Source organism: Vibrio sp. B1FIG11, from assembly GCF_905175335.1.
Taxonomy (GTDB): Bacteria; Pseudomonadota; Gammaproteobacteria; order Enterobacterales; family Vibrionaceae; genus Vibrio; species Vibrio campbellii.
On record NZ_HG992751.1, the window covers coordinates 1,614,800 to 1,672,470 of the forward strand.

At 42.0% G+C, this 57,671-nt stretch carries 58 protein-coding genes and 7 pseudogenes (2 of these 65 running past the window's edge); 55 read left to right on the plus strand and 10 right to left on the minus strand.

Annotated elements, in window-relative coordinates; genetic code table 11:
* The 5 genes from KHO06_RS07295 to KHO06_RS07315 form a co-directional block, all read right to left on the minus strand.
* On the minus strand, positions 1-186 hold the beginning of the coding sequence (locus KHO06_RS07295) for a GNAT family N-acetyltransferase (RefSeq protein ID WP_045369146.1). The gene continues 282 nt to the left of window position 1, outside the view; only the first 186 of its 468 coding nucleotides appear in the window; the start codon lies at positions 184-186; its stop codon lies beyond the left edge, outside the window.
* Positions 187-292: 106 nt separating this feature from the next.
* Positions 293-2,008 (minus strand): EAL domain-containing protein, encoded by a 1,716-nt coding sequence (locus KHO06_RS07300; protein WP_212582324.1) that lies wholly within the window; start codon positions 2,006-2,008, stop codon positions 293-295.
* 233 nt (positions 2,009-2,241) lie between these two features.
* Positions 2,242-3,603 (minus strand): L-serine ammonia-lyase, encoded by a 1,362-nt coding sequence (locus KHO06_RS07305; protein ID WP_038890015.1) that lies wholly within the window; start codon positions 3,601-3,603, stop codon positions 2,242-2,244.
* Positions 3,604-3,699: 96 nt separating this feature from the next.
* On the minus strand, positions 3,700-4,953 hold the full coding sequence (locus tag KHO06_RS07310; protein ID WP_009706862.1) for an aromatic amino acid transport family protein: 1,254 nt from the start codon (positions 4,951-4,953) through the stop codon (positions 3,700-3,702).
* A gap of 346 nt (positions 4,954-5,299) precedes the next feature.
* Positions 5,300-5,899 (minus strand): CoA pyrophosphatase, encoded by a 600-nt coding sequence (locus KHO06_RS07315; protein ID WP_005433891.1) that lies wholly within the window; start codon positions 5,897-5,899, stop codon positions 5,300-5,302.
* 124 nt (positions 5,900-6,023) lie between these two features.
* Between KHO06_RS07315 and KHO06_RS07320 the strand changes: the two genes are divergently transcribed.
* On the plus strand, positions 6,024-6,563 hold the full coding sequence (locus tag KHO06_RS07320; RefSeq protein ID WP_047480705.1) for a heme NO-binding domain-containing protein: 540 nt from the start codon (positions 6,024-6,026) through the stop codon (positions 6,561-6,563).
* 6 nt (positions 6,564-6,569) lie between these two features.
* Positions 6,570-8,270 (plus strand): ATP-binding protein, encoded by a 1,701-nt coding sequence (locus KHO06_RS07325; RefSeq protein ID WP_212582325.1) that lies wholly within the window; start codon positions 6,570-6,572, stop codon positions 8,268-8,270.
* 146 nt (positions 8,271-8,416) lie between these two features.
* Here the strand turns inward: KHO06_RS07325 and pabB are convergent, their stop codons facing one another.
* Positions 8,417-9,787 carry an aminodeoxychorismate synthase component I gene (gene pabB, locus KHO06_RS07330; protein WP_212582451.1) on the minus strand — a complete coding sequence of 457 codons (1,371 nt, stop codon included), beginning with the start codon at positions 9,785-9,787 and terminating at the stop codon, positions 8,417-8,419.
* A gap of 273 nt (positions 9,788-10,060) precedes the next feature.
* Here pabB and KHO06_RS07335 point away from each other — a divergent pair, with 273 nt between their 5' ends.
* The 8 genes from KHO06_RS07335 to KHO06_RS07370 all read left to right on the plus strand — a co-directional run bounded on the left by KHO06_RS07335 (position 10,061) and on the right by KHO06_RS07370 (position 17,951).
* The gene (locus KHO06_RS07335) at positions 10,061-11,578 is read left to right on the plus strand and encodes a fumarate hydratase (protein WP_005433847.1); all 1,518 of its coding nucleotides are present in this window, start codon (positions 10,061-10,063) and stop codon (positions 11,576-11,578) included.
* Positions 11,579-11,807: 229 nt separating this feature from the next.
* A complete protein-coding gene (locus KHO06_RS07340; RefSeq protein ID WP_005433708.1) occupies positions 11,808-11,993 on the plus strand; it encodes a hypothetical protein in 186 nt (61 codons plus the stop codon).
* 156 nt (positions 11,994-12,149) lie between these two features.
* Complete coding sequence (locus KHO06_RS07345; RefSeq protein WP_212582326.1) at positions 12,150-13,526, plus strand: YcjX family protein; 1,377 nt, start codon at positions 12,150-12,152, stop codon at positions 13,524-13,526.
* Positions 13,523-14,563, plus strand: a complete 1,041-nt coding sequence (locus tag KHO06_RS07350) for a TIGR01620 family protein (RefSeq protein WP_212582327.1) — start codon at positions 13,523-13,525, stop codon at positions 14,561-14,563. Before KHO06_RS07345 ends, KHO06_RS07350 begins: the two co-directional genes overlap by 4 nt.
* 100 nt (positions 14,564-14,663) lie before the next feature.
* Positions 14,664-16,208, plus strand: coding sequence for a transcriptional regulator TyrR (gene tyrR / locus KHO06_RS07355; protein ID WP_005433734.1), 1,545 nt, complete (start codon positions 14,664-14,666; stop codon positions 16,206-16,208).
* Between the two features lie 83 nt (positions 16,209-16,291).
* On the plus strand, positions 16,292-16,876 hold the full coding sequence (rimJ, locus tag KHO06_RS07360; RefSeq protein WP_005433660.1) for a ribosomal protein S5-alanine N-acetyltransferase: 585 nt from the start codon (positions 16,292-16,294) through the stop codon (positions 16,874-16,876).
* A complete protein-coding gene (locus tag KHO06_RS07365; protein ID WP_010649588.1) occupies positions 16,877-17,464 on the plus strand; it encodes an HD domain-containing protein in 588 nt (195 codons plus the stop codon).
* 13 nt (positions 17,465-17,477) lie between these two features.
* Complete coding sequence (locus KHO06_RS07370; protein ID WP_005434054.1) at positions 17,478-17,951, plus strand: DUF2947 domain-containing protein; 474 nt, start codon at positions 17,478-17,480, stop codon at positions 17,949-17,951.
* A 58-nt stretch (positions 17,952-18,009) separates the two neighbouring features.
* Here the strand turns inward: KHO06_RS07370 and KHO06_RS07375 are convergent, their stop codons facing one another.
* Positions 18,010-18,972: an integron integrase gene (locus KHO06_RS07375; protein WP_045458294.1), complete on the minus strand. Its 963-nt coding sequence runs from the start codon at positions 18,970-18,972 to the stop codon at positions 18,010-18,012.
* Positions 18,973-19,762: 790 nt separating this feature from the next.
* On the opposite strand from KHO06_RS07375, the gene KHO06_RS07380 reads away from it, so the two are divergent.
* From KHO06_RS07380 to KHO06_RS07480, 14 genes are all read left to right on the plus strand, one after another.
* Complete coding sequence (locus tag KHO06_RS07380) at positions 19,763-20,473, plus strand: hypothetical protein (RefSeq protein WP_212582328.1); 711 nt, start codon at positions 19,763-19,765, stop codon at positions 20,471-20,473.
* Between the two features lie 188 nt (positions 20,474-20,661).
* A complete protein-coding gene (locus KHO06_RS07390; protein WP_004413754.1) occupies positions 20,662-20,970 on the plus strand; it encodes a transposase in 309 nt (102 codons plus the stop codon).
* Positions 20,967-21,818, plus strand: coding sequence for an IS3 family transposase (locus KHO06_RS07395; RefSeq protein WP_244858387.1), 852 nt, complete (start codon positions 20,967-20,969; stop codon positions 21,816-21,818). The genes KHO06_RS07390 and KHO06_RS07395 overlap by 4 nt, the downstream gene beginning before the upstream one ends.
* A gap of 50 nt (positions 21,819-21,868) precedes the next feature.
* On the plus strand, positions 21,869-22,315 hold the full coding sequence (locus KHO06_RS07400; protein WP_212582330.1) for a GNAT family N-acetyltransferase: 447 nt from the start codon (positions 21,869-21,871) through the stop codon (positions 22,313-22,315).
* A gap of 747 nt (positions 22,316-23,062) precedes the next feature.
* Positions 23,063-23,239, plus strand: a complete 177-nt coding sequence (locus KHO06_RS07410) for a hypothetical protein (protein ID WP_155394588.1) — start codon at positions 23,063-23,065, stop codon at positions 23,237-23,239.
* A gap of 136 nt (positions 23,240-23,375) precedes the next feature.
* Positions 23,376-23,726, plus strand: coding sequence for a RidA family protein (locus tag KHO06_RS07420; RefSeq protein ID WP_212582331.1), 351 nt, complete (start codon positions 23,376-23,378; stop codon positions 23,724-23,726).
* A gap of 159 nt (positions 23,727-23,885) precedes the next feature.
* Positions 23,886-24,311, plus strand: coding sequence for a hypothetical protein (locus KHO06_RS07425; RefSeq protein WP_212582332.1), 426 nt, complete (start codon positions 23,886-23,888; stop codon positions 24,309-24,311).
* Positions 24,298-24,981, plus strand: a complete 684-nt coding sequence (locus KHO06_RS07430; protein ID WP_212582333.1) for a hypothetical protein — start codon at positions 24,298-24,300, stop codon at positions 24,979-24,981. Before KHO06_RS07425 ends, KHO06_RS07430 begins: the two co-directional genes overlap by 14 nt.
* A gap of 148 nt (positions 24,982-25,129) precedes the next feature.
* On the plus strand, positions 25,130-25,711 hold the full coding sequence (locus tag KHO06_RS07435; RefSeq protein WP_050914599.1) for a DJ-1/PfpI family protein: 582 nt from the start codon (positions 25,130-25,132) through the stop codon (positions 25,709-25,711).
* Positions 25,712-25,853: 142 nt separating this feature from the next.
* The gene (locus KHO06_RS07445; protein WP_081234920.1) at positions 25,854-26,201 is read left to right on the plus strand and encodes a hypothetical protein; all 348 of its coding nucleotides are present in this window, start codon (positions 25,854-25,856) and stop codon (positions 26,199-26,201) included.
* A 136-nt stretch (positions 26,202-26,337) separates the two neighbouring features.
* Positions 26,338-27,447: a DUF4238 domain-containing protein gene (locus tag KHO06_RS07455; RefSeq protein WP_212582335.1), complete on the plus strand. Its 1,110-nt coding sequence runs from the start codon at positions 26,338-26,340 to the stop codon at positions 27,445-27,447.
* Positions 27,448-27,637: 190 nt separating this feature from the next.
* Entirely contained in the window at positions 27,638-28,003 is a 366-nt protein-coding gene (locus KHO06_RS07465) for a hypothetical protein (RefSeq protein WP_171341893.1), read from the plus strand.
* Between the two features lie 162 nt (positions 28,004-28,165).
* Entirely contained in the window at positions 28,166-28,792 is a 627-nt protein-coding gene (locus KHO06_RS07475) for a hypothetical protein (protein WP_212582336.1), read from the plus strand.
* On the plus strand, positions 28,789-29,154 hold the full coding sequence (locus tag KHO06_RS07480; RefSeq protein WP_212582337.1) for a hypothetical protein: 366 nt from the start codon (positions 28,789-28,791) through the stop codon (positions 29,152-29,154). The genes KHO06_RS07475 and KHO06_RS07480 overlap by 4 nt, the downstream gene beginning before the upstream one ends.
* A gap of 187 nt (positions 29,155-29,341) precedes the next feature.
* Here KHO06_RS07480 and KHO06_RS26805 read toward each other — a convergent pair.
* Positions 29,342-29,624 (minus strand): annotated as a pseudogene (locus tag KHO06_RS26805) (hypothetical protein).
* A gap of 1,942 nt (positions 29,625-31,566) precedes the next feature.
* Between KHO06_RS26805 and KHO06_RS07495 the strand changes: the two are divergent.
* The 9 genes and pseudogenes from KHO06_RS07495 to KHO06_RS07560 all read left to right on the plus strand — a co-directional run bounded on the left by KHO06_RS07495 (position 31,567) and on the right by KHO06_RS07560 (position 38,581).
* Positions 31,567-32,913: a hypothetical protein gene (locus KHO06_RS07495; protein ID WP_212582338.1), complete on the plus strand. Its 1,347-nt coding sequence runs from the start codon at positions 31,567-31,569 to the stop codon at positions 32,911-32,913.
* Positions 32,891-33,020: pseudogene (locus tag KHO06_RS07500) on the plus strand (DUF3265 domain-containing protein). Before KHO06_RS07495 ends, KHO06_RS07500 begins: the two are co-directional and overlap by 23 nt.
* 28 nt (positions 33,021-33,048) lie before the next feature.
* Positions 33,049-33,621 (plus strand): HEPN domain-containing protein, encoded by a 573-nt coding sequence (locus tag KHO06_RS07505; RefSeq protein ID WP_212582339.1) that lies wholly within the window; start codon positions 33,049-33,051, stop codon positions 33,619-33,621.
* A gap of 209 nt (positions 33,622-33,830) precedes the next feature.
* The gene (locus KHO06_RS07510) at positions 33,831-34,475 is read left to right on the plus strand and encodes a hypothetical protein (protein ID WP_024701859.1); all 645 of its coding nucleotides are present in this window, start codon (positions 33,831-33,833) and stop codon (positions 34,473-34,475) included.
* A 614-nt stretch (positions 34,476-35,089) separates the two neighbouring features.
* Entirely contained in the window at positions 35,090-35,707 is a 618-nt protein-coding gene (locus KHO06_RS07525; protein ID WP_063344807.1) for a LysE family translocator, read from the plus strand.
* Positions 35,708-36,333: 626 nt separating this feature from the next.
* Positions 36,334-36,770 (plus strand): annotated as a pseudogene (locus KHO06_RS07540) (GNAT family N-acetyltransferase).
* Positions 36,771-37,461: 691 nt separating this feature from the next.
* A complete protein-coding gene (locus KHO06_RS26735; RefSeq protein WP_280519519.1) occupies positions 37,462-37,587 on the plus strand; it encodes a hypothetical protein in 126 nt (41 codons plus the stop codon).
* A 373-nt stretch (positions 37,588-37,960) separates the two neighbouring features.
* Positions 37,961-38,063, plus strand: a pseudogene (locus tag KHO06_RS07555) (DUF3265 domain-containing protein).
* A gap of 47 nt (positions 38,064-38,110) precedes the next feature.
* Positions 38,111-38,581 carry a GNAT family N-acetyltransferase gene (locus tag KHO06_RS07560; protein ID WP_045399182.1) on the plus strand — a complete coding sequence of 157 codons (471 nt, stop codon included), beginning with the start codon at positions 38,111-38,113 and terminating at the stop codon, positions 38,579-38,581.
* A gap of 173 nt (positions 38,582-38,754) precedes the next feature.
* Here the strand turns inward: KHO06_RS07560 and KHO06_RS07570 are convergent, their stop codons facing one another.
* On the minus strand, positions 38,755-39,105 hold the full coding sequence (locus tag KHO06_RS07570) for a hypothetical protein (RefSeq protein WP_212582342.1): 351 nt from the start codon (positions 39,103-39,105) through the stop codon (positions 38,755-38,757).
* Between the two features lie 244 nt (positions 39,106-39,349).
* On the opposite strand from KHO06_RS07570, the gene KHO06_RS07580 reads away from it, so the two are divergent.
* From KHO06_RS07580 to KHO06_RS07650, 9 genes are all read left to right on the plus strand, one after another.
* On the plus strand, positions 39,350-39,811 hold the full coding sequence (locus tag KHO06_RS07580) for a PH domain-containing protein (protein WP_212582343.1): 462 nt from the start codon (positions 39,350-39,352) through the stop codon (positions 39,809-39,811).
* A 132-nt stretch (positions 39,812-39,943) separates the two neighbouring features.
* On the plus strand, positions 39,944-40,453 hold the full coding sequence (locus KHO06_RS07590) for a hypothetical protein (protein ID WP_212582344.1): 510 nt from the start codon (positions 39,944-39,946) through the stop codon (positions 40,451-40,453).
* A 743-nt stretch (positions 40,454-41,196) separates the two neighbouring features.
* Positions 41,197-42,099: a hypothetical protein gene (locus tag KHO06_RS07600; protein WP_212582345.1), complete on the plus strand. Its 903-nt coding sequence runs from the start codon at positions 41,197-41,199 to the stop codon at positions 42,097-42,099.
* Positions 42,100-42,234: 135 nt separating this feature from the next.
* Positions 42,235-42,849, plus strand: coding sequence for a hypothetical protein (locus KHO06_RS07605; protein ID WP_212582346.1), 615 nt, complete (start codon positions 42,235-42,237; stop codon positions 42,847-42,849).
* 978 nt (positions 42,850-43,827) lie between these two features.
* Positions 43,828-45,324, plus strand: a complete 1,497-nt coding sequence (locus KHO06_RS07615) for a reverse transcriptase domain-containing protein (RefSeq protein WP_140335091.1) — start codon at positions 43,828-43,830, stop codon at positions 45,322-45,324.
* A gap of 148 nt (positions 45,325-45,472) precedes the next feature.
* Positions 45,473-46,228 (plus strand): adenylate/guanylate cyclase domain-containing protein, encoded by a 756-nt coding sequence (locus KHO06_RS07625; RefSeq protein WP_212582347.1) that lies wholly within the window; start codon positions 45,473-45,475, stop codon positions 46,226-46,228.
* On the plus strand, positions 46,225-46,740 hold the full coding sequence (locus KHO06_RS07630) for a Pycsar system effector family protein (protein ID WP_212582348.1): 516 nt from the start codon (positions 46,225-46,227) through the stop codon (positions 46,738-46,740). The genes KHO06_RS07625 and KHO06_RS07630 overlap by 4 nt, the downstream gene beginning before the upstream one ends.
* A 728-nt stretch (positions 46,741-47,468) precedes the next feature.
* Positions 47,469-48,155 carry a hypothetical protein gene (locus KHO06_RS07640; RefSeq protein WP_050922374.1) on the plus strand — a complete coding sequence of 229 codons (687 nt, stop codon included), beginning with the start codon at positions 47,469-47,471 and terminating at the stop codon, positions 48,153-48,155.
* A gap of 691 nt (positions 48,156-48,846) precedes the next feature.
* On the plus strand, positions 48,847-49,368 hold the full coding sequence (locus tag KHO06_RS07650; RefSeq protein ID WP_005433929.1) for a GNAT family N-acetyltransferase: 522 nt from the start codon (positions 48,847-48,849) through the stop codon (positions 49,366-49,368).
* A 175-nt stretch (positions 49,369-49,543) separates the two neighbouring features.
* Here KHO06_RS07650 and KHO06_RS07660 read toward each other — a convergent pair whose 3' ends face one another.
* Complete coding sequence (locus KHO06_RS07660) at positions 49,544-49,900, minus strand: hypothetical protein (RefSeq protein WP_212582349.1); 357 nt, start codon at positions 49,898-49,900, stop codon at positions 49,544-49,546.
* Positions 49,901-50,194: 294 nt separating this feature from the next.
* Between KHO06_RS07660 and KHO06_RS07670 the strand changes: the two genes are divergently transcribed.
* From KHO06_RS07670 to KHO06_RS07755, 13 genes and pseudogenes are all read left to right on the plus strand, one after another.
* A complete protein-coding gene (locus KHO06_RS07670) occupies positions 50,195-50,554 on the plus strand; it encodes a hypothetical protein (RefSeq protein ID WP_074050610.1) in 360 nt (119 codons plus the stop codon).
* Positions 50,544-50,670, plus strand: a pseudogene (locus KHO06_RS07675) (DUF3265 domain-containing protein). The gene KHO06_RS07670 and the pseudogene KHO06_RS07675 overlap by 11 nt, the downstream one beginning before the upstream one ends.
* 646 nt (positions 50,671-51,316) lie before the next feature.
* Positions 51,317-51,676, plus strand: coding sequence for a hypothetical protein (locus KHO06_RS07685; protein WP_072606153.1), 360 nt, complete (start codon positions 51,317-51,319; stop codon positions 51,674-51,676).
* A 225-nt stretch (positions 51,677-51,901) separates the two neighbouring features.
* The gene (locus KHO06_RS07695) at positions 51,902-52,921 is read left to right on the plus strand and encodes an SH3 domain-containing protein (RefSeq protein ID WP_212582350.1); all 1,020 of its coding nucleotides are present in this window, start codon (positions 51,902-51,904) and stop codon (positions 52,919-52,921) included.
* A gap of 159 nt (positions 52,922-53,080) precedes the next feature.
* Positions 53,081-53,488, plus strand: coding sequence for a GFA family protein (locus KHO06_RS07705; protein ID WP_212582351.1), 408 nt, complete (start codon positions 53,081-53,083; stop codon positions 53,486-53,488).
* Positions 53,489-53,636: 148 nt separating this feature from the next.
* Positions 53,637-54,668 carry a DUF5677 domain-containing protein gene (locus KHO06_RS07715; protein ID WP_212582352.1) on the plus strand — a complete coding sequence of 344 codons (1,032 nt, stop codon included), beginning with the start codon at positions 53,637-53,639 and terminating at the stop codon, positions 54,666-54,668.
* Positions 54,658-54,775: pseudogene (locus KHO06_RS07720) on the plus strand (DUF3265 domain-containing protein). The gene KHO06_RS07715 and the pseudogene KHO06_RS07720 overlap by 11 nt, the downstream one beginning before the upstream one ends.
* A 67-nt stretch (positions 54,776-54,842) precedes the next feature.
* Positions 54,843-55,595: a hypothetical protein gene (locus tag KHO06_RS07725; protein WP_212582353.1), complete on the plus strand. Its 753-nt coding sequence runs from the start codon at positions 54,843-54,845 to the stop codon at positions 55,593-55,595.
* A 136-nt stretch (positions 55,596-55,731) separates the two neighbouring features.
* Positions 55,732-56,067 (plus strand): energy transducer TonB, encoded by a 336-nt coding sequence (locus tag KHO06_RS07730; protein ID WP_212582354.1) that lies wholly within the window; start codon positions 55,732-55,734, stop codon positions 56,065-56,067.
* Between the two features lie 205 nt (positions 56,068-56,272).
* On the plus strand, positions 56,273-56,620 hold the full coding sequence (locus tag KHO06_RS07740; RefSeq protein WP_212582355.1) for a DUF3024 domain-containing protein: 348 nt from the start codon (positions 56,273-56,275) through the stop codon (positions 56,618-56,620).
* Positions 56,601-56,745: pseudogene (locus tag KHO06_RS26810) on the plus strand (DUF3265 domain-containing protein). Before KHO06_RS07740 ends, KHO06_RS26810 begins: the two are co-directional and overlap by 20 nt.
* A 25-nt stretch (positions 56,746-56,770) precedes the next feature.
* Positions 56,771-57,346, plus strand: coding sequence for a hypothetical protein (locus KHO06_RS07750; protein ID WP_212582356.1), 576 nt, complete (start codon positions 56,771-56,773; stop codon positions 57,344-57,346).
* Positions 57,347-57,481: 135 nt separating this feature from the next.
* Positions 57,482-57,671, plus strand: partial view of a P-loop NTPase fold protein gene (locus KHO06_RS07755; RefSeq protein WP_212582357.1) — the start only. It continues 1,160 nt past the right edge of the window; only the first 190 of its 1,350 coding nucleotides appear in the window; it begins with the start codon at positions 57,482-57,484; its stop codon lies off the right edge, out of view.

Consider the following 57,671-nt stretch of genomic DNA (forward strand, 5'->3'; position numbering starts at 1 on the left):
ACCTTTATCAATAACAAGGTAGCCTACCGTTAAGTAATCGTGGAATATGGTGTAAAACACTTCCGACTTGGTGCGTTTTTGGTAAGCCTGTTCAAATGGTTTAAAAAATCCTTTTTGGTCTTCTTGCACGTCCAGTTGCATCAAGCTGGCAAAATCTTTCAACTTGGTAGGTTTAATGGCGATCATGACCTAAATCGATTCAGGGCGGTAAAACAATACCGCCATTATAGTTGTGGGCATTAAGAGTACGCAATCTGGTTATGTAAAGATTATTGTCAATAAATAGAGGAGGCTAGCGGCAGAGAGGGTAATAGAAGCCCTGATGAATATGTGCCCCCAATGTCGTCAATAAATGTGCGCATTCTGCGGTTTCAACGCCTTCCACAATCACTGTGCAATGATAAGTATGCCCCATGGCGATAAGTTGGCGCAGCGTCTCAACCTTTTTGTCATCTTGCTTTAGGTTCATCACAAACAAACGGTCAATCTTGAGGTAGTTGGGTGTGATATGGCTAATAAGCTCAACGTTGTTATTGCCGGTACCAAAGTCATCGATGCTGATCTTACATCCAATCTCTTTGAGCTTATTGATGTTGTCAAAGATCTCTCGGGTGTAATACATCGAGGCGTTTTCGGTGATCTCAATGGTCAATAGCGAACAGTCGAGTTGGCTAAGCTGTCGATATAGACGAGCGAAGTTACGGCCCTCAAGTAGGGAAGGGCAGACATTGATGCTCAATGGCGCAAGTAAGGATTTTGAATCTGCGTAGATGGTTTTGATGACCAGTAGAGTGTGGTTCAGCAATAAGCCACTGGCTATCAGGCTCTCAATAAAGCGCTGGGTATTTTTAACCTTAAAGCGAGACAGTACCTCGTAGTGGATGTTTTGTCGGTTTGAAGTATTGTGAATCGGTTCAAGTTTGAGGTTGAACTGGCGGATGGCCCACATATAAGCCATGAGGGCTCGCAGCTCTTTATGCCTCACCATAAGCATTAATATAAAGCTCAAAATCAAGATACTTGAAATGGGGCCAGAGACATAATAGACCTCTTTGTAACCATTGTCGTTGACGTTGTAGAGAAACGAATCGCCTTTCGTATCGCCTATCTCTAGCGCGGTACCAGTGTTAGTACACACTTTCATCCCAGACAAAAACATCTGCGACATATGGCTTTCAATATTGTTTGATAGGTTGATGTTTTTGACACGAACCAACACCTCAGCACCGTTAAATGAAAATGAGTGAGTGGTGTAACTCTCATTGTTTAACCAGTTTTTACTATCCTTCTGATTAACCGGAACCACGGCCTCAGGGGTGACCAAGCAGCGGATATTGTGCTTATCGGTCATTAACGCCGATTCAACCAACTGTATATTGTCGAACAAGCCTCGCAATTGTGCCTCGTGCTGAAAACAGCTGCGTTGAGCTAAATCTTGCGCAAAGTTCATCGCATCATCGAAATAATTCTGCCTTACGATGGTGCTTATCGTGTAAAAGCAAATTGCGATGTACAGCGCGATAGCAATCAGGAGAAAGAACAACACATTGAGATATAAGACTCGGCTTCGCAAACAGATACCTGTCGCCATTCTTAAGCTATGTATCGCTTGCTGGTGAATTCTTGCTTGCTGAAGAAGTCCGTCTTTTTGGGCATGTTGGCTATCGTAAGGCACAAAATATCCCTTTCGGTGTATGTTTTCGATAAGAGACTTTTGGGTCTCGATATGGTTCTTTGTCAGTTGCCTGAACTTTTTTCTGATCGATGCAACAGCGTTTTTAAACCCATTTTCCGGCAACATCAGATGATGTTGCGCTGACAACTTCTTTTCGATTTTCCTCTGGCTTATAGGTGCATTTAAGCTTCCAAAAGCGGCAATGGTACTAAGGATTAAATATTCGATTCTGTTGACGGGAATAGAAGAGTGAATGGAGTTATTGAGCTGTAGTGAAAGTTCTTTTTCGGTCAGGCAAACGCAGATTTGGTTTCCAAGTTCAAACCTAATCATGTGTTAGAGCGCTCCAGGATTAATTTTTGAATACGTTATCAATATTGCGATGGCAGGTATGTGACCTTCTACGGGCATATCCTAAACTTCTGGATATAGTGACTATTTTAGATTTTTTTTATAAAGCTCAATCTAGAGGGAAATTTTCCTAGAACATTTCCTAGAGCAATGTAGAGATGAAAAAAAAGCCCGAGCATCAGCTCGGGCTTTAGAATCAGAGAGAGGAAAGGGGATTAGCAGATAACTTTAACTGCTAGGCCGCCCTGAGATGTCTCACGGTATTTCGCGTTCATGTCTTTACCAGTCTCTAGCATGGTCTCGATAACCTTATCTAGAGAAACAGTAGGAGCAGAAGAACGACGTAGAGCCATACGAGTTGAGTTGATCGCTTTTACTGCTGCGATACCGTTACGCTCAATACATGGAACCTGCACCTGACCTGCAACTGGGTCACACGTTAGACCTAGGTTGTGCTCCATTGCGATTTCAGCCGCCATACACACTTGCTCTGGGCTACCACCCATCAGCTCAGCAAGGCCCGCTGCCGCCATAGAACACGCTACGCCAACTTCACCCTGACAGCCAACCTCTGCACCAGAGATAGACGCGTTGCGCTTGTAAAGACCACCGATTGCGCCAGAAGCCGCGAAGTAACGGATGTAATCTTTTTCAGTCACAGTTTGGATGAACTTATCGTAGTAAGCCAGTACCGCAGGGATGATGCCACACGCACCGTTTGTTGGTGCTGTCACAACGCGACCACCTGCTGCGTTCTCTTCGTTTACTGCGAAAGCAAACATGTTTACCCAGTCAACAACCGACATTGGATCGTTTGTTGTCTTTTCAGAAGTAAGCAGTTGCTGACGAAGTGCTGCTGCACGACGAGGCACGCGCAGTGGACCAGGCAGAATACCTTCTTCGTTCATACCGCGATCCATACACTCACGCATTGTGCGCCAGATGTTTGCGAAGTATGTACGAGTCTCTTCATCAGAGTGAAGAGAGTGTTCGTTTTTCATCACTAGTGCGCTAATAGAAAGACCGCTTTCTTTACACTGGTGAACAAGCTCTTCTGCTGTTGTGTATTCGTAAGGAACCTTGATTGGGTTCTCTACTTCTTTACCGAAGTTCTCTTCATCAACGATGAAGCCGCCGCCGATAGAGTAGTAAGTCTTTGAGTACACTTTTTCGTCTTCGATCCAAGCGTGGATCTGCATGCCGTTTTCGTGAAGCTCAAGGTTAGTAGTATGGAAGTTCATACCGCCATCTTTCGGGAACGATACTGTGTGACAGTGCATGCCAACAGGTAGGCGCTCAGTTTCTTCTACGCGAGCGATAAAGCCCGGAATAGAGTCGATATCTACTTTCTCAGGGGAGTTGCCTGCAAGACCCATGATGATGGCGATATCCGTGTGGTGACCTTTCCCTGTCAGTGATAGTGAACCATAAACGTCAACGGTGATCTTAGTGATGTCGCGCAATTTTCCCATTGAGCGTAAATCATCAATAAATTCTTTACCCGCTTTCATTGGACCTACAGTGTGTGAGCTTGAAGGACCAACGCCGATCTTATAGATGTCAAAAACACTAATCATATCGATTACCTCAGAACAAAGCCTCCCAAGGGGAGTTGGGAGGCTTTTTATTATCGTTATATTCTTGAATTAATCACGCTTTATAGAGAGCGGTGATTAAAGAGCGCCGTAGATTACAGAACTAATTGCCGCAAGACCACAGATTGCTGTGAAAATCTGTACAGGTGCTGAAGTTTTGTACTTCGCCATCGCAGGAACTTTGTTCATCGCGAATACAGGCATCAAGAATAGGATTGCAGCGATCATCGGTGCACCCATTGTTTCAATCATGCCTAGGATGCTTGGGTTAACGATAGCAACGATCCAAGTAGTCACTACGATGAAGATTAGTGATGCTTTTTCAATCTTGCTCTTAGGAGTCTCAGAGCGAGATTTGATTAGACCAACTAGACCTTCGTGTGCGCCTAGGAAGTGGCCGAAGTAGCTAGAAGTGATTGCTGCGAACGCCACTAGAGGACCCATGTAAGAGATAAGTGGAGACTCGTGAACGTTAGCTAGGTAAGACAGTACTGAGATGTTTTGTTCTTGCGCAGATGCTAGTTGCTCTGGAGATAGAGAAAGTACTACAGAGAATACGAAGAACATTACAAAACCCATTAGCATCATCGCTGCACCGCCAGTGATCGCGTCAGTTTTCTTAACTGCATCATCACCGTATACACGACGTTGTTCTTTAGAGAACTGAGAGATGATTGGGCTGTGGTTGAATGAGAATACGATGATTGGAATTGCTAGCCAAACGATTGAAGGCATTTCGCCCCAGTTTGGAGACACTTCCATCATTGATGTATTCCAGTCAGGAATTAGGTAGAAAGAAAGCGCTAGTAGGATGAATACTAGAGGGTAAACCATTGCTGATGTTGCTTTCAGCATTAGCTCTTTACCGAATACTACACCCGCAGTCATAGCAGCGATTAACGCGCCAGAAAGTAGCCAGCGAGGGATAGATTCCATACCCATTTGGTTAACTAGGAAAGAGTCAACCGTGTTTGTGATACCAACACCGTAGATTAGTACGATTGGGTAGATAGCGAAGAAGTAGGCAAAAGTAATAAGGTTTGCGCCAGTTTTACCGAAGTGCTCTTCTACTGTGTCAGTGATATCCGCTTCAGGGTTTTTCGCAGAAAGTACGAAACGAGCTAGAGATTTGTGTGCGAACCAAGTCATTGGTGCCGCGATTAGAGCTAAGATAACTAATGGCCAGAAACCGCCAGCACCTGCTTTAATTGGAAGGAAAAGTACACCTGCACCTACTGCTGTACCAAATAGGGACAAACACCAGGTGAAGTCTTTGTAAGAAAACTTACTAGACGATTGTGCGGTTGAAGCCGCAGAAGTAGTTGTATTCATTTTTGAGTTACTCATTTTGGGAACAGGAAATAAGTCGGGAGCAATTTTGCAGGATTTTGCATTCTCGAAATTAGATCTAAATCATGTATTGCTCGAGCTTATCGAATGATATGTCAAAAACCTGCTTTTTATCACGAAAATGGCGTGCTACACGTGATTATTGTTAATGCTTGAGATTAGAAAAAGTTATCCGATGCATTAGTTGTATGAATTTATCTCTCCGCAAGCGTTTGCCTTATGAAAATCAAATTAAACTAATGTGAATGAATGTTTGAAAAATAACCTTTTATTAATATTGATGCACATGATGATTGGTTTGTGGCACCAAAACTAATTAATAAAGTCATCATTTTAAAGTGATGTGTTTTTGCATCGATTCGATGATTTGTGCGGTCATTCCCCAAATGAAATGTTGCTGATATGGAATAGCAAACACGCGATGGCTGGCTTTTCTTAGCTTAAATTTTTCACTAAAGAGTTTATCTGGATTCAAAATGTGGCTGGCGGGTACTTCAAAAACTTCTGCGACTTCGTTTGGGTCGATACGAGTCATGTAGTCTGGTGAAACAAAAGCCAAAAACGGCGTGACATTAAATTGGCTAATGGTTGGTAGCTTGGGTAGCTGTCCGAACACGCTAATGTGTGATGTAGGTATGCCGATCTCTTCTTCTGTTTCTCGAATCGCAGTGTTCACTAGATGGGTATCTTGAGGCTCATACTTGCCACCAGGAAAGCTGATTTGCCCCGGATGGTGTTTTAAATGCGCTGCTCGTTTAGTCAAAATGACGCTGAGGCCTTCTTTGCGTTCGACAAAACCGATCAACACGGCGGCGTCTCGCAAAGTCTCTTCTTTCAAGTGTGCGAGGCGCCCCAGAGATTCTTTATGGTATCCGGTTGGAAGCTGCAGTTGAAAGTTTTGTAGCAGGGTAGATTTATCAATAACCAAAGTTGCTCCCTCTCTTTAATGACGCATGCGTTTCGTATGATGCGAAGAACATATTAATTTGAAACTTATAGCGTTATACACCATTCTTTATTTTAATACGTCACTATAAGGTTAGCTGAAGACGATGAAAGGGATAATATTCACTGAGTTCATGGAGTTAGTCGAGGACAAGTTTGGCTTGGAAGTTCTAGACCAAGTTTTGGACCTTTCTAACGATGAAGGCATCTACACTTCTGTTGGCAGTTATGATCACCGAGACCTCGTCAAATTGATCGTTAACCTCAGTAAAGTCTCTGACATACCAGTAGAGAAGCTACAAGAGGTGTTTGGTGAATGTGTGTTCCAAAACCTGCTCAAGTCCATCCCCAATCATGCCAGCTTAAAACAATGCACGAACACGTTTCAGTTTGTTCGCCATGTAGAAGACTTTATCCATGTCGAGGTCAAGAAGCTCTATCCCGACGCTAATCCTCCTCAATTTGATTTTATCAGCGAGACGCAATCGGAAATGGTTTTCGACTACCGCAGTGCACGCTGTATGGCTCATGTGTGTTTAGGACTGATCCACGGTTGTGCGAGTCACTTTGGCGAAACGATTGAAGTAAAGCACCAAAACCAATCTGAAGATGGCAGCCAAGTGCGCTTTTGGCTGGAGGCGCAATAAGGCTATATGACGGGTAGTTCTTCTCTAGAAAGGAAACTCAAACGAGAAGTCGCATCAAGAAAAGCGGCAGAGATGTTACTAGAGCAGAAAAGCTTAGAGTTGTATGAGTCCCATCAACAACTGAGTGTGGCATTAAAGAAGCTTGAGATGAAGTCAGAGAACGACTTGCGTAAGCTTGAGTTTGAAGAACAAATTGATGCCACTTTGATCAAGTTTGGGCGTACGTTTCTTTCTAGCACCTTCGACGAAACCATGATTGCCAGCTTTTTAGAGCAGTTGACATCAAACTCTGTTGTTTCCGGTGCTTATCTCTACCTCAACCCTGAAAATGTGTCGTCGCTGCGACGTCATCAATTTGGCCATCTTAACCTCGCTCACGATCGCCCGATACAAGCAAAGCCATATTGGCGCAAAAACCGACTCTATCTACCCATCATCATAGAATCAACGACGCTCGGTGAGTTGATCTTTTCGCTCGCGTTTGATCAAGTCGATCAAGAGTTTATTTCCAAGCAAATGGTGTTGGTTTCTGACCTAGTGCACGGTGTTATTAGTCGACACTTGAGCTTGCAGCGTGAAGTGGAATTGCGTATACGAGCGGAAGCATCGGAGAAAGCGACGAAAGAGTTTGTCGCCATGATTAACCATGAATTACGCACTCCGTTAAACGGCGTACTCGGAAGCGCAGACTTACTTGATAAAACCGTGCTCGATGATGAACAACAACAATATTTGTCTAATTTAATTCATTCAGGCGATTTACTGCGCGTCATCATCAATGACTTACTTGATTTCAGTAAGATGAATGCAGGCATGATGGAGATCATCGATAAAGTTTTTGCTTGGAAAGATTTAGAAAATGCATTGACCGGTGTGTTTGCAGCGAAAGCCGCGGAAAAGCGGATACATTTTTCCATCGACAAGAAGCTAGGTATACCAGAGTTTCTCATCGGCGACTTTGAACGGATCACGCAGATATTGGTGAATTTGATTGGTAATGCGATTAAGTTTACCAACTTGGGTGGAGTTGTGCTGCGTGTGGAATGGCAAAATGGCTATGCAAACTTTGAAGTAGAAGATACGGGTATCGGTATCCCACTGGAAGCACAAAAAGCCTTGTTTGACCCTTTTGTTCAAGCCGACCGTTCGACCAAGCGCAACTTTGAAGGTTCTGGTTTGGGCTTGGCTATTTGTAAGAACTTGGTGGATTTGATGGGCGGTGACATCAGTTTCGCCAGTGTGCCCCGTCAAGGCACCATTTTTAAGCTTAAGATTCCTCTCAAACAAGGAGAGGCTCAGGGGAGGGGTTCTGGTGATGTGTCTGATGGTAAGCGTATTGAGCTTGCAGGACGTTCTGTGCTCGTGGTGGATGACATTCGTATGAACCAAGTGATCGTCACCCAAATGCTCAAGAAACTCGATATCAAGCCAGATCTGAAAAACAACGGCCTAGAAGCGGTCGACGCAGTTAAAGCAAATGAGTACGAACTGATATTTATGGACTGCCGGATGCCAGAGATGGACGGTTATGAAGCGACGGTGCATTTACGAGAAAATGGGTTTACGAAGCCGATCATTGCGCTTACCGCCGGGACAACTTTGGAAGAGAGACAAAAGTGCATTGAATCTGGAATGAATGACATACTCACCAAGCCTTATACCGCTGCGGATATTGAACAGATTATGTGTAAATGGCTCGACGAATGAGGCGCAAGTCTGCTTGATCAGCTACAAACAGTGATCAGCAAAAAACGATCATCAAAAAACAATGATTAACAAAAACTAGCGATAAGCAAAAACGGCTCTGTCATTACTGCAGAGCCGTTTTTCTATATACTTAAAAGCGATATAAGTTACTTCAGAGCTGGTAAGATCTTAGATAGCTTATCCAACGTCTCTTGATATTCTGCTGCGCAATCACTGTCTGCTACAACGCCGCCGCCAGCCCAAGCGTAGAGCTTGTTATCTTCCGCAACCAGAGTACGAATCGTGATGCTGGTATCCATTCGGCCATGGCGTGAGATATATCCAATGCTGCCACAATAAGCGCTACGACGATGCGGCTCGAGCTCTTCAATAATTTGCATCGCACGAACTTTAGGTGCACCGGTAATTGAGCCTCCCGGGAAGCAAGCTCGTAGCAAGTCTGCGGCGCTGTACTGGGTATCCAGATCTGCGCGAATAGTGCTAACTAGGTGATGAACCGCTGGGAAGCTCTCGATATCAAACAGCTTCGGTACATGAACGCTGCCCGGAGAAGCGACGCGGCCAATATCGTTACGCAATAAGTCGACAATCATCAGGTTTTCGGCCTGATCTTTTTCTGCCGTTTGCAAGTCATGGGCGTTGGCTTGGTCGAGCTCGGTATTTTGACTACGTGGACGTGTACCTTTGATTGGCTTGGTTTCAATGACGTTGTCTTTCAGTTCCAAAAAGCGTTCTGGTGACACGCTTATGATTGCTGAATTGGGCATACGAATAAACGCAGAAAAAGGGGCTTGGTTAGCTGCTTCTAACTTGGTGTAAGCTTGCCACTCACTTCCTTGGTACGAAGCGTTAAAACGTTGAGCCAAGTTGATTTGGTAACAGTCGCCACTTAATAGGTATTCTTGAACGCGATCAAAACGCGAGGCGTAAGAGTTTTGCGTCATGTTCGATTGCCAATCACCAATCAGCTTGAAGTCTTCACCATCTGCTGGAGATTGTGAATTAAGCCATTGCCACGCTTGCTCAATGTTTTGGCCTACAACACACGCTTTTTCTAGTTTGTGGTCTACTACCAGTGCCCATTCATACAACCCTACAGCCATGTCTGGCGTTTGAAGGTCTTTGGTTGCAAGTTCTGGCATAGATTCAACACGGCGTCCTAGATCGTAACTGAAATAACCCAGCGCACCGCCGACAAACGGCAGATCCCACTCTGTGCCTAACTCAAGGTTTGGCAAAAGCTGTTGTTGAAGTTCGTCCAATAGCAAGAACGGATCTTGTTGGGAAAGGTATTGTTGCGATTCTGTTTTAATGCGCGTATCGCCAGCGACGGTCTCTAGCGTTGCGATTGGATTGGCTACCAGCACATCAAAGCGGCTGTCGATGTGCGTCTTAGAGGCCGAACGCAAAAGCATTGCCCAAGGTTGGCTTTCGATACGAGAAAATAGAGTAATAGCGAGGTCGTTGGCGTATTCCAATGCCTTAAAATCAAGCAATTGCGTATCCATGTTGTTCATTTGTTTAAATTGTGACAAAGAGTTCGTTCACTGCATGGCATGTCATGGGCAGCAAGAGTATCATATTCGCCTGTATAGCCAAACTACCTCTATACAAAGGCTTGGAGGTGGTTTTACTATAAAGAAGGCGACTTCAGTTACTCGTGTGTCGATATCAGCCGTTCGACAATTTGTTCACATAAAACGAAGCTCATTTATGAGCAATAAGCTCAACAAACACGATAGAAGCCAAGCCGATAATGGAAGCAAAGCATAACAATAATGAGGCATGCAATGACGGTAATACGCACGCAGGATGTCATCAGCAGTGTTGCTGATGCGCTACAGTATATTTCTTACTACCACCCGCTAGACTTTGTTCAAGCCCTTGAAAAAGCCTACCACCGTGAAGAGAGCCAAGCAGCGAAAGACGCTATCGCTCAGATCCTAATTAACTCCCGTATGTCGGCAGAAGGCCATCGACCGATTTGTCAGGACACAGGTATCGTGACTTGTTTCGTCAATATCGGTATGGGCGTTCAATGGGACTCAACCGACATGACGGTTCAACAGATGGTGGATGAAGGCGTTCGACAAGCTTACACGAATCCGGACAACCCATTGCGTGCCTCGGTTCTGATGGACCCTGCGGGCAAGCGAATCAATACTAAAGACAACACGCCAGCAGTTGTACATATCAATATGGTGCCAGGCGATAAAGTTGAAATTCAAATCGCAGCCAAAGGCGGTGGCTCTGAAAACAAAACCAAGATGGTGATGCTAAACCCATCTGACGACATTGCAGAATGGGTAGAGAAAACCCTACCAGCAATGGGCGCAGGTTGGTGTCCACCGGGCATGCTTGGAATTGGTATCGGCGGTACCGCTGAAAAAGCTGCGGTATTGGCAAAAGAATCTCTGATGGAACACATCGACATTCAAGAACTGATCGATCGTGGTCCTCAAAATGCGGAAGAAGAGCTTCGTCTTGATATCTTCAACCGTGTAAACAAGCTGGGTATTGGTGCTCAAGGTCTGGGTGGTTTAACAACGGTTGTTGACGTAAAAATCAAAACCGCGCCAACGCATGCCGCGTCTAAGCCTGTGTGCTTAATTCCGAACTGTGCGGCAACGCGCCACGTTCACTTCACTCTTGATGGTAATGGTCCTGCTGAGCTAACGCCACCGAAGCTAGAAGATTGGCCAGATATTACTTGGGAAGCGGGCGAGAACACACGTCGCGTGAACTTAGATACCGTGACCAAAGAAGAAGTTCAAGAGTGGAAAACCGGTGAAACGGTTCTGCTGTCGGGCAAAATTCTAACTGGTCGTGATGCGGCACATAAACGCATCCAAGGCATGCTAGAAGCGGGTGAAGGTTTACCTGCTGGCGTTGATTTCAAGGGTAAGTTCATTTATTACGTTGGCCCGGTTGATGCCGTTGGTGATGAGGCCGTAGGTCCTGCAGGTCCTACAACCTCAACACGTATGGATAAGTTCACAGACATGATGTTAGAAGAAACTGGCATTATGGGCATGATCGGTAAAGCAGAGCGCGGTCCTGCAACAGTTGAATCTATCAAGAACCATAAAGCGGTTTACTTAATGGCAGTTGGCGGCGCGGCGTACCTAGTTGCTAAAGCGATTAAGAAAGCTCGCGTGGTGGCATTCGAAGACCTAGGCATGGAAGCGATTTATGAGTTTGAAGTTGAAGATATGCCAGTTACGGTAGCGGTAGACTCAAACGGCGCGAACGCTCACCAAATTGGTCCAGATACTTGGAAAGTAAAAATCCAAGAAATGGAAGCGTAAGCTGCTGCCCTGTCAGGTTACAGTGTTTTGTTACTAGGCTTACTATGAGCTTTGCATTATTGAACATAAGGCGAACGTCTCAATTGAGAGAATGTGACAAAGTGCTGATTTACCTAGCAAACATTTGACAAAAGTGCAGCGAAAGCTGCACTTTTTGTCTATATACTCAGATATAAACTAATAGGCATAGCAAATCTCGTTGTTATGCTGACCATAATTAGGAGACGGCATGCCTCGTTTTATTCAAATTCTACAAATAGTTCTTGCTGTTGTGATTGGTAGCTTTGTTGGCTACGACTTGATTCTTCACGGCATCAGTATCTTCGACGAAAAATACGTCACCATCACTTGTGTATTATGGCTGATCCTAGAAATCGCCTTGTTCGTGATCTACAAGTTGATTGAAGACGATTAGACTGGACCGAAAGTCGTTAAGATCTCTAAGCCTCTGAAACTCTCAGGGGCTTTTTCGTTTTTGGAAAAAGGTTTTGCAGTGAATACTTTGTTCATCTTTGATTAAGGTTGGTAAAATTACACTGCGTAGCAAGAATTGATGAGATAAATAAAAAGTATGAAAAGAATAACGCAAGAAGTGAATGACTTTATCAGCCGTGGCATGGACTCCAACGTTCGTATTGCCGTAACGGGGTTATCGCGTGCAGGTAAGACTGCTTTCATTACTTCTCTGGTTAATCAATTACTGCATACCGCCACTCATGACAACTTGCCGCTACTCAATGCCGCTCGAGACAAACGCTTAATTGGCGCCAAACGTGAGCCACAAACCAACATGATGGTACCGCGTTTTGCCTATGATGATGCGATGAGCCAAATTCATGCTATGCCACCACAATGGCCAGTGCCGACGCGCGACGTAAGTGAAATTCGACTTGCGCTGAAATACAAGCCGAACAAAACCACCAAAAAGCTATTGAGCAAAACCGCGGTACTGAATGTCGATATCATCGACTATCCGGGTGAGTGGTTATTGGATTTGCCTTTGCTCGATATGGATTTCGCGACGTGGTCACAGACGCAATTTGAGGCGTTAAAAGGGCAACGTAGTGAGCTTGCAGCCGATTGGCTGGCAGAGCTAGAAGCATTGGATTTAGCTGCGGAATTGAATGAAAAGCAGCTAGAGAGAGTCGCTAAAACTTACACTGACTATTTGCATGCATGTAAAGACAGTGGCTTACATTGGGTTCAGCCAGGTCGATTCGTCTTGCCGGGTGAGCTTGAAGGGGCGCCAGTATTGCAGTTCTTCCCATGTCGATTTGACGCAGATACGAAGCCAGCTAAAGGCAGTAACTTAGCAATGCTTGAAGCGCGTTATCACGAATATCAGCAGAAGGTGGTTAAGGCGTTCTATAAGCATCACTTTGCGACCTTTGATCGTCAAATCGTGTTGGTGGATTGCTTACAGCCCCTGAATGCAGGGGATGAAGCGTTTTACGATATGCGCCAAGCGCTTGAACAAATCATGCACAGCTTCCGATATGGTAGAAGCAGCTTTTTGCGTCGCTTGTTCTCACCAAAAATCGACAGAGTATTGTTCGCTGCGACAAAAGCCGACCACGTGACACCGGATCAACATCCGCATTTGGTCTCCTTACTTCAACAAATGGTGCATCCTGCATGGCAGACCGCGGCCTATGAGAACATTGAAATGAGCTGCACGAGCATTGCTTCTATTCAAGCGACGACTTCCGGCTTTATTGCTTCGGGAAATAAAACCGTCCCTGCACTGCAAGGTACAACGCTTGATGGGGAGTCAATGACGATGTTCCCCGGTGAAGTACCGAAGAAGCTACCTAACGCGGCTTATTGGCAAAATAGTGGCTTTGATTTTACTTCTTTCCGACCAATGCCTTCAGAAACTGACGAGCCAATGAAACACATTCGGCTTGATAAAGCATTGGAATACTTATTGGGAGACAAATTGAAATGAGCGAACTAAAACAAAAACAAGTCTTCAAAGAAAAAGTGATGCACAGCGAGGAAGAGGGCGTATCCCCGGAGTTGAATGCGCAGAAGACGTTCTCTGAAAAAGAGACCTTCATACCCGTTGAGATTGAAGAGCAACAGGAAGAGACAGAGCAAGAGTTGCAGCTCGAACAAGTCATTCGCCCTAAATCTGGTCGCAAATGGCTCACAACGGGTCTCTTTGCCACCTTTGCCGGTTTAGTTGGTTGGCAAGCGGTCGATTCTGTGATTACCGCAGTACAAACTGCTGATTGGCTAGCGCTTGGTTGGGCTGGCTTTGTCACTACCATCGCTTCTTTTGGCTTAGGCGCGTTAGGCAAAGAATTATGGAAGCTACGCAAACTGCGTAATCACTTTAGTGTGCAAGAAGAGAGTGAAGCGCTTATCGATAGCCAAAGCGTCGGCAAGGGCAAAGCATTTTGTGAAAAAGTCGCGGAGCAAAGTGGTGTACTGGCAGAGAACCCAGGTTTTGACCGTTGGAAAAACAGCGTAAATCCAGCTCACAGTGACGCTGAAATTCTAGAGATGTACGATGCCATGGTCGTTAGCCAGCAAGATAAGCTCGCAACCAAAATTGTTTCGCAGCACGCAACCGAATCCGCAGCTTTGGTGGCCGTTAGCCCACTGGCAGCCGCTGACATGTTGCTGGTGGCATGGCGTAACTTCAAAATGATCGACAATCTTTCTAAAGTGTATGGCGTGGAGCTTGGCTACGCTTCTCGAATCAAATTGCTCCGCTCTGTGTTCGTGAATATGGCGGCAGCGGGTGCGAGTGAGCTCGCTATTGATGCCAGCATGGATTTGATGTCGATGGATCTCGCCGGAAAAATCTCCGCGCGAGCAGGGCAGGGACTCGGTGTGGGGATCTTAACCGCTCGTCTTGGTCTAAAATCCATGGCGCTGCTTCGTCCTTTACCTTGGTATCCAGAGCGTCAGGTGAAACTCGGTGCGATTCGCAAAGAGGTTGTGGCGAAAGTTGCATCAATCACGATGAAACCGTAACCAATATCACCTTTGACGGTGAGGATTGCTTGACGCCATTCCAAGCTTGGGAGAAACTACTGTCAACTTTTCCTGACAGTTGTGAATTGGGATATTTTCAGTGCGTCTTGAAGTCTTTTGTGAAGATAGACTCGGTCTTACCCGAGAACTGCTCGATATTTTAGCGTCTAAAAGCATCGACTTACGTGGTATCGAAATTGATATCAGTGGCATCATTTACCTAAACTGCCCAGATATCGACTTTGATACCTTCAGTGAGTTGATGGCTGAGATCCGCCGTATTCCGGGGGTCAAGGACGTACGTAAAATCCAATTTATGCCAATGGAGCGCCATAATACAGAGCTGCTTTCTTTGGTGGATAATCTTCCTGATCCTGTGTTTGCTATCGACCTCAAAGGTGCGGTCGATATGGCGAACATGGCGGCACTGTCTCTGCTTGGTCAGCACAAACAAGATGTGATCGGTACGCAAATTGGTATGTTGTTGCCGAGCGTGCGCTTTTCTCGTTGGTCTGAAGGCGTTAATGCGCGCACTCGCGAAAGCCTAGTGATTGATGGCTTGGACTACATCCTAGAGTTGATGCCGGTATACATCAAAGACGAAGCACAAAACTCCACTTTAGCCAGCACGCTGATGACGATTCGTTCTAGCCAACATGGTGCGCAAATCGAAGAGATCTTGCCGCTCAACAACCAGTTAGGCTTTGAGCACTTTGTTGGATTATCCAACCGCCACAAAGCGTTAATGAATCAAGCGAAGAAATTGTCCGTTCTCGATCAACCATTATTGATTGAAGGTGAAACGGGTACTGGTAAAGAAATGTTGGCCAAAGCTTGCCATAGTCGTTCTGGCCGTGCGAGCAAGCCGTTCCTTGTGTTGAGCTGTGCTTCCATGCCGGATGATGTGGCTGAAACTGAATTATTTGGTCATGCGCCGGGTTCATTTAATCATGAACAAGGTCACAAAGGCATTTTTGAACAAGCCAACGGTGGTACGGTTTTTCTCGATGAAATCGGTGAGATGAGTTCGCACCTGCAAATCAAACTGCTGCGCTTCTTACAGGACGGTAATTTCCGTCGCGTGGGCGCGGAAGATGAAATGCATGTTGATGTCCGCATTATCGCTTCGACTAAGCACAACCTTGCAGAACTCGCTGAAGCCGGCAAGTTCCGTGAAGACTTATATTATCGTCTAAATGTCCTCACCTTGAATATTCCACCTTTACGCAAGCGCTCGAACGATGTCGCACCGCTACTAGACTTATTTGTCATGAAGCACGCGCAACAGCTTGGCATCGATAAGCCAGAATTAGATGAAGAGTTGGTGGATGCGTTAGCGAACTACCAATGGCCGGGCAACATGCGTCAGTTGGACAACATGGTTCTGCGTGCGTTGACCGAGATGGATGGACATGTCCTCAAGGCCGATAACTTCAACTTACCTCAGCCACAAGCTATGGGCGGCGGTAGCGCAACATTGAACCTTGATGGCTCGCTTGATGAGATAATGCGTGATTACGAATCGCAGATTTTAGAGCGTTTGTATCAATCATTCCCATCGAGCCGTAAGCTCGCTAAGCGTTTAAATGTGTCTCATACGTCTATTGCAAACAAATTGCGCGATTATGGTATTCGTAAAAGTTAGGACATTCGTCGTAAAGTTAAGGTATCCGCACAAACGGACTATCCGTAAATGAATCCGAAATTAAATGGACGTTGTTATTTATAATGGAAGATAAGAGTTCCTCAATCGCCGTTCACAAGTTGGACGGCGACTTGCTTCTACGTACTGCGGAAATTGGCGATGCCGATATGATCGCAGAGTATTTTCAGACGAATCGAGCGTACTTGGCACCATTCGAGCCAAAACGAGAAGAGGCGTTCTACACCGTCAATGGTTGGTTGCAAAAACTGATTAAGTTAAATGAGCTTCACCGCCTAGGGCTTGGTTACTATTGCCTACTTGTTCATGCCGAATCTGGTAAAATGCTTGGCACGCTCTCTTTCAGTAATCTGAGTCGTTTTCCGTTCTATGCCTGCAACGTGGGTTACTCCCTTGCAGAAGACGCGCAGGGTAATGGCTATATGCGCCGCGCGTTAAAAATGGCCTGTGATTATATGTTTGATGTGCAAAAGATACACCGAATTCAGGCGGGCTATATGCCACATAACAAGCGCAGTGAGGCGGTGCTACAACATGCCGGGTTTGAAAGAGAAGGGTACGCAAAGGATTACTTGTTGATCGACGGTGAATGGCGAGACCACGTGCTGACATCGTTGACCAACCCAAACTGGATAGCAGAGGCTCGATAAATGGAAAGATTGGAAAAGCAGTTAGCACTTCTTATTGAACTGGACCAACTGAAAAGCGTACTTCGTCGTACTCGTGTAAAGAGTGCAGACCGACGCTTAGAGAATAGTGGCGAGCACAGTTGGCACGTTGCATTGATGGCGGTATTAATGCAAGAGCATGCAAATGCACCCATCGATATTGCTCGAGTGATGAAAATGCTGCTTATCCATGATGTTGTAGAGATCGACGCAGGCGATACCTTTGTTTATGATGTCGCAGCTTCAAAAGAGCAAGAAGAAAAAGAATTAAAAGCCGCAGAGCGTTTGTTTGGTATGTTGCCGAGCGATCAAGGTGATGAACTGTTTGCTCTGTGGAAAGAGTTTGAGGCAGCACAAAGTGATGATGCGAAATACGCTAAAGCGTTAGATCGCCTTATCCCGATGCTACTCAACTACCATAACGATGGTCAAAGTTGGAAAGAACATGGTGTCACGCGAGAGCAAGCGTTAACCATCAATAAAAGAATTGAATTTGGTTCTGTCACGCTATGGGACAAAGCCAAAGAACTGATTGAAGAAGCCACCGAGAAAGGTTGGCTGAAGTCGTAAGAAAGGAGACTGAATGTCTTATTTGCCTTTGGACGAATACCAAAGAAAATGGATTTTTACTCACCAGTCAATGCCAATGCCAGAGGAAGAGCTCGAGTTTATCAAGCCGATGAGCCAAGCCCGCGCTGCGCAGTTCTGGAAAGAGAATATTAGTGCCCAAAGTCCGGATATGGACCGTTTGAGTTCGTCAGACTGGCCGATGAAAGAGTCGAACTGGTCCGAAGAAGTCGACTGGATGGCGGCTTGGGAAGCCGATGAACCTGAGTTACCGGAAGAGGTCGCAGCGTTTATTGATTGGCAAGACGATGTGACGGTGTACTTTTGTTATGAGAAGTACAACGTGATCGAGACAAAGTGGTCAACCTTCAAGAAACACTGGAAGAACTTCCTGTTCTATGACGATGGGCCAATTCTAATCGGTCGACGTCGCGCTCAAGCACTTTGGTTTGATTCTAAAGGTAACGTCAAACTGGGCGAGCGTCACTAAGACGTTATATTGTTAAAGCCACCGAGTTACGTCCAATAACTCGGTGGCTTTTGTGTCTCTATAGGTTTGATAAGGGACTTAATACACCTCCTGCGCCGCGTTCGATCACGTGGGTGTAGATCTGAGTCGTTTTCACATCAGTATGCCCAAGTTGCTCTTGGACGGTTCGTATGTCGGCTCCTGACTCTAGAAGGTGGGTAGCAAAGCTGTGCCTAAGCGTATGGCAAGTGACAGACTTTTCTATTCCCGCGTCTTTTGCCGCTCGTTTCACTGCCCTTTGTATCGCGCTCTCATTGACATGATGGCGTCTAAACTCACCAGTATCTGCATCTATGCTTAATTTGGTTGATGGGAAGAGAAAGTGCCAATTAAAATCCAATTCTGCGCCAGGGTACTTCCTTCGTAGCCCATCAGAGATATAAACACCGGCATAACCGCCCATATGACGGTCCTTCTGGTAATAATCTCTCGTTAGGTTGACCTGTGCTTTTAGTGGTTCATGTAGCTCTTTCGCTAATGTGACCGTTCTATTCTTACCACCTTTTCCCTGCCAGACTCTAAGCGCACCGTAGTCGTAATCAATATCTTGAATTCTTAGTCGTAAGCATTCCATGATTCGCAGGCCAGAACCATACAATAGTTGGATATGGAGTTTGTATTTGGGGTCAATATGCTGAACAAAGCGTCTCACTTCGTCTCTTGTTAACACAACGGGCAGTTTTTTCTCAGTGAGTGATTTTTGAAATCTCATATTCAATGAAAGTGGCATCTGGAAGTACTCTCGATATAAAAATGAGATGGCGTTTAATGCAAGTGCCTGCGTTTTCACTGCTACCTTTTCATCAATGGCAAGATGACTTAGAAAGCGTTCAACATCGTCCTCACAAAGTTTGGAAGGGTGAGCTAGCTGGTGGAAGACAATGTAGCGTTTGATCCAAAACAGGTAGGTTTCAATGGTTTTCTTCGCATAGTGACGCGAGATCATATGCTCTTTGACGCTAAGTAAAAACTGACTTTTCATTTTCTAATTTAACTGGTTGTTTATACAGTTTTATAAACTTAGCCTCTCATTAAGAATTAGGCGTCACTTCGCCGTCTAATTGCGTGTGTGAGCACACAGATTAATACTGATTTTCTATTTGTTTCATAAAGATAAGTGCTAGCATGCATACTTTCTTTTGGAATGAAAGAAGGCGGTAGCCTGCCTGAAAGGTGGCAAAAGGCCGTATAGAAAGCGTTAGTACGGGTTTGACATCAAAGGTCATAAGTTTTGGTGTTTATCTATTTTGGCGCTCGTATTTACACCTTTCAGTTAGTGCCTTTCACGTTCTTTCCGGTGGCACTATATGCGGAGTGTTCGCTTTTATTTCACCGTTTACGGCTTCTAACTCTTAGCCTATTCCTTTGGCGCTTCTTCATTTTCGTGGTGGCTTTTGAGAGAACCTTGGTTACTTTTGGTGTGGCTGTTGAAGTACGAGGAAAGAATCCTTTTCTAATTTGAAGCTAGTGAAAGTAGGACAGTTCAGTGCGTTTTTCTTCTAGCCAACTTTCCTCTCTTAATCGGTGTAAAGTTTTGTAGCTGCCCGTCTCACTTCAGTGTTCAAAGCCTTTCATATCATGCCATTTTTCAATATCTTGGAGCGCATAAATAGAAGTAGCGCATGTACTAACAAATTGCTTAAGAGTGATTCGTAACGCGTGGCATTTTTACTTTGCGGTGGCTTATGGTGATTAAGGCGCTGTGCGGTAGCTTTTGTATTGCGTTACTCACACCTTAGCAAGGCGTTATATTTCTTTTTGAGGTTCGGTCAATGCGACAAAATAGAGAAGAAAACTTAATTGCAGAGTTATTCTTAGGGCAGGGATACTCCCTGAAAGTAGAGCCTGACGGTAACGTACCTCCGGACCTAGTCTTGGACGATAAAATTGCTGTAGAAGTGACGAGATTGAGCAAGATAATTAATGTTCATAGCTCTCCCAAATCTATCGATAACGATTCTTCATCGGTAATTGCTAAGTTAAAGAAAGCGATTAACACCCCTAAAAATAGCGAGACTCTGCCTCATAGATACTCGGTTACAGCTATCATAAAACGCCCTTTTGGAAACCTAAAGAAAGTTACCACGGATATCAAAGTAAAACTTAAAGAGATTGATAATTCGGAGTTTACAGAAAATGAAGTCAGAATAGAAATATCGAAGTCTATTTCAATTACGATCTCAAAACGTAATGTTGATAACGGCAATGGTTTCTTGCTGACGGGTATCATTGATTTAGATGCTGCTTACCATGATAAGGAGATCATGTTGGCAAGCATAAACTTTTGCCATACTTCGAAAGCAAAGAAAGTAGAGCCGTATTTTGAGCGCTATAAGGAATGGTGGTTGGTTCTGTCGGATACAATTACGTACAACGGCAGTGATGAGTACATAGATTATATCGCTAAAAATATTTGTAAATCACCGTTTAGCCGGATAATTATTGTAAACAGTCTCGATGGCAAGGTGGTATCAGAAATATAACAAACTGTTTAAGAGTGATTCGCAACGCGTGGCATTTTCACTATGCGTTGGTTTTAGTGTTTAAGGTGGTATGCGGGAGCTTCGTTATTGCGTTGCTCACACCTTAACAGGGCGTTATGTGCTCGAGTACCCCACGTTTAGTAGACACTTTACTAAGTTAGATCTAGGGTCTAATTGAGAGGTGATTTATGGCTAAACATCGTAATCCAGCGTACACCGAAGAGTTCCGTAAAGAAGCAGTGCGCTTGGCCAGTCTTCCGGGCCGAACAGCCGTCTCCGTTGCCAAGGAGCTGGGCATCAGTGCCCAGCAAATCCGGAACTGGAAGCGCCAGTTCACACGCCTATCTGATAAACAGTTTAACACCTTAGATGGTGTTGATTATTCGAAGAAAGAGTCCGAAGAGCTTCGAGCGCTAAGGCGCGAGAACAAGCGGCTCAAAGATGAAATGGAATTCTTAAAAAAGGTCTCGGCGTACTTCGCGAAGCAGCAAGAGTGAAGTACGAGTTCATTGAAAGCTATGTCGGTGAGTACTCCATTAGCTTAATGTGCCGTACCTTAGAAGTGAGTCGAGGCGGTTACTATAAGTGGTGTCATCATACGCCGAGTGAGCGTTCAAAGCGGCGAGAGCGCTTTGAACAGCTTGTCATGTGTACCTTTGCTCAATACCGGGCGCGTTACGGTTCAGTGCGCATAGCCGAAGAGCTAAACGAAGCAGGCTATGCCTGCTGCGTGAACTATGTGGCTGATATCATGAGGGAAAAAGGTATCAGGGCACGTAATGGCAAAGGGTTTAAATACAGCAAGGATGTGGTTGCTATGACGAATGTTGCTGACAATTTACTGCGTCGAGACTTTGAGTCTGAGACACCAAATCAGAAATGGGTTACGGACATCACGTATATCTGGGTGAAGAGCCGTTGGCTCTTCTTGGCGACAGTGATGGACTTGCATTCAAGGCGTATTGTGGGTTGGTCACTAGGGACAACGATGACCGTCGAGCTCATCACCAATGCCCTAAAAATGGCGTTTGAGTCACGTAAGCCGCCTAAGGGCGTCATTATCCACTCAGACCGTGGTGTACAATACAGAGCATATAAATATCAGGATTTCATGCGCAAGCATGGAGGTGTACCGAGCATGAGTCGGCAGGGTAACTGCTGGGATAATGCAGTGATGGAGTCGTTCTACAGTCGACTGAAAGTCGAGCTGATATACGCAGAAGACTACCAAACTGTCGAAGAAGCCCGAATGGGCATCTTCGAATACATAGAGGTATTTTATAATCGCAGAAGAAGACACTCAGCGTTGGGGCATGTCAGCCCGGTTGAGTACGAAAGTATGTAGTTATGTACTGTCTACTTTTTGTGGGGTACACCAGTGCTAGGGAGATAAACGTGAAAATCGAAGAAACTCAAGAATCTGACTTTCTACAAGTGGTTGACTTGGTTAAGCGCGTTGTCGACAAAGACATACTTCCTCATTTTAGCGATGAAGGGCAGGCGTTGTTTTCTTCAAAAGTGCAGTCTGATGTTGAAACTACATTTGATAATTCAAAGTTTCAAAACCTTAAGTTGATAGAAAATAACAAGGTCATTGGTTTTGCCGCGCTGAGAGAAAATAATTGTAGTACTCATCTGTTTATAGACACTAATTTTCAAAACAAAGGGTTAGGCAAACTATTGCTACACAAATTGTTATCACTTACTGAGTGCAGTGAAGTAAGATTAAGGGCGTCTGTTAACGCACAAAATTTCTATAAGTCTCAAGGTTTTGTTTCCACAGAAGATGTGCAAAATGTTGATGGTGTCAGGTTTGTTCCGATGCGACTTGTTCGCACATAACAAACAATTTAAGAGTGATTCAGCACGCGTGGCATTTTTGGTATGCGGTGATTTTTGGTGTTGAAGTGCAATGCAGATGCTTGGTCATTGCGTGCTTCACACCTTAATTGGGCGTTATTTCCGCAACGGATCTCTCAGGCTGGATGTACGTGGTTGTAGCCTAAGAGTGAAAGTGGCGGGGTAATAGGGTGGAAAAGCGGCGAAAAGGGCGAATATTGGTCATTTCCATGCTAACCTTAAAGCGCTTTAAGCGCACCTTAATATGGCGCAGCAATTAAAGAGTGACGCTAAAGCGATTTAAGGTAGTGAGCTGCCAAATACTTCGGCTTCGATTTTTGCCTGCATACCGAAAATTTCTCGTCATATCAAAAGATTAGGCGTAAACATAGCCGACTTTAGTTGCGGAATAACAAGACGTTCAAGCCGATTCGAAACGCATTGGGGTTTTAGTGCCCAAATAGGCACGGATTTATCAGAGTTTATTTTAGGTTAGGGTGGATCTGCGTCTCTCACACCTTAACTGCGCGTTATGAGTTCCTAATAAACTTCAGATAAAGGGATATAGGTGATATGGCAAATGACGTAACTTTCCATGAGTGTATGCATTGCAAAGGAACAGGAACTTGCACATCAGGGAAAGATGGAGGTTCATGTGCAATTTGTGCGAGGCGTAATTTTATTCTCAAACATTCTCCAGCTTATGGGTTAGTTTGTTCAGTATGCAAAGGACATTGCAATGTAGAGCCAATGTCTTCTAGGTTAAAGAACCGTACAGGTCCAATCATCGCTCTATACATAATATCAACAGCGATAATGATGACTGTAGTAGGCAGTAAAGAACACTTCTCTGAAGTTTTGGCGTTTGTAGGTACATTAACTGGTGCTGTGACAGGCTTCTATTTCAGTGGAAAACGAAACTCATAACAAACTGTTTAAGAGCGATTCGCAACGCGTGGCATTTTTACTATGCGTTGTGCTCAGTGTTTAAGGTGGTATGCAGGGGCTTCGGTATTGCATTGCTCACACCTTAACAGGGCGTTAGCAGTTCAAGGAGAACAAAATGATCGAAAGGAAGCGGGGTGTCTACCAAGGTCGAAATAAGTCCTCAGCATATAAAGACTTGGTATGGACGGTAGCAACATCATCAGACACTTCTCTGGATATAGTTGGTCAAACTAAACTGACGCTAGAAACGATAGAACAAAACCTTGAAGAATTGGATTCTGATAAAACTCAAATAGTAAGTGCGCAGGTGTTTATCGCCAATATGTCAGATAAACCTAAAATGGATAAAGTCTGGTGTGAGTGGTTGGGTGAAAATCCAGAACACTGGCCTCAACGAGCGTGCCTAGGTGTTGCGTTAGAAGGTGACGTACTTATTGAAGTGACAGTAACAGCGGTAAGACGTTAGAACACTGCTAACAATAAATTTAAGAGTGATTCACAACGCTTGGCACTTTCACTTCTAGCCAGTTTAGTGTTTATGGCACAATGCTTTAGGTAGGGTGGTTAGCGTTGTTCACACCTTAATTTGGCGTTATCAAGATTTATTAAAATTGGGAGTTAACAATTGGAAAGTGCAAAGGAAGCATTAGATGAAATAATGCGCAAGTTAAAGCAAGGTGGCTTCGATAGCTTGATATTTGATATTGAGACTACGATTGCACGCGGCAAAGTTGAAGAAGTTGAAACAAAAAATAGAGCTAAAGAGCTTGCGCAAGTGGCTTTAACTGCAGAGGAAGCACTGAAAGTTGTTACCGATATGATTGTGTCATATTTAGAACCAGTAACTATGATTGAACCTATCGTTAAAGAATTGATTGGTAAACAAGACTTTTTAATTGAATGGAAAAAGGACTATGTTGAAAGTAGCCCGATCGAATTTTCAAAAGCAGAAAGTAGCAATTTGGAAAACCTGCAATCTTACTCGGATTCTACAGAAGAAATTACCTCAGTTATAAAGCAACTTAGGGAGATTGCTGATGGCAAATTATAAAAATTTGGTCGATGCGATCGATAAGATACTTGTTAAACCTAGAACTGGTCAAATACTGAAAATTAATAGAAAAACAAGTGATAAGGCGTTTGAAGTCTATGTTTTTAGTTTAGTTGTCAAAGCGGTTAAGAAAGCTGGTGGGAAAGTAGAGATTAGAGGTATAAAAACGGGCCCCAATCCGAAACAATTAGTTTTTAGAGGTAGCCCGGGGTTGATGAGTTCTACAACTCAAGACTTTACTTACGCTAGTTGTCAGCTAAATAAAAAGCAATTTGAGATACATGTTGGGGTTCAATATTTGGGTACTTCTGGTGCACAACATGAGCTAGATGTATCTATATTCGATACAGACCGAGCTGATACAATTAGGAGATTAAAAGTTCTTCCTGATAATCGAAGTTTGAGGGGTGGTATTGAATGTAAACTATATGATAGTGACCTAGGTGTTTCGCTTGGTAGGACGTTTGTTGGTTTAGTTAGTGATCTAGGCAGTTTAACATCTAAAAGTTTTGTATCTAATGGTAGTCATGTAGGTCTAGCTGACTTTTTTAGCAAAAGCGGTAGGCCAGATCCTTTCTTTAGGTTATCTCCATTAAATCAAGAGGTTGAAGAACGTTTTGTAAGGCATCTAGAACAAGAATTTAGAAAGTGGTGTAGCGTACCATCTTGATAACAAAGCATTTAAGAGTGATTCCCAACGCTTGGCATTTTTCGTTCCATCGTTGGGTTTTGTGTTTACGGTGGCATGGTTAAGTTTCGTGGTAGCGTTGCTCACACCTTAATGCGGCGTTATGTGTTCCGTACGGAGAGAGGAAATAATGACAAAGAGAACACTGGTTTTACTCTATCCGGGGGCTATTTCCTATGAAGTAATGTACGCGATAGAGTGTTTAGGAGCGTATGGGAGAGTTGATATCACCACCCCAGAGAACCACAATCATACCGATTCATCAGGTCTAAGAATTTGCCCCACTGTTAACTTTGAAGACATATGTATTACGGACTATCAAGCTCTTCTGATCCCTGGAGGAAATCCCGACTCAATAATGGGAAGCGACCCAATTGCTAGTTTCATACAGAAAGCCTATGAATCATCACTAGTTATTGGTGGCATATGTGCGGGAGTATTAGTCTTAGCAAGAGCTGGCATCCTAAAGGGCGTTAAAATTACCCATAATTATACGGAAAAATATGCCCCAGAATCTTCGGTACTGCTCACTCGACCATATTGGGAGGGGGCTATCTATGAAGAGTCGTTGGTTCAAGTCGACAAGCGTATAGTGACAGCGATGCCCAATGGGTACGTTGATTTTGGGTTAGCGGTGGCTGAAGCCCTAGAGTTGCTAGATCGTAAGCAAAAACAGTTTATTCTGAACTATCACAAGCAAGGTGCTCATTAAACACATAACAAATTGTTCAAGAGTGATTCGGCACGCGTGGCATTTTTACTATGCGCCAGGTTTAGTGGTTAAGGTGGTATGCGGAGGCTTCGGTACTGCGTGCCTCACACCTTAACAAGGCGTTATACGTTTCTGAGGAATTATGGATAAAGTTGAATTTGTTAAAGCCATCAAAGAAGTTGTTGAGTCTTCTTCAGTAGAAAATACGATTGAAAACTTATCGGAACCACCTGGTAGATCTCCCGATAAGCGTTTACTAGAACAATCGAATTGGTTTAAGTCATTGCCCCCAAGTGAGAAGGTGTTGGTTCAGGGTCTTATCGAGGATGTTGTCAAAGAGTCGGTTTTCGGCATGCTTTGTGTGCTTGATGGTGTTAGACCAATAGCTAGTAGCGACGATAGCTCGATGAATATCCAGTTGACCATCGGAGACTCATTGATAAATGACATTGAATCAGAGTACCTGCATGACATCTATCAAAACGTATAACAATCTGTTTAAGAGGGATTCGCAACGCGTGGCATTTTCACTATGCGTTGGTTTTGGTGGTTAAGGTGGTATGCGGCAACTTCGGTATTGCGTTGCTCACCCCTTAACAGGGCGTTAAAGCTCATTCGGAGTATATATGAGTCAAATAACAAAGAAACAGCACTACGTGCCACAGTTTTTACTTAGAGGTTTTGACGCCACACCAAATGGTAGTGAGAAAATTAATGTTTATGACATTCATAGAAATAGCGCTCGCGGGTTACAAAGTATCAATTCAGCTTTCATGCAAAATTATTTCTATGACAAAGACAATGATGTTGAAAACTTTTTAAGCAGTAAAATTGAAGCTCCTGCTTCAGTTGTAATCAATGAAATCAGATCTGGTAAAGTTACCAAAATTCAGGATCAGGATACTTCATTAATTAAGTTTATTGCTTGCCAGCACAGCCGCACGGTAGAAGCTCAGGAAGATGCGTTAGCATTTATAAATGCACACTTTTCAGAGATTGTTTCTGACTTAAGTCGCTTGAATAATCTTGGTATTAAAGATCCAACAAAGTTCAAGCTTGCTCCTAAAGATAAAGATGCCATGAGAAACTTCATTTCTGAAAGGGTGTATAGTGGGGTGCTTATGTCAAAAGGTCTAGAAGACCTTAAGTTTCATCTACTAGTAAATAAAACTAACCGTGAGTTTATAATCTCCGATCATCCAATTACGCAATACAATTGGCTTTACAGAGAGTTACAACATCCTGGCATTGGTAGTTTAATGGCAAAAGGTGTGCAATTTTATTTGCCAATTTCACCAACACTTTGCTTATGTGCATATGACCCGATGTCATATAAATTTGGTACTAGAAAATCTTTTGTTTCAGATATCACTTCTATTAGTGATATCGACTGGCTCAATGACTTACAGATAAGATCCTCTAATTCTATAATCGGTTATTGTTCTACTTCCATGCAACCGTACATTGAGGGTAAATCTTTTCTCATTGGACAAAAGATTTATACAAGGCACAGTGATCACATTGGTGAAATAACGGATAACGATGGTAACCTCGGAACTCGTCATATGGCGTACACTAAGCAGGTTAGGTTAACGACAAAACCCAGTTTCTACAAAGTGTTAAAACGAGCTGGCAGTAGGTCAACTATATACGAAGAACGTGACCCTGAAGTGTCGTCAGCTATGTTAGAACTCCAAAAATTTGCTAGGGAACAGCGGCGCGCAAATGAGCTTTAACAAACAATTTAAGAGTGATTCGGCACGCGTGGCATTTTTACTATGCGTTGGTTTTTGTGGTTAAGGTGGTATGCGGCAGCTTCGGCATTGCGTGCCTCACACCTTAATTGGGCGTTATGCTCTAGCGACCATTCGAGCACGTAATATCACCACATATATGACGAAAACATAAAATTATTGAGGAATCTAAATGGATAAGAATGGTATTAAATCTCAATACGAAATATCAAAGCCAGGTTATGGTGATGGATACAATGTATCGCTGAAGTTGGCAGATGATTCACTGCTTGTCGGCTTTATCTCTAATAAAGAAGATGCTGAGATAAGAATTGAACAGATTCGAGAGTTCGGCAATGCTGAGTCGAATTACCATATATATGAAATGGAAGAAGAGGAGAGCTTTTATTTTATGTTGAGTATGAATGGAAGTATGTCTAGAGATAACATTTTGGCTTCTAGTGACATGTTTGACTCGAGGAGTGAGCTAGAGTCAATTATTAAAAACGTTGTGCGTGAATCCCAAACAACTAGAATTATTGACTCTACAGAAGTTTGACTGAAATACGAGCATAACAAACTGTTTAAGAGTGATTCGCAACGCATGGCATTTTTACCATGCGTTGGTTTTAGTGTTTAAGGTGGTATGCGGAGGCTTTTGTCTTGCGTTGCTCACACCTTAACAGGGCGTTAGTTGCCTAGTTGAAGTTCGGAGATAAGAATGAACAAACTGAAATCGTGGAATAGTTACACAACTCCTAATTTCGGAGTGGTTGCCGCCCTGATGGGGTCAAGTCACCATTTTACTTTTGACAATTATGAAGTTGAAATTCAGCTCCCATACGAAACAGGTGAAAGTCAATGTCGCGCTGTATCATGGAGGATGATCGATTCAGTCAAAGTGGCAACAGAGTATATCGTTAATGAGGTTCAAGTCAGTGTGGTTTTGAAAGACCAAAACGTAGACTTACCAGAAAAATCATTAAGTTCTAACAATATAGATCATTCTCACTTTTCAACGGAACAGCAATCACAGTTAGCATCCTTACTGCAATCGTACTCTGAAGTGTCGAAAGGCGCGTTTCTTTACTGGCTTAATATGATGCGTTGGACTTGTAACGATTCGACAATTGGCAAATCGCAGCCTTTTTCAAATGAATCAGGGTGGTCAACACATTTAGTCTCCGGAGATATGAATAAACGAATTTATTTATCTAATCCCGTTATACAGGTTACGTTAAAAGCACCGGTTAGTGTTGCTCAGTGGTATAAGGTTCAGCAAAAGTTACAAATGAAATGGATTTTCCTATGTATGTCAAATTTATGTTTGATGCGCAGGAGTCCATGAGACTTAATTATGTCGAGCGAGCAATTGTTGAATTAGCCCTAGCGTGTGAAAATTATTTGCGCTACTCCGTATTTTCTCTGTTACCAGATAGTTTGAGACAAGATTTTGTTGAGTACATTGAGGAAGCTAATATAAATCAATACTTGAATCGCTTCTTCAAAAACTCATTTGACAATACCTACTTGAAAAGCGTTAAGTTTAAAGACCTAAAAAGTGATATATCTTCTTTGCTTAGTAAACGTAATAAATATATGCACATGGGAAAAATGGACGGAGCCACAACAGAAAACTTTGTTCGTTATTTGAAATCCACCCAACATTTATTTACTTTGAAAATAGAGAATGTAGCACAAGGCAACTAACAAAGCATTTAAGAGTGATTCCCAACGCTTGGCATTTTTCATTCCATCGTTGGGTTTGGTGTTTACGGTGGTATGGTTAAGTTTTGTGGTAGCGTTGCTCACACCTTAATGCGGCGTTAGTCGCCAGAAAAAGCTAGCAATCAAAATCATGTTTCTAAGCTCAATATTTGGCAACTGTTTGTCCGGTTCACAGGTTCATCGACGTTGGTCCAAACTCATTTTCAGTTGTTTTAAGTCCAAGTTTTGCAATTGTCCTAGCGTTTTTTGTTCTTTGGTGCTGACAGAGTAGGGCAATCGAGAGTCTGTTTTTGGTCGCAACTCCGCTCGGTGAGTTTGTTGGGTACAAAAGCCGATTTACTCGCTGAAAAGAAGTTTTCTCTGGTGTGGTAAGTTCCACGTGGTTCCAGTGACTTTGTTGAAAGTCCGCACTGTGAGATTGGTTTTCCAAAAGCGCTTGTTAGTGTTGTCAGTCCGTTTTCTACGGCGTTTTATGTTCCAAGTGGTTTCATTGAGTAGGCGCTTTGAAACTACGCCTGACTTGTGTGCATCAAAGCACATATATTTTGTTGTTCGCAAAGTTTAGTTCGGCTTAAAATTGTCGCTCGGTGCCTCGCGACTAACAAACTGCTCAAGAGGGATTCGCAACGCGTGGCATTTTTACTATGCGTTGAATTTAGTGATTAAGGTGGTATGCGGCGGCTTCGGTATTGCGTTGCTCACCCCTTAGCAGGGCGTTAGGGCTCTTTTCACCAAATGGTACTTAACAACTTTTGTACAGTACCATTTGGGAGTCCCGTAGGAAATCTAGCTCTGGTTCAAAGACTTTGGTAAGATCAACGCCTGAATTTAGGTAGAGCAGTGGCGTTTTTCGTTGTCGGGAAGAGTTAAGAAATACCGCAAAATGATCAGCGTAGTGGAAATGAAGACGTGGTGATACGTGTTATAGGTAACATCATGGTGATATCTCCGTCTATGCCTATGAATATTGGTTCTATGATTGGTCTTCTCGACCATGTATTGGCACAACTAACTAGAATCACCAGCTGGTAGCGAATCATCAACACGTTGAAACTATAAGCTAATATGGTTCTTGCTGTAGGTCAAGCCCCTAACAAACTGTTCAAGAGGGATTCGCAACGCGTGGCATTTTCACTATGCGTTGGTTTAAGTGATTAAGGTGGTATGCGGCGGCTTCGGTATTGCGCTGCTCACCCCTTAACAGGGCGTTATGTGGTGACACGTAATAGTGTCGATTTCAATTGAGGTAACTTAGATGACTGGTGAAAGTTTCTATCAACAATTGGGGCAAATATTGTTTGATATATCTCCAGAGAACTCGAAACAGATAATAATAAACAGCTTTACCCGAAGTCGGTGATACGTGTTCATTTGAGTTTGATTATGTAGATGAAAGTGGGAATGTTCATTGGTTTTACTGGTGGCGGTGCAGCCAATACAAAACTATTAAAGGTTCTAGTTCAATTGAGGAAGAGACAGATAAAAAACGGTCAAACTTTATGGGAATCATGTACTTTTGTAATTGATGTTGAAGCAGAGTCATTTGACATGAACTTTGTTTATTCTGACAGTTGAGCTTCCGTCGTCAAACACCACATAACAAGCAATTTAAGAGGGATTCACAACGCTTGGCACTTTGCTTCTACTTCAATTTTAGTGTCTATGGCACAATGCTTTAGGTTTGGGTGGAGGCGTTGTTCACCCCTTAATTGGGCGTTATAAAGCAGGAAGAAGTATGGCAATTTACAATACAGCATCAGACTCAGCCAATACTGCTGTTAGGGCTTTCCTAACAAAAGTCGGGGAGCATTATTTAGGACATTCATTTAACACGGGTAGCGGTAAGGTAAGAAGGCTATTTGGCTTGAAATACGAGATGTCCATTTCGCATCATGCCAGTATACTGTGGTGAAAAACACGATAAATTACAAATTGAGCACGTATTTATGTTCAACAGAACGAATATGGCCTACACCACCCGGGGAATACTGTCCCTTGCTGTAAATCATGCAATAAACGTGAGCGGAATCCTGACAAGTCATACTGTGATTGGGTAAGTCATCTAAAGCTTGTGTGTGAGAAGCGTGGAGAGACAGTATTTCAATCTCGAAAGCAGGCAATTTTAGACAACTTCGAAACGATATGATTACCCGAACCTAAACGATAATGAAAAACATGCAGTTAGGGTTATCGCAGGTAGTTTGTACGAAAACATTAAAACAGAGTCTGAAAAGTCTTTAAATCTTTACAAGCAGTTAGACGAAGCCTTCGTGAAATAGCTTTATAACAAAGCATTTAAGAGTGATTCGCAACGCTTGGCAGTTTCGCTTCGCTCAAGTATAGCCAAGTGCCGCTCACACCTTAATGCGGCGTTAGGAATATAAGGTGAATCGGATGAAATTTTCAGAAAAAGAAATACAAAACTACATCTGGGAAAATAGAGAAAATTTTTCTTCTTTCTTGGATGAAACTCATGACTTAGTTGAAGTTTCCTTTAAAGACGACTTATCTGATGTGAATGCGCAATCACTAATCCGTAATCGCATTAACAAAAAGTTAAATAAGCTTCACTCTAAACTCTTTGGTATAGAGCTTATGGGATGTGAAGTTCCTCTTGAGCAAAAATCAAACTCTACGATTAGGGCTGATTTCCTTGCTACTTTTCCGGGTGATACTGGACTAGCAATCGTCGAACTAAAGAAAAGCTCTCAAACAGAGAGACAGGCGTTTACAGAGTTGCTCGCTTATTCAAACCACCTGACTACCTTATTTCCTGCAATGAGTAGAGAAGATAGCGTTTATATTCTCATATCACCAATGAAAACTCGTATCGCTAGAGATGCGGTGATACAGAGCTTAACGTTTGATAATCGCCAGATTGTCGCTCTAATACCTGAGTTGGAAGATCCCGAGGACATTACTACATTAAAATTAAAGCTGTGGGTACCAACAGATTCCGAATTAGCTAAGTTCAGCAATGTAGCTTTTAATGAAAACAATTTTAGTGTATGTAAAATTGTGTGGGAATACGACGAAGAGCGTTGGGATGCAGCAAAAGGCAAGAACCCAAGCCCTGAGTTGATTGAACAATTTAATAGTGTTGCTGCTCAAGCAGCACAACAAATGGAAGAAGCAGGCATCCATGGTTTTACCTATTGCTCTCAAACTTGGTCAGAGTTAGCAGACCATCTTCCATATACCAATTCGTTAGTATTGGTTGGCTTGAACCCTTATGCTGTTGGAGGAGCACAGCATTTAGTGGAATGTCACAAAGCAAAACCAGAAGATATTCCGCATCCATTAGCTTTTCTTCCGAATATCAATGAACTTATCCCTAAAGGTATTAAATCCGAGGATTCTGAATATGTTATGTCCAATTTATACTCAGTATGGAGTTCTCAGCTATTTATAATCGGTAGAAGGGTTGTGGAATCTGCTACTAAAACAATTGATGGTAAAGAAGGTCATATCGATCAGGGCTTTCTTGATTGGAGCAGTTATCAGTCGGAACTTTTAGAAGACGTTTTTTGTCATAATTTTTTGGTAAAACCAACAGGACTATTGAGAGTTCTCTATGATGACGTAATGCAATTAGACTATGACCTTTGTCAAAAAGTCGGTCTCGAAAACCATCCGATTCATGGAGATATGCCTTATCTCGGAGTTGACTATTTGACATCTCATTCTTACTTTCGCCCCTTTATACTGAGAATGTTTTATGGAGTGGAGGCATATTCCTAACAAACTGTTCAAGAGGGATTCGCAACGCGTGGCATTTTTACTATGCGTTGCGTTTGGTGTTTAAGGTGGTATGCGGAAGTATCGGCATTACGTTGCTCACCCCTTAACAGGGCGTTAAGTTTATTGGAGAATATTGTGGATAAATGGTTAGATTTTTATAGGCCGTATTTTGATTTAGAAGAAGAACTTGTTGCTTTCATCGAACAATGTGAGTCACTTACCCTTGAAGACAAAAATCATCGAGCAAAGATCATGATGCATCAGGGACAGCGTCTTTCTACCATCTCCGGTGCAATGGAGGACATCGCAGCAGGACGAGATCCTCTAAAGTTACTTTTTCTGCTAGTTGCGGCTGAAAATATCTCCAAACTACACTTATCTACTGATGAAGAAGGTCGCTCTAAGTTTCATGTTAAGCGATTTTTTAAAACGTTTTGTTGCGCTCAAACCCAAAGAAATCTGGTTGATAAAATAGAAGTTATCAAGAAACCTCGAGATCTTGATACAGTCGTAAGCGCACTATATACCATTCGTTGTGATGTTGTTCATGAGGGACACTATTGGGGTTTTGATTTTGCCACAGATGCTAGACCATCTGTGTTGTCTTCAAAAGATGGGTCGCAGCTTTTAAGAGTTCGTCTAACATTCACAGAGTTTCAAGAAATAGTAGTTAAAGGTGTGATATCGGCAGTTAGGGATATTCTTTGACATCATAAACTTAACAAAGCATTTAAGAGTGATTCCCAACGCTTGGCACTTTTCATTCCATCGTTGGGTTTTGTGTTTACGGTGTTATGGCTAGGTTTCGTGGTTGCGTTGCTCACACCTTAATGCGGCGTTATGCCTATCGACGCTTGAGAACTCTTAATTAGTCCCCATATAATGTGTGCATATAGTTTTAGTGGGACAGTGCACTTATGAAATCTCGTGATCTAAACACAATACATGACTTGATCGTTTCAAATTATAGAATTGAAGCGATTGGCGGCGGTAAATTCCTTCATTCTTTTACTCCAGCAACAACACCAACGGTATATAAGTTTATTGCTAATGGGGCTCCCGAAGTAGAAGAGGGGCAGCGTTACAATATTGGTTACTTCGTAGACGAAGAGGACAACCGTATTGTAGATTTATCCGCATTATCAAAGAATACAGAAGTTAACCCAATCATTAGCCTGTTGTTTGCTAAAGAAGAATCTAAAGGTAAGCATGCAATCAATAAAGGTAAAAATGATGAGCGTGTAAAGCATGATGCTGAAGACGGTTACTACTGGGGTAAGAAATACGCATGGCGTGAATATGGGCTTGTAGTCCCAAAACAGGTCTTCTACGACTACCTAAAAGAAATTGAACACCCACATATTGAATGCGAAACAATTAATCCTGATTTGCCTTTTACAGCAAATGAAAAGTCAATTGCATATTTAGACGATGGGCTTGCTGAAGCTATTGAGGCACTAATTGATAGTGCGGAGAAAGTAACTAAAACGCTCTACAAATCTCCTTTATTTTCTCGTCGATTTACTATTCGTGGTATTGCAGCGATTACCGACAAAAAATAGGCATAACAATCTGTTTAAGAGTGATTCGCAACGCGTGGCATTTTTGCTATGCGTTGCGTTTAGTGTTTAAGGTGGTATGCAGGGACTTCGGTATTGCGTTGCTCACACCTTAACAGGGCGTTAGCTGTCACATGAAATAAATCGGAACGCCTGAATTGATTTTTCCATTAATGTAAAAGTGTACATTGTACAGAATTTGGATATAACCATATAATATCAATGGTTTATTTGTAAAAAGGTTTTGTTTTGAACAAGTGCTATGTGCGTAAGAATGATGGCTCGTTGACGGAAGCGTTTCTGACAGGGAAAAAGCATAAAGCAAGCTGCAAAGTCGAGGGGAAAAGGTTTACTAGTAAGTATACTTTTGTAACTTTTAGCGAGAAGCCAAATGCCAAAGAGTACATGATCAGCGACTGTAATATCTTATCAGAGGCGGAATATCTCTCTTTGTTAAGGTGGTGACATAGTGAGCAGCTAACAAACTGTTCAAGAGGGATTCGCAACGCGTGGCATTTTCACTATGCGTTGGTTTAAGTGATTAAGGCGGTATGCGGCAACATCGGTATTGCGTTGCTCACCCCTTAACAGGGCGTTAGTTTTATGGAGGAAATATTGTGGAAATCTGGAAGTTATTGTTCTTTATACCTGCGTGTTTTGCGCTCAATATGACTCCTGGTCCAAACAATCTATTGTCCATGAACAATGCTCGCTGTTACGGTTTCAAGTCCGCTTTTATTGCTGGGCTTGGTCGTATTGCTGCATTCGCTGTAATGATTGCCTTGGCTGCTTCTGGCTTAGCAGTCGTGCTCTATGCTTCTGAGACTCTATTTCTAACGATTAAAATTGTGGGCGCGGCTTACTTGTTGTGGATTGCCTTTAATCTTTGGCGTTCGGAAGCAAGTCCTGTTTCTGAACTAGAAAATACTCGCAACCGATTAGGTTTGGCTAAACAAGAATTTTTGCTAGCCGCCGGTAATCCAAAGGCGATCTTAATCTTTACCGCCTTTCTACCACAGTTCGTCGATGTTTCAGCGAGTGTAAATGAACAGTTCTTTGCTTTAGGGGCTACGTTCCTCATTTTAGAAATGGGTGCAATATCGATTTATGCGATATTTGGAATTTACTTAAGGCAATGGTTTACGAAGCCGAAAATGGCAAAGCGCTTCAATAGAGGTTGTGCAACTTTTTTGGCTATGTCTGGAGCAAGCTTGTTACTGAGTCGCCAGCAATAAAACTAACAAACTGTTTAAGAGTGATTCGCAACGCGTGGCATTTTTACAATGCGTTGCGTTTAGTGTTTAAGGTGGTATGCGGGAGCCTCGGCATTGCGTTGCTCACACCTTAACAGGGCGTTATGTGCTTTTGGCTAAAAGTAGGTTATCTAGGTATGAAGATAAAATATTCGTTTGTTGCAATGCTGTTCTTAGTTGGTTGCTCTAGCGATCCAAATGTAAGATATGCACGGTCTGTAGAAGCAGGTGCACAACTTTGTTTCATTGAAAACAATAAGTTTCAAGTAGGTAATAAATGGGAAGAATCTATAAACCAAATCACGTAAATATTGTGTCGTTACATCATCAATTAACGATTCACTGCAATAATGGTGAAAAATGGTCACAAGACAATAACTCAACTATTTATCTAGAAGTTAACAAAACAAAATGGTTGCCATGTTCCGAACATGTGAATTTCTGTAAAAGTGAACACAAATAGTACGCACATAACAAACTGTTCAAGAGGGATTCGCAACGCGTGGCATTTTCACTATGCGTTGGTTTTAGTGATTAAGGTGGTTTGCGGCGGCTTCGGTATTGCGTTGCTCACCCCTTAACAGGGCGTTAGGCTTTTTGGAGGAAACATGGATATTTCCCTTAGACGGGCGAGTGAGACAGATATTCCTTTCTTGCTGTCATTACGTGATAAAACGATGAGGCAGTATCTAGAAGAAGTCGGCTGCCAACAAGTACTGAAGAATATGAAAAGCGAATACGCTTTGAGTTTCCTCATGCGCAAATCGTTGAATCGAATGGCAAGCCTATTGGGTTGTTCAAAGCTACATACACCGAAGAACTAAACTATTGGTATTTAGTTCAAATTCAGATCTCTCCAGAGTTTCAAGGTTTGAAAATAGGCAGTAAGCTAATTCTTGACCTAATTGCTAAAGCGGAAACAACGAAATCTAAGGTTGGATTAAGCGTGATTGAAACGAATCCAGCTAAGCAACTGTATTTGAAATTGGGCTTTGAAGTCGTGAAAAGCTCTGGGGCTGAGCAGTTGTTGGAGCTACAAGCCTAACAATCTGTTTAAGAGTGATTCGCAACGCTTGGCATTTTTACTATGCGTTGCGTTTAGTGTTTAAGGTGGTACGTGGTGGCATCGGCATGGCGTTGCTCACACCTTAACAGGGCGTTAGTACGGGTTTGGCATCAAAGGTCATAAGTTTTGGTGTTTATCTGTTTTTGCGCCCGTCTTTACACCTTTCAGTTTGTACCTTTCACGTTCTTTCCGGTGGCACTATATGCGGAGTGTCCGCTTTGATTTCACCGTTTACGGCTTCTAACTCTTAGCCTATTTCTTTGGTGCTTCTTCGTTTTTGTGGCGGCTTCTGAGTGAATCTTGGCTGGAATTGATGCTGTCGTCGGAGTACGAGGACCGAATCCTTTTCTAAGTTGAAGCCAGTAAAAGTAGGGGAGTTCAGTGCGTTTTTCTTCTAGCCAACTTCCGTCTTTCAATCGGGTTAAAGTTTTGTAGCTGCCCGTCTCACTTCAGTGTTCAAAGCCTTTCATATTATGCCACTTTTCAATATCTTGGAGCGCACAAATGGAAGTAGCGCATGTACTAACAAATTGCTTAAGAGTGATTCGTAACGCATGGCATTTTTACTTTGCGGTGGCTTAGGGTGATTAAGGCGCCGTGCGGTAGCTTTTGTATTGCGTTACTCACACCTTAGCAAGGCGTTAACTGGATTGATGACGAGGTAAGTCCGATGAAAAGAATTGCGGTCATTGGTTCCGGCGGTTCGGGTAAATCCACATTTTCGGCACTATTAGGTACAGAGTTGAATTTGCCTGTTCATCATCTCGATCAGTTATATTGGAAACCAGTGGGTTAAAACTCCAAAAGATGACTGGATCAAAATTCAAAAAAGGTCTTTGTGAAAGCGAGTGTTGGATTATCGATGGTAATTATCAGGCACCTTGATATAAGATTTGAAGCTTGTGACACAATAATATTCTTAGATGTAAACCGATATACCTGTATCTATCGAGCACTAAAGAGAACATTATTAAGTAGTAAGCGTCCAGATTTAGCTGAAGGTTGCGATGAAAGGTTTGATATCGAGTTCATCAAATTTTTATGGGACTATCCCAAAAAGTCGAAACCCCTAATAATGAACAAACTCAAGGCGCTGACAAGAAATAAGCGTGTAATTATCGCAAAATCGGGAGAGCAAGCGCTCCGCCTTTGCAAATCCAGTTAACAAACTGTTCAAGAGGGATTCGCAACGCGTGGCATTTTTACTATGCGTTGGTTTTAGTGTTTAAGGTGGTATGCAGCGGCTTTGGTATGGCGTTGCTCACCCCTTAACAGGGCGTTATGTAGCCACGAGAGACGGTAAGTTAAAAGGATTTTATATGTTAAATATTCGCCAAGCTCGCATTGAAGATATCAGTGTTATCAAGAAACTACAGTTTCAGCTTAATGAGTATCATCAAGCAAATTTACCTGATGACTTCTTATCGCCGGAAGAAATTGAACAAAAAATAGACCTACACAAGATAATCGAAAGTGAAGACTCGATTTTTCTGGTAGCCGAAAGCAAAGGGCAGTTAGTAGGTTTTGTTTTTGGTGAGCTATGGGTTCGTAAGTCTTGGACGCTCAAACAGCGAAAAATCGCGAGCATTGAGCAAATAGTAGTGGATTCATGCTTTAGAAGCCAAGGCGTTGGATTGGCGCTAATAGAGGCATTTGAGGAAAGGGCTATTTCTAACGGCGGAGAAGAGCTGTTTTTAGAAGTATATTCCTTCAATGAATCTGCTTTAGGTTTGTATCGCAAAGCTGGTATTGCCCCAAAAATCCTAATTGGGCAGAAAGCACTAAGCTGAAAGTCGGCTACATAACAAATTGTTCAAGAGTGATTCGGCACGCGTGGCATTTTTACTATGCGTTAGTTTTAGTGGTTAAGGTGCTATGCGGAGGCTTCGGTATTGCGTGCCTCACACCTTAACAAGGCGTTAGTCGCCAGAAAAAGCTAGCTGTCAAAATCATGTTTCTAAGCTCAAAATTTGGCTGCTTGTGGTTCGGTTCCCAGGTTCATCGTTGTTGGTCCAAACTCATTTTCAGCTGTTTTAAGTCCAAAGTTTTGTAACTGTCCTAGCGGTTGTTTTGTTCTTTGGTGCTGACAGAGCAGGGCAATCGAGAGTCTGTTTTTGTTTGCAACTCTGCTCTGTGAGTTTGTTGGTTCAAAAGCTGACCTACTCGCTGAAAAGGCGTTTTCTCTGGTGTGGTAAGTTCCACGTGGTTTCAGTGACTTTGTTGAAAGTCCGCACTGTGAGATTGGCTTTCCAAAAGCGCTTTCGGGTGTTGTCAGCCCGTTTTCTACGGCGTTGTTTGTTCCAAGTGGTTTCATTGAATAGCTGCTTTGCGACTACGCCTGACTTAAATGCATCAAAGCACATAAAGTTTGTTGTTCGCAAAGTTTAGTTCGGCTTAAAATTGTCGCTCGGTGCCTCGCGACTAACAAACTGCTCAAGAGGGATTCGCAACGCGTGGCATTTTTACTATGCGTTGATTTTAGTGATTAAGGTGGTTTGCGGCGGCTTTCGTATTGCGTTGCTCACCCCTTAGCAGGGCGTTATATGTGTTGGAGGACTATGCGCAAACTAAAAACGTCTCATAAACTAAGGGCATTAGAGGCTGCAATTGAGACAATTTCGAAGTTGTTAGCAATCTATTTGGTGTACCTCGTTTTTAATTGGTTGGTCGGAACTTTATTGGGGAAAAACTTAGCGGAAGATACTTTATTGAGTTTGCTGCTTCTTCCTGCTCTTTATGTTTTGAGAGATGCAGACCATATAGTTGACCCTTTTACCGTTAGGGTAACCTTGTTTTCCGACAAAATATCAGTAATCCGTGGTGTCTCGCCACGAGTTAATGACACTCTTGAATATCAAAGTGTTGAAAACATTGAAATAATCACACCAATATTGGGTTGGTTGTGTGGCTACGCGACGGTTAGGCTTTACTCTCCAGGGGGCAGTGTGGAAATCCCTTACGTCTACAGAGCGGAAAAAGTTGTCCGTATAGTAGAGAAACTTAAGAAAAAACACATATAACAAACAGTTTAAGAGTGATTCGCAACGCGTGGCATTTTTACTATGCGTTGGTTTTAGTGTTTAAGGTGGCATGTGGCAGCTTCGGTATTGCGTTGCTCACACCTTAACAGGGCGTTATGTTCTCGGAGTGTTATGGAAAATATATTAATAGCAATTATAAGTTCGATCAGCAGTGTTAGCCTGACAGCTTTGCTTACTTATTTATGCAGAAATTGGTTGTTAGAAAGGCTCAAAGCTTCGGTGAAGCACGAGTACGATCTAAAGCTTGAGAGTTACAAGTCACAAATAACTAGGCGTGAGCAAGCATACGAAGAAATCATAGTTGCTCTTTATGACATGATTAAATATTTTCGTGTCCACAAAGAGGATTATGGTCAAGGTACTGGTCTTTCTGATGAAAGGGAGCGTGAGTTGCTACAAAAATACATAAAGGCATCCTCATCACTAAGTAAAGCTACTGACATTGGGTCTTTTTACATATCACAAAACTCTGTCGATATTCTTCAAAAGCTTAGAAGTCGAGAAATATTAGATTATTACAATGAACCTAAGTTTGAGTTTTATGAACAAGAGTTTCAAGAGCATGACAAAGCTCTGAAAGAGCTTCTAGTTTCGGCTAAGAAAGATCTGAAACGAACATAACAAACAATTTAAGAGTGATTCAGCACGCTTGGAATTTTTGGTTTGAGTTTAGTTCAGCGTTTACGGTGGTCAAATCAACTTCTGTGGTCGCGTGCTTCACACCTTAATTGGGCGTTAGTTTGCAAGAGGAAAAACGCAGCTATATCGCAGGATCTAGTGGTAAAAGCTCAAAGTCGAAATTGTCGTATCGGCGTTCAATTTCAGTGTTAACGAGCGTGGTGAAAATCCAAAATTGGCATCTTTTTAACGGTTGGTTTGTTCTTTGTTGTGGCTACTTTTGGGTTAATTGAGCTGAACTCTTTTGTTGAAACTCTGCTCGTTAAGTTTGCTGGTACAAAAGCCGATTTACTCGCTGAAATAACGTTTTCTCTGAAGTGGTAAATTCATGTGGTTTCAGTGACTCTGTTGAAAGTCCGCATTGTGATATTGGTTTTCCAAAAGCGCTTTTTGGTGTTGTGAGTTCGTTTTCTGCGGCGTTGTTTGTTCCATGTGGTTTCATTGATTAGCCGCTTTTAGACTACGCCTGACTTAAGTGCATCAAAACACATAAAGTTTATTGTTTGCAAAGTCTAAAATGACTTAAAATCAACGCTTTGGGTTTGCAAACTAACAAACTGCTCAAGAGGGATTCACAACGCGTGGCATTTTTACTATGCGTTGATTTTAGTGATTAAGGCGGTATGCAGCGGCTTCGGTATTGCGTTGTTCACCCCTTAGCAGAGCGTTATAGCTCAGGAGATAGAATGAAACCAATATACATTGAGTGTCAATATACGATTTTGAAAGATCGTCCTATTAGTGAGTCTGATTCAGATGTTACGTTTACTAAAAAAATTGGCAGAGGTGAAATAAACCTAACTGTGTCATACCACTCAAATAGCATTTTGGCTTTGGTTACAGGAGCTGAATTAGAAGATAGTAGTTTGGATGAACTATCAAATCTAGGGCGCTTTGACGGGGATAAACTCTCTCAAAAATGCGATGCGGACATAACTAGTATTTTTTCCGAAGTACGAGTATTTGTACGTCAAGTTTTAACTATGCTCAAATATCATCTCAATCACTTTGACATCAAAGAGCAGTTGTTTTCAATTAAGTCTGAGTTATGGGGGGAAAATGAAACTTCTCTGAGGGCGCTACCGTCTAGGTTCAGTGTTTCGTCTGTTCATGCGTCCATATGCCCATTAACAGCAGACTCGTCAAACCTGATTCGGGCTTCACTGGATAATGAAGTTGAATCCTTGCTAGCAATGCGACATTTGCATCGAGCAAAGTCTGAATCTTCTCCGCATCATAAATGGATTGATGCGACTATTGCCGCCGAATTAGCAGTAAAAGAGGTTTTATCCAAAGCTCGGCCTGAACTTGAATTATTATTGTTAGATATGCCATCACCACCTTTAAGTAAACTATATGGTAAAATTTTGGAGGCGTATTTAGGTGAGGCGTCACCATATAGAAAGAAGATTATTCACGGTGTTGAAATTCGAAATATTCTCGTACATAGACATGATGGTGCAAGCATAGATAGCCAAAAAGCGAATGACTACGTTAAGGATATAGAGTGTGCAATTTTTCACCTTCTCACGCTGTTGTACCCAGAGGATCTGCTGATACAACAAACATATGCGCGTGTGAAGCTATAACAAAGCATTTAAGAGTGATTCTCAACGCTTGGCATTTTTCATTCTATCGTTGAGTTTTGTGTTTACGGTGGTGTGGTTAGGTTTCGTGGTAGCGTTGCTCACACCTTAATGCGGCGTTATACGCAAAGGCGAGAAATGGACAAATTCGAAATTCGTGATGATGAAAACGGGGTAGGTAAGGTCTTAATCTTAAAGGGCTCTTGGTCAGATCATGTCTTAAATTACATGCTTTCTAACAACATCAAGGCTCTTCGATTGGCTAACTCATTGGGTTTCAAAGAACGAGACATTTCGTTCATATCAAAACTTACTTTTTTAAAAAGTTTGGAGATATATGTTTGGGATGCAACCGGGTTGAAGAGTATTGAATCTTTACCACAGTTGGAAGTAGTAGGACTTCAGTGCAAAAGCCAACAAAAAATAGATTTTTCGAACTTTTCCGATTTGAAGGTTTTTTTAGCTACTTGGTCTAAAGGTCTAAGTTCAGTGCTTACCCTCAATAAAGTCAGGAAGCTAAATATCCAGAATTACCCAAATCAGAACCTAGAGTCGCTAAGTGGTATGGAAAACTTAGAACAGTTGTACCTTACTTCGAGAAAGCTAGAAAACCTTGATGGAATAGAACGCCTATCTAAGTTGAAGTTGCTGGATCTCTATAACTGCCCACTTCTATCTTCTTTGAATGGCACAGAAAAATGCCCCAAATTAAAGAGTATCGAGATTGAAGCGTGTAATCGAGTTTGCGTATAACAAGGCGTTTAAGACGGATTCACAACGCTTGGCATTTTCAGTTCGAATCGGCTTTAGTGTTTACGGCACAATAGTTTAGGTATGGTGGTAGCGTTGCTCACCACTTAACGCGGCGTTAGTTTGCAAGAGAAAAAACGCAGCTATATCGCAAGATCTAGTGGCAAAAGCTCAAAGTTGAAATTGTCGTGTCGACGTTCAATTTCAGTGTTAATTAACGTGGTAAAAATCCATAATTGGCATCGCTTCAACGGTTGATTGGTTCTTTGGTGCGGCGACTTTTGTGGGTTCACTGAGTCGAACGTTTTTGCTGAAACTCTGCTCGTTGAGTTTGTTGATACAAAAGCCGAATTACTCGCTGAAATGACGTTTTCTCTGGTGTGGAAAATTCACGTGGTTTCAGTGACTTTGTTGAAAGTCCGCATTGTGAGATTGGTTTTCCAAAAGCGTTTTTTGGTGTTGTAAGTTCGTTTTCTGCGGCGTTGTTTGTTCCACGTGGTTTCTTTGAGTAGCTGCTTTGAGACTACGCCTGGCTTAAGTGCATCAAAAACTTAAAACTTATTGTTTGCAGAGTTTAAAATAACGTAAAAGCAACGCTTTGGGTTTGCAAACTAACAAACTGCTCAAGAGGGATTCGCAACGCGTGGCATTTTCACTATGCGTTGATTTTAGTGATTAAGGTGGTTTGCAGCGGCTTTTGTATTGCGTTGCTCACCCCTTAGCAGGGCGTTAACTGGCTTCACATACTGCATATTCAACTTGATCATTATTACCTTATTGTGTATCTTGTTCGGTAAGTTCCCAATGGGAACAACGGTGTCGCCTTCTACTTGCTTTCGGGGAAGTTTTCAGCAGTGTAACCCACTTCTGACGGGGGCGAAGGGTCAAATTTTCGTCAACCAAATGGTAACTTACTTTTACTTGGGTTGACACCGTGGAAGAGCCTGAGCTTTGCTCAGGCTTTTTTGTATTAGGTTGGTTATGAGTTTAGAAAAGCAAATTGCACACGTTCTCAAAGAAGAATCGGAAAAACTAATTACAAGGTACCACGAATACCATAATAGACTTCATCTAGAGCATAAGCGCAATATTACCCGTTTGGGGCACACAGCACCCAAAAAGGAAGTTCATACGCCTAATTACTGGAAGATTGATAAAAAGTTCAATCCTTTCTATGTTCGAAAAAAGCACAAAAGTATAGCCAAATCGATAGCTAAAAGGATTGAAAGCCGAACTTACCTACCAAACGAACCATATATTAAGACTGTTCCTAAGTCCGATGGTGGTGAAAGAAAGGTGTCAATTTTTCAAATCCCCGACGCTGCTATTTCGAAGCTATTTTTTAATAGACTATTAGCTAAGAACAAGCATAGATTCAGTTCATTCTCTTATGCATACCGTAATGACCGGAATGTACATTTTGCTATTCAAGATATTGCTGTAGATCTACAGCGAAACGAGCGTACTTTTGTTGCAGAGTTCGACTTTTCAGATTTCTTTGGTTCAATTTCACATTCATATCTGAATGCCCAGTTTAATGAAAACGGATTTTTCATTAGCCCTGAAGAAAAATATATCATTAAGGCGTTCCTAAATAATCGTGATAAAGGTATTCCTCAAGGTACCTCTATCAGTTTGTTCTTGGCTAATTTAACGTGTTGGAAATTTGATACATCTTTAGAGAAAGAAGGTGTGAAATTTTCTAGGTATGCAGATGACACAATAGTTTGGACCCCAGATTACAGTAAAGTATGTAACTCATTTGGGCTCATTAACCAGTTTTCTGATGAAGCTGGTGTAAAAATTAATGCTGCAAAATCTGATGGTATATCACTTTTAACGAAAAAAGGCTTTCCTTCAGAAATTAAACCTAAATACTCTCTTGATTTCCTTGGATACACTCTGTCAGTTGATAAAGTGTCTATTAAGGATAAGTCTGTTAAAAAAATTAAAAAACAGCTTTCTTATATCCTTTATCGAAACCTGATACAGCCATTGAAGCAATCTTCGCTTGCAGGGCAACATTATCCCTCTACAGGTGATGTCTACTTCTTAACAGCAATGATGCAAGTTCGTCGCTATATGTATGGTGGGTTGAGTAAAAAACAGATAAAGGACTACTTATCTGGGCGTACTAAACGTATTTATTTCAAAGGTGTTATGAGCTTTTATCCCCTCGTTAATGATTATGAGCAACTAGAGGCTCTAGACGGGTGGCTTTTATCTGTTATACATCGAGTGCTTAAAAAACGTGAGCGCATGCTGAGAGCTCACAGGCTAAATAGAGGGCATATTTTTCCTTTTGGTCTTAGTAAGGCTCAGTTACTTGCAACTTGCTCAACAACAAAAGTTCATGGAAAGCATCTACTCGAAATACCAAGCTTTCTATTAATCAGCAAAGCTTTAAGTAAAGGGCTTCTTGAAAGTGGTATAGAAAGGGTAATGAACCCAGACTCACTAAACTATGATTACCGGTAGAAAAGCCAGTTAACAAACTGTTTAAGAGTGATTCGCAACGCGTGGCATTTTTACTATGCGTTGCGTTTAGTGTTTAAGGTGCTATGCGGCGGCTTCGGTATTGCGTTGCTCACACCTTAACAGGGCGTTATGATTCACAGGAGGTTACGTGGAATCAAATTTCAAAGAATACAAATATTTAGATAGTTTTTCACGAATAGATGAAATCCTTGATGAGTCAGATAAGAGCTTTGAAGAGCTTAAGTCTATACCTGCGCGTGATAAACTTACTTTTAAAAACGGCTTTTATGTTAATTGTGCTGCATTGTTTGTAGATATAAGAGGTTCTTCTGACTTACCCAATCAGCATAAGAGGCCAACATTAGCAAAGCTTTATCGAAGCTACATTTCAGAAGTCGTGGCTATTGTCAATGGTAACCCATTGTGTAAGGAAATACGTGTTGATGGTGATTGCGTAAGCGCAATTTATGATACACCATCCAAGGTTAATATTGATCGTGTGTTTCAAGACGCGTATACGATAAATTCTCTTATAAAGACCTTAAACTACAAACTTAGTAAGCGAAATATAACAGAGATTAAAGTTGGTATTGGTTTAGCCTATGGACGAGCTTTAATGATCAAATCTGGCTATAAAGGCAGCTCTTTGAACGAAATTGTTTGGATGGGGGATGTAGTAAACGAAGCTTCTAACCTATGTAACAATGCAAATAAAGGCTGGGGCAATGAAGAAATTATGGTCTCAAATGTGTTCTACGGGAACCTTAATCAGCATAATAAAGGGTTGCTATCCGAGAACTGGGAACATGATTGTTATCATGGTAGTGTTATTAACATAACTATGGACGAATGGCATAAAAATAACTGTAAGTCTAGTGATTCAAGCTTTGGTGGTATGTGGTGATAGACGTACTAAAAGATACACTTTCAAAGGTAAACGACTGGGTTAAGTATGCTGAAGCTAAAAACGCTGCCAATATAGCGTTTTGTTCAGCTTCTATTTGGGGCATCTTCCGTATAATAGAATCAAATAGAAATTTGGACAGCTATTTTCAAGGTTATCTTTTGATGTCAATTTCTTTGTTGGCTATAGGACTTTGTATTTCGTTTATATCATTTATCCCAAAACTAAATATGCCTTGGTTTAAAGTGCCCAAAAGAGAGAAAGGCGAAAATTTGCTTTATTTTGGTGTCGCTCGAAAGTACTCAGCAAAATCTTATGTTGAAGAATTGTACGATGGTCAACCTGAAAATTCGGAAAACTACAAAGTCGAGCTCATGTATGCAGACCAAATCACTACCAACTCTAAGGTCGCATGGGCTAAGTTCAAGCAGTTTGACTTTGCTGTTGTTTTTACACTCTCAGCTATATTGAGCCCTTTGTTCATTGTGATTTTAAAAATGTGCAAAAAGTGAAATCATAACAAACTGTTTAAGAGTGATTCGCAACGCGTGGCATTTTTGGTATGCGTTGCGTTTAGTGTTTAAGGTGGTATGCGGCGGCTTCGGTATTGCGTTGCTCACACCTTAACAGGGCGTTATGTTTACTTTAATTTCAAAGGCTTAAAGGTCTTAGGCTCTAGTTCTTTGTCCCTTTGGCAATTCGTTCCTAGTAGACTCAGCAAATCCGCATTGTCGATCTAAGTTCTTGAATCTCTCAGCCCGTAAAACATGCCAATGTTCGCGGGTTGCTTCATTGTCAGGTCGTGGTGGTTGGCTTCTAGTTTAACTGGCTTTAAGTCGCTTTTAGGTTCTTAGCCAATCAGCATTTCGGCTTGGCAGTCGTCTCGGCAACTTAGCATTGTTTTTGCGCTTTGGTTGGAAAGATAGGGCGCTTGTTGGTGCTTAGTTGGGTTGCCTCATTGGGAAGGGAAGTGGAATTACTGGTTTCTTGTTGGTCGCCTTTTGCGGCAAAGTTGGTTCTGGCCTTGTGGCTTGCTTCAGAGAACTAGTCAGAAATAGCAGTTCTTTCTCATGTAAATCATGCGCTTGTGGTAAAACATAACAATAAATTTAAGAGTGATTCACAACGCTCGGCGCTTTTACTTCAAGCCAGTTTAGTGTTTATGGCACAATGCTTTAGGTAAGGTGTTAGCGTTGTTCACACCTTAATTTGGCGTTATGTGGAAAAGCAAAGTAAGTAGATGAGTGAAAGTATAATAGAAATCAGAAATGAAATTGAGCATGATGAAGGATTGAAGTCTAAGCGTAGAAACTTGGCACTTTTATCTTCTATCTTGATTGCTTTAAATTTTAGTGGTGCAGTCATAAAAGAGGCAAATACGTTCCTTTTCAAAATTGAATTCACAAATCAGCAAGGAATAAATGAATTATTCTTTATCGCGACGATATATTTGATGGTTAGATATTATTCATATGCTCGTAAATACCATCAAAGTTTAAGCGATATATGGTGTGAACACATGCTTTCCAATCGAAAAATCTTTAGATATCAGAAAGAGGATAGTGGAGTATATGGCTTGGTTGGTGATTGCTTGAATATATCAGCTCTAGACGAGCCGGGCGTAGAGTCACCTAAGTACAAAATCTCAGGTTTTTTCCAGCGAGAACTTGTCTATTCATCTCGTTACTTAGGTGAGTATGGTGAAGAAGAGTACTACGATGATTTTGTTAGTTGTAACAAATTTCACGAGAAGTGGACACCAGTGAAGTTGTTAAGTCTGTTTATGTTTGAAGCAAAGTACCAATTTAGTGCACTTATTAACTCGCGTGAGCAGCTAGATCTATTAGGTCCATATTTATTGGGATGGCTAGCTTTGGGGTTAACATGCGGCAAGCTAGAGTTCATAACGGCATTATTTTCCACATAACAAATTGTTCAAGAGTGATTCGGCACGCGTGGCATTTTTACCATGCGTCTGGTTTAGTGGTTAAGGTGATATGCGGAGGCTTATGTATTGCGTGCCTCACACCTTAACAAGGCGTTAGGCGCAGTAAGAAATTTCTTGGTTCAAATCTTTAGTTTCTCTTTGGCCATCTGTTCTGGTTTTTTCGGCAATTTGGCTTTGTCTTCTCAAGTTCTTGAATCACTCAACCCGTAAAACATGTCAAGGTTTGCGGGTTGCCTCATTCAGTGTTGTAGCCAGTGTGTTGTTAGTTTCTTTGGCTCAAATCGCTTCAAGTTTGTCTGTCGCCGAAACGTGTCTATTGGCTGAAATTTCGCTCTGAAAGTTAGCCTTTTCAAATTCCATTTTTATGTGCTGATTTGCCAATTTCTTTGGTTTTTTGGTTGCAGTGGGTTTAAGAGACTTAGCCGCTTTAGCATTTGGGTTTTAATTAAATTCAGTGGATTACGTGTATTTCTTTTTCCCAAAGGGTGGTTTTCTAAATCCAATTTTAACTATTTGCGTGAAGCGCCTAACAAAGCATTTAAGTGTGACTCACAACGCTTGGCGATCTCAGTTTAAACTTGGCTTTGGTGTTTAAGGTGCAATGGTTTGGGCTAGATGTTTTGCGTTGTTCGCACCTTAATGCGGCGTTAGCCCTTTTCGAGGAAACGATATGGAAATCGTACAAGAAATAGATGTTTCAGAATTGCATCATAAGGCAATCGAAGCATTAAGAAATCAAGCTTTTCCAGATAGCCAAGTAAGTCGTTCTTACTTTAAGCAGTTGCCTCATATGCGTGCCCTTCATTTTCAAGGTGAACAGCTGGTTGGCTATCTTGGACTGGATTATCGCGTTGTTAGTGTCGGCGGGGAAATACATAAGGTTCTGGGCGTAATCGACTTTTGTGTTGACGAACGTTATCGAGGGCAAGGTATTGGCTCTTTTATGTTGTCAGAATTATCGGCATTTGCTGAAACTAAAGATGTGGATTTCATAATCCTTATATCTGAGTTACATGATTTCTACTCTACAAACGGCTTTTACCAAGTTCAGTGCATGCAGTCTTGGTTAAGGCTTCACGAGCACACCAACTTTGGAGTTGCTGTAGAGCATCTTGATGAACTGTATGTGAAACCACTCAGAGATAAGCAGTGGGGTGTTGGACATTTTGATTGGCTAGGTTATATGTACTAGTCAACCACAGGGCTAACAAACTGTTCAAGAGGGATTCGCAACGCGTGGCATTTTCACTATGCGTTGGTTTTAGTGTTTACGGCGGTATGCGGCGGCTCTTGTATTGCGTTGCTCACCCCTTAACAGGGCGTTAGGCATCACTAAGTTAAATAGTGCATTAAGGTGGAAATAAGGCTCACTGAAGAGCCTTACTTAGTTGAAGTTTATGTACTACAACCCTTTTTTTTGCTACTGCGAAGTTAGCACGTTTAAATAGTGTGAAAAACTCGGCAACTGGAACATCGAATTCTTTCTTGGAAAGTTCAGCTCCTGATTTCTTGAACTCATCGAAATGAATGTCGGTGTAAAAGACTGAAACCATCATCTCTTGACGTAGGTGGCAGTAACTAGCTTCAAAGCTGTAGATAATGTCATCAGCACCAATAAGCTGGTTCTTTTTAGCGTAGTCTGAAAGAGCAGTAATGTCGGCATTGTCGAAAGCGGCTCCGCCAATCCAATCGTTGTATTGAGTTGACGCTGTTGTATTGATCATTATGATTCCTTTTTATTGTTGTGCATTCAGTTTTATAGCTGGATTGAGCTCATAATTTAATGTGCGAATCAGAATGTTGTATTGATAAATATCATGTATTGTACCTTTTGTTTGGGTTATGCGGTGTAGTAAAAGACGATTGTGTGTTTGGTGCAGATGAATGCCTAACAATCTGTTAAAGAGGGATTCGCAACGCGTGGCATTTTTACTATGCGTTGGTTTTAGTGATTAAGGTGGTTTGCAGCAGCTTTAGTATTGCGTTGCTCACCCCTTAACAGGGCGTTAGGTGAATTAATGGAATATCACTACACAAATAATGATAGATTGATGCAGCTAAACGACTTAAAAGGACGTTTGACGCTTTTAATTGCTCATCTTCAACTAAACCATAACGATGCCAAGATAATTTCAATATACGAGCGTGCTTTGTTTGACGTAGATGAGCTGATTTGCAATGGTTTTAACCAAAATCAATTGTCGAATGTTAGTGATTCAATCCCAGATCTTTTTAATCGGCACAAAGATTGGGTACCTCCCTTAGAAGTTGGCTCTGATGGTAAGTTGTCTGAGCCGCAATGGTTTTTAGCGCTAGAGAACTATCTTCAACCTGTTCTAAAAAGTGCAAGGAAACTAAAGGAGCTGGGTGCGCGATAATTCACCTAACAAATTGTTCAAGAGGGATTCGCAACGCGTGGCATTTTTACTATGCGTTGGTTTTAGTGTTTAAGGTGGCATGCGGCGGCATCGGTATTGCGTTGCTCACCCCTTAACAAGGCGTTAGTCGCCAGAAAAAGCTAGCAGTCAAAATCATGTTTCTAAGCTCAAAACTTGGCTACTGGTTGTTTGATTCATAGTTCCATCTTCGACGGTCAAACCTCAGTTTCATCGGTTTTAAATCAATGTATTACTATTTTCCAAGCGGTTGTTTCGTTCTTTGGTGGTGATAGAGCGGGGTAATCGAAAATCTGTTTTTGGTTGCAAATCTGCTCGGTGAGTTTGTTGGTTTAAAAGCTTATTTACTTGCTGAAAGGACGTTTTCTCTGGTGTGGTAAGTTCCACGTGGTTTCAGTGACTTTGTTGAAAGTCCGCACTGTGAGATTGGTTTTCCAAAAGCGCTTTTTTGGTGTTGTCAGTCCGTTTTCTGCGGCGTTGGCTGTTCCAAGTGGTTTCATTGAATAGCCGCTTTGAGACTACGCCTGACTTAAATGCATCAAAACACATAAAGTTTGTTGTTCGCAAAGTTTAGTTTGGCTTAAAATTGTCGCTCGGTGCCTCGCGACTAACAAACTGCTCAAGAGGGATTCGCAACGCGTGGCATTTTTACTATGCGTTGAATTTAGTGATTAAGGTTGTATGCGGCGGCTTTAGTATTGCGTTGCTCACCCCTTAGCAGGGCGTTATGTGCTAGGAGAAAAAATGCAGCTAGATGAATACATAAAAGAAACTCTTGTCCAGATTGCAAAGGGCGTTAAAGATGCAACGGAAGAAGTTGAGAGACTCGGTGGTAAAGTAAATCCAGCTCGAACTCATACAGAATATCAGAGCGATGGATTCGGTGTTGTTGGATCTACTGATTCTAATGTGCGTCCAGAAAAACAGACCATCAAGTTTGATATCGCACTGCAAGTAAAAGAAACATCCGGAGTTGATGCTAGCGCAAAAGCTAAACTGGCTGTTTTATCAATCGGTGGCGGCGTGAAGAATTTAGACGAATCGCATACTGCACATCGTGTTCAATTTGAAATTCCAGTAGATCTTCCGACAAAACTCAGTTAACGGTGCGGGTTTTGAACTACGCACATAACAAATTGTTCAAGAGTGATTCGGCACGCGTGGCATTTTTACTATGCGTTAGTTTTAGTGGTTAAGGTGGTATGCGGGGGCTGCGGCATTGCGTGCCTCACACCTTAACAAGGCGTTAGCTTAATCGGATAAAAGTGGCATTTGAGTAAGTACAGTAGTAACTTAGAGTTGTTTAGTGTTTTTGGAAAACCTTCGCTGATGAAACATGTTGAATTTATGGAATCGTTCAAAAATCATGCTCAATTGAAGCAGTCTGATGCTTTTAACTCAGTTGTAAATGCTACTTCTTTGAAGCCATTTAGTGCTTTTGACTCAGTTGTAAATGCAGTGTCTTTGAACCAACTTAAAGCCTTTGACTTAGCTGTAAATTCAGCATCTTTGAATCAGCTTAAAGCTCTTGACTCAGTTGTAAATGCTGCGTCTTTGAATCAGCTTAAAGCCCTTGATTTAGTTGTAAATGCAGCATCTTTGAATCAGCTTAAAGCCCTTGATTCAGTTGTAAATGCAGCATCTTTGAATCAACTTAAAGCTTTTGACTCAGTTGTAAGTGCAGCGTCTTTGAATCAGCTTAAAGCCTTTGACTCAGTTGTGAATGCAGCGTCTTTGAATCAACTTAAAGCCTTTGACCTAGCTGTAAATGCAGCATCTTTGAAACAAATTGATGCCTTTAATTTTGTCATAAATGCAGCATCGCTGAGTAATTTTGATGCGCTCAACTCTTTATATACCGAACAAGAGTTATCTGAATTTTCAGAAGTATTGGCGGAGGTTGGAGATAACCTTCAAGAAGAGCAAATCTCTGAAAGAGACGCCGAGAGAACTCTTCAAAAGTTACCCACTTTTTTCCTATTTTTTCTTAAGTACTTATTTAATGTCATCGTAATGCCTCTATTTGTTGCTGTTTATGTGCAACCGTTAGTGACAGAGTATCTCCAAAATAACAACGAACCTCTTCGAGTACAGAAAAACACAATTAAAAAGTTGCCTCAAAGTACAGGAGTTGAGGTCACTGCTACGAATAGGTTTATTAGTGGTGATGGAGTTCGTTTAAGATCTTCTGCTTCTGTGAAAGCAGAAATTATTTCTCACTTAGTCTTTGGTCAACTGGTGTACGTGTTAGAGAAAGAGCGCAGCTGGGTAAAGGTTGCTGTACCTCAAAAAGATGGTAGCACGCTTGAGGGGTGGGTGTTTAATGAGTATACAGAGCGCTTTAGGTAATTAAGCTAACAAACTGTTTAAGAGTGATTCGCAACGCATGGCACTTTTACTATGCGTTGCGTTCAGTGTTTAAGGTGGTATGCGGTAGCATTCGGTAATGCGTTGCTCACACCTTAACAGGGCGTTAGCTGCCATCCATGTTCAGAGGAGGAACAATAAATGGACTATCCACTTAATGGAGCATGTCAGTGCGGGCAAGTTACCTATGAATTATATGAAAAACCATTAATGGTTTTTGCGTGTCACTGTACAGAGTGCCAAAAGCTATCAACTAGCCCATTTAGCATAACAGCAGTTGTCGATGCGGAGAAAATTGAGTTTTCTGGCCAACTGAAAAGTTGGGAGCGTTTAGCTGATAGTGGTAATCGTAATTGCGCGATGTTCTGTCCAAATTGTGGAAATAGAATTTACCATTTCAACCCAGATGCACCTGAAACAGTAAAGTTAAAGCTAAAACCAATTGGTATGTCGCGAGCTGATATTTTTGAACCTCAAGCACATGTTTGGGTAAGCGAAAAACTAGATTGGTATCAGATACCAAAGAATGTAAAGGTTTTTCCTAAGTAGCCGGGCTAGCAGCTAACAAAATGTTCAAGAGGGATTCGCAACGCGTGGCATTTTCACTATGCGTTGATTTTTGTGTTTAAGGTGGTTGCAGCAACATCGGTATTGCGTCGCTCACCCCTTAACATGGCGTTATAAATCAGAAATATTTATGAGAACTATTCAAGAACAATTCAATAAAATCCTCGAGGATTTGGTTGCTGATAACCCAGCTAAAGCGCGAGAGCTAGATATCAAAAAGCTGGTTGCTGACTTAACTCCAGAATTTGTAGAAATGATCGGTAAATCATTGCATTCCTCAATGCCTGAAATGCTTTCACATCGCAGGTCAGATTTTAGCTCGTTTGCGGATATGAATGTTGAAAAATGGCAATCGGCTTTTGATCTACTTGAAACGCATATCGTAATCTGCACTGAAGCAGGAGCAACTCTAAATTCAAAGTATCGCCCAGAAGCAGCAGAACAAGGGGACTTGATATTTGACCTATTAGTTCGTCATCACGCTAGAGCCTGCCACATAGCAAACGAAATTTTATGCTTATTAAAGAATGGGTTCCCTGATGCTGCGCACTCAAGATGGAGAGCGTTACATGAAGTGAATGCCACTGCCTTATTCATTTTTAATCACGGTCAAGAGTGTGCCGAACGCTTTTATTTTCATGATGTTGTGGATGCTTATGACGCTATGAAAGAGCATCGTAAATACGAAGACCGGTTACAAGCAAAGGGACCAACAGATATAGAAACGAATGAATTGAAAAAGGTTTATGATGATCTCATCATAAAATATGGTAGAAACTACGCTGGGCATTATGGGTGGGCTGCATATTTGTTTCCGGGACATAGTCGCGTAGGATTCGGTGCTATTGAGAAAGACGTGGGGCTTGAACATATGCGCCCTTATTATAAATGGGCAAGCCAAAATATTCATGCAGGCTCGAAAGGTTTGAGAAACCGCTTAGCCCTTGCTGATTGTAGCGAAGACATATTAGTAGTTGGGCAAAGCAATTCAGGTATGACAGATCCGGCTCATGCTACAGCCATTAGTTTACTCGGGGTAACGAGTACATTACTGACCTATAAGCCCTCGATGGATACAATTGTAATGCTGCAAATAGCGGCAAAGTACTCAGATAAAATTGGTCGTGAGTTTCTCAGGCTTTCGAGGAATACTGATTTATAACAAACTGTTTAAGAGTGATTCGCAACGCGTGGCATTTTTACTATGCGTTGGTTTTAGTGTTTAAGGTGGTATGCGGCAGCTTCGGTATTGCGTTGCTCACACCTTAACAGGGCGTTAGGCTTTACCCGAAAAATTACAGTGTGGATGTCGGTGGTTAATAAGAATAGTAAAGGTATGATGAAAAAAATTCATTGCGAAAATCAACTTATATCTAGGGTTCGCGAACTAGCTACACAAAAGCAACTTACTGAACCCTCAGCAGCAGTTTTAACCGGCATCAAGGCAGATGAATACAAGTCTTTGTTGTTATTTTCAGAAAACATGAGGCTAGCATGCCAAGGATTGATTTTTGCTCAAGACTTAATTCAGTTCCCGTCTAATACCGCTTTTGCTTATCATATATATTCATCAGCAGTCCTCTTTTATCGACAATTGTTTAAAGGTTGTAGTGGTATAAAGCGCGATCAAGATAGTGTTTCACTTTTGGGCGATGCGATTAGAAATAAGTTTGGAGAAGTAGCTGTTGATAGAGCACAAAAACCACTAAAAATTTCGCGTGACCGTTTTTATATTGAAGAGTTCATCAAGCACACTGAGGGTGGTTTTAAAACACACTTTACAATGCTTGAACAGGCAGACAAGAGTTTATGTCATTTTGATAAAGAGTCTGATAAAAACGCATTTGCTATTTTAGTATTTGAAGGTAAAAGACCTAATCATTTATTGAATCATTTTGAGTACAGCATGTTTAATATTAATGCGTTACATGAAATGTACCAGCACTGTGAGCTTTTGAAAAACTTATCAGATATAAAATTGAGAGTTGTTGCAGAAGAATTGTGGGCTTCCGAGGCGTCCAGTTCGCTCGAAGAACATTTAGATAATCAGTTTTTTCCACCGAAAAATCTCAGTGTGGAAAAAGCCTAACAAACAATTTAAGAGGGATTCCCAACGCTTGGCATTTTTGCTTCTACTTCAATTTTAGTGGTTACAGCACAATGCTTTAGGTTGGGTGGTAGCGTTACTCACCCCTTAATTGGGCGTTATGTGTCAGAGAGAGATTATGAGATTTTTGCAATTATTTATCTTGATCTTAGTAGTAGGGTGTTCAAGTTCTATAGAAAACACTTACTCATCGGAATATTTAGATCTTGAGCCAATAGAGTTGGTATCGCCGAGATACCCTAAAGTTGCAGTAGAGAATAACCTGTCAGGGTATGTGGTCATGACGTTTAACATTACTAAAAATGGAGATGTGGCTGATATTGTTGTAATCGATTCCACCCCAAAGGGGATCTTTGAAAAGGTAGCTGTACAAGCGTTGTCCAAATGGAAATATGAGCCACTTGAAGATGTTGAGCTTATTGATCAAAAACAAAAATTAGTCTTTAAAATCTAGCACATAACAAATTGTTTAAGAGTGATTCGGCACGCGTGGCATTTTTACCATGCGTTAGGTTTAGGGTTTAAGGTGGTCTGCGGAGGCTACGGTATTGCGTGCCTCACACCTTAACAAGGCGTTATGTACTTTCTCGAAAATTAACCTAGCCAACGTATGAAGTTAGGTCGTAAACTTAGCTTAATTAAAGGGTTAGGTGATAGATATGGCATTTTCAGAAATTGAGCAACAGCGTTATAGAAAGGTAGTGGAGAAGTACCTTGATTCTTGTCGGCCGCCAGAAGAGATCCGCAACCAACTTGATATTGGGTATCGTTTAGAGGGGCAAGTCATCGAAATCTTCGAGATACGTCCTAAGTGGAATGATCCATCCGAAAAAATGGAGTGCCCAGTAGCCAAAGTCAAATATTATAAGTCGCGTGATGCGTGGAAAATTTACTGGATGAAATCCGACCAAAAATGGCATTCGTATGAGCCAGTTCCAGAGATTCAACTTCTAGAAGCTTTCTTGGAAATATTGGAAGACGATACTTATGGGTATTTCTGGGGATAGAACCAACCACGTACATAACAAACTGTTCAAGAGGGATTCGCAACGCGTGGCATTTTTACTATGCGTTGGTTTTAGTGTTTAAGGCGGTATGCGGCGGCATCGGTATTGCGTTGCTCACCCCTTAACAGGGCGTTATAACGAGGAGGTAACTTGGCAATATCTGACAGTAACCCTGATAGAAGAAACCTGGTAGTTCTATCAACATCTATAGTGCTTTATTTTCTCGCTGGTGGTGAGCTTATCGATGATAATGTTCGATTACAGGTCATAAATGTCCATTTCAACAAACCTGAGGTACTTGTATATTTTGTGTGGGGCTTACTCGCATGGTTTACTTACCGCTATTGGATAAATTACAAAGGTTCATGGAAAGACGGCTACTACACTGAGATAGGCTCTGAAATTTCATCAAAGATATGCTATCGGTATATGGTCAAAAAATTTAGTCTATCGGATAACTTTGAAAGATCATATTACCCAGACAGACATTGGCTATCTGTTTCGGGTGATGGCGTGGTTAAGTCAATTTCATTTCGTCATATATATAAGTTGGAAAGTGGGCAGCAAAAGTCAGAAACTAAGAGTATTGAGTCTCCTGCGGACAGATTTATGATTTTTATATGTACGGTAGTGATTTTCTTAAAGGAACCTAGTCTTTCCACTTACTTTATGCCGTATGTATTCGCTCTTGTTGCTATAACTTTAGGCATCAACTCATCGTTATAACAAGCAATTTAAGAGGGATTCACAACGCTCGGCATTTTTGCTTCTACTTCAAATTTAGTGTTTATGGCACAATGCGTTAGGTTGGGGGGTAGCGTTGTTCACCCCTTAATTGGGCGTTATATTTTTCGAGGTAATATGAAAATATCTGTTCAACATCAGGTAGATAGAATCAGTCATGATTCAAAATATCTTTTTGGCAGGGCTGATTATGCCCAAAACCTAATCAACCTGTTTCAAAATAGTACTACTGGCTATGTTTTAGCCATTGATGCTGAATGGGGGCAGGGTAAAACATCTTTTATTCACCAGTTGATGTTCGATATGC

Coding starts and splice junctions, on each gene's coding strand:
- KHO06_RS07300 (WP_212582324.1), bottom strand. CDS start 2,008: ATGATTAGGTTTGAACTTGGAAACCAAATCTGCGTTTGCCTGACCGAA.
- KHO06_RS07305 (WP_038890015.1), bottom strand. CDS start 3,603: ATGATTAGTGTTTTTGACATCTATAAGATCGGCGTTGGTCCTTCAAGC.
- KHO06_RS07310 (WP_009706862.1), bottom strand. CDS start 4,953: ATGAATACAACTACTTCTGCGGCTTCAACCGCACAATCGTCTAGTAAG.
- KHO06_RS07320 (WP_047480705.1), top strand. CDS start 6,024: ATGAAAGGGATAATATTCACTGAGTTCATGGAGTTAGTCGAGGACAAG.
- KHO06_RS07325 (WP_212582325.1), top strand. CDS start 6,570: ATGACGGGTAGTTCTTCTCTAGAAAGGAAACTCAAACGAGAAGTCGCA.
- pabB (WP_212582451.1), bottom strand. CDS start 9,787: ATGAACAACATGGATACGCAATTGCTTGATTTTAAGGCATTGGAATAC.
- KHO06_RS07335 (WP_005433847.1), top strand. CDS start 10,061: ATGACGGTAATACGCACGCAGGATGTCATCAGCAGTGTTGCTGATGCG.
- KHO06_RS07340 (WP_005433708.1), top strand. CDS start 11,808: ATGCCTCGTTTTATTCAAATTCTACAAATAGTTCTTGCTGTTGTGATT.
- KHO06_RS07345 (WP_212582326.1), top strand. CDS start 12,150: ATGAAAAGAATAACGCAAGAAGTGAATGACTTTATCAGCCGTGGCATG.
- KHO06_RS07350 (WP_212582327.1), top strand. CDS start 13,523: ATGAGCGAACTAAAACAAAAACAAGTCTTCAAAGAAAAAGTGATGCAC.
- rimJ (WP_005433660.1), top strand. CDS start 16,292: ATGGAAGATAAGAGTTCCTCAATCGCCGTTCACAAGTTGGACGGCGAC.
- KHO06_RS07365 (WP_010649588.1), top strand. CDS start 16,877: ATGGAAAGATTGGAAAAGCAGTTAGCACTTCTTATTGAACTGGACCAA.
- KHO06_RS07370 (WP_005434054.1), top strand. CDS start 17,478: ATGTCTTATTTGCCTTTGGACGAATACCAAAGAAAATGGATTTTTACT.
- KHO06_RS07375 (WP_045458294.1), bottom strand. CDS start 18,972: ATGAAAAGTCAGTTTTTACTTAGCGTCAAAGAGCATATGATCTCGCGT.
- KHO06_RS07380 (WP_212582328.1), top strand. CDS start 19,763: ATGCGACAAAATAGAGAAGAAAACTTAATTGCAGAGTTATTCTTAGGG.
- KHO06_RS07390 (WP_004413754.1), top strand. CDS start 20,662: ATGGCTAAACATCGTAATCCAGCGTACACCGAAGAGTTCCGTAAAGAA.
- KHO06_RS07410 (WP_155394588.1), top strand. CDS start 23,063: ATGTCTTCTAGGTTAAAGAACCGTACAGGTCCAATCATCGCTCTATAC.
- KHO06_RS07420 (WP_212582331.1), top strand. CDS start 23,376: ATGATCGAAAGGAAGCGGGGTGTCTACCAAGGTCGAAATAAGTCCTCA.
- KHO06_RS07430 (WP_212582333.1), top strand. CDS start 24,298: ATGGCAAATTATAAAAATTTGGTCGATGCGATCGATAAGATACTTGTT.
- KHO06_RS07435 (WP_050914599.1), top strand. CDS start 25,130: ATGACAAAGAGAACACTGGTTTTACTCTATCCGGGGGCTATTTCCTAT.
- KHO06_RS07445 (WP_081234920.1), top strand. CDS start 25,854: ATGGATAAAGTTGAATTTGTTAAAGCCATCAAAGAAGTTGTTGAGTCT.
- KHO06_RS07455 (WP_212582335.1), top strand. CDS start 26,338: ATGAGTCAAATAACAAAGAAACAGCACTACGTGCCACAGTTTTTACTT.
- KHO06_RS07465 (WP_171341893.1), top strand. CDS start 27,638: ATGGATAAGAATGGTATTAAATCTCAATACGAAATATCAAAGCCAGGT.
- KHO06_RS07475 (WP_212582336.1), top strand. CDS start 28,166: ATGAACAAACTGAAATCGTGGAATAGTTACACAACTCCTAATTTCGGA.
- KHO06_RS07480 (WP_212582337.1), top strand. CDS start 28,789: ATGAGACTTAATTATGTCGAGCGAGCAATTGTTGAATTAGCCCTAGCG.
- KHO06_RS07495 (WP_212582338.1), top strand. CDS start 31,567: ATGAAATTTTCAGAAAAAGAAATACAAAACTACATCTGGGAAAATAGA.
- KHO06_RS07510 (WP_024701859.1), top strand. CDS start 33,831: ATGAAATCTCGTGATCTAAACACAATACATGACTTGATCGTTTCAAAT.
- KHO06_RS26735 (WP_280519519.1), top strand. CDS start 37,462: ATGAAAAGAATTGCGGTCATTGGTTCCGGCGGTTCGGGTAAATCCACA.
- KHO06_RS07560 (WP_045399182.1), top strand. CDS start 38,111: ATGTTAAATATTCGCCAAGCTCGCATTGAAGATATCAGTGTTATCAAG.
- KHO06_RS07570 (WP_212582342.1), bottom strand. CDS start 39,105: ATGAAACCACTTGGAACAAACAACGCCGTAGAAAACGGGCTGACAACA.
- KHO06_RS07580 (WP_212582343.1), top strand. CDS start 39,350: ATGCGCAAACTAAAAACGTCTCATAAACTAAGGGCATTAGAGGCTGCA.
- KHO06_RS07590 (WP_212582344.1), top strand. CDS start 39,944: ATGGAAAATATATTAATAGCAATTATAAGTTCGATCAGCAGTGTTAGC.
- KHO06_RS07600 (WP_212582345.1), top strand. CDS start 41,197: ATGAAACCAATATACATTGAGTGTCAATATACGATTTTGAAAGATCGT.
- KHO06_RS07605 (WP_212582346.1), top strand. CDS start 42,235: ATGGACAAATTCGAAATTCGTGATGATGAAAACGGGGTAGGTAAGGTC.
- KHO06_RS07615 (WP_140335091.1), top strand. CDS start 43,828: ATGAGTTTAGAAAAGCAAATTGCACACGTTCTCAAAGAAGAATCGGAA.
- KHO06_RS07640 (WP_050922374.1), top strand. CDS start 47,469: ATGAGTGAAAGTATAATAGAAATCAGAAATGAAATTGAGCATGATGAA.
- KHO06_RS07650 (WP_005433929.1), top strand. CDS start 48,847: ATGGAAATCGTACAAGAAATAGATGTTTCAGAATTGCATCATAAGGCA.
- KHO06_RS07660 (WP_212582349.1), bottom strand. CDS start 49,900: ATGATCAATACAACAGCGTCAACTCAATACAACGATTGGATTGGCGGA.
- KHO06_RS07670 (WP_074050610.1), top strand. CDS start 50,195: ATGGAATATCACTACACAAATAATGATAGATTGATGCAGCTAAACGAC.
- KHO06_RS07685 (WP_072606153.1), top strand. CDS start 51,317: ATGCAGCTAGATGAATACATAAAAGAAACTCTTGTCCAGATTGCAAAG.
- KHO06_RS07695 (WP_212582350.1), top strand. CDS start 51,902: ATGAAACATGTTGAATTTATGGAATCGTTCAAAAATCATGCTCAATTG.
- KHO06_RS07705 (WP_212582351.1), top strand. CDS start 53,081: ATGGACTATCCACTTAATGGAGCATGTCAGTGCGGGCAAGTTACCTAT.
- KHO06_RS07715 (WP_212582352.1), top strand. CDS start 53,637: ATGAGAACTATTCAAGAACAATTCAATAAAATCCTCGAGGATTTGGTT.
- KHO06_RS07725 (WP_212582353.1), top strand. CDS start 54,843: ATGATGAAAAAAATTCATTGCGAAAATCAACTTATATCTAGGGTTCGC.
- KHO06_RS07730 (WP_212582354.1), top strand. CDS start 55,732: ATGAGATTTTTGCAATTATTTATCTTGATCTTAGTAGTAGGGTGTTCA.
- KHO06_RS07740 (WP_212582355.1), top strand. CDS start 56,273: ATGGCATTTTCAGAAATTGAGCAACAGCGTTATAGAAAGGTAGTGGAG.